This is a genomic window from Mesorhizobium neociceri (assembly GCF_013520985.1).
Lineage (GTDB): Bacteria > Pseudomonadota > Alphaproteobacteria > Rhizobiales > Rhizobiaceae > Mesorhizobium > Mesorhizobium neociceri.
Map to the genome: position 1 here is coordinate 166,865 of NZ_JACDTY010000006.1, position 57,671 is coordinate 224,535.

Below are 57,671 nucleotides of genomic sequence, written 5' to 3' on the forward strand. Positions count from 1 at the left end.
GCGCGGCGGAGACGCTGCCAATCTCCCCCTCAAGGGGGAGATGCCCGGCAGGGCAGGGGGGGTGCGGTCCCGCCAGCCTACGTAAGCCTGAGGCTCATTTGCGCTTGTTCGCCCTACCCGCGAACGGATTGTCCGAAGTCCGCAGCGCTATCCTGATTGGCACGCCGGGCATGTCGAAGGCTTCGCGCAGGCTGTTGGAGAGATAGCGGACGTAGGATTGCGGCATCGCATCGGGCCGCGAGCACTGGACGACAAAGCCCGGCGGCCGGGTCTTGGCCTGGGTGACATATTTGACCTTCAGCCGGCGGCCGGCGACGGCGGGCGGCGGGTGATGCGCCAGAATGCTTTCCAGCCAGCGGTTGAGCTTGCCGGTGGAAACGCGGCTGTTCCAGACCTTGTGCGTCTTGATGACGGCGTCCATCAGCTTGTCGAGGCTGCGGCCGGTCTCGGCCGAAACCGTCACCGCCTGGATGCCGCGCACCTGCGGCAAAAGCCGTGTGGTCTTTTCGCGCAGTTCCGCCAGAAGTTCCTGCGGATTGTCGATCAGGTCCCACTTGTTGAAGGCGATGACCGGCGCCCTGCCCTCGCGGATGATCAGGTCGGCGATCTGCAGATCCTGCTTCTCGAAGGGGATGGTGGCGTCGAGCACGATGATGACGATCTCGGCAAAGCGGATGGCACGCAGGCCGTCCTGCACCGACATCACTTCCAGCTTCTCGTGGATCCTGGCCTTGCGGCGCATGCCGGCGGTGTCGAACAGTTTTAGCCGGCGGCCATGCCAGTCCCAGTCGACGGAGATGGAATCGCGGGTGATGCCGGCTTCCGGGCCGGTCAACAGCCGCTCCTCGCCGATCAGCGCGTTGATCAGCGTCGACTTGCCGGCATTGGGGCGGCCGACGACGGCGATGCGCATCGGCTTGGTGTCGTCATAGGTTGCTTCAGCATCCGGATCGGTGATGTCCTCGCCGATCAGTACCTCGCTGGCGGCGACCTCCTCCTCGGACTCGGCCTCCTCCTCGTCGAAAGCGCGCTTCTCGCCAAGGGCCTCGATGACAGCGTCGCGCAAGTCGGGCATGCCCTGGCCGTGCTCGGCCGAGACCGGGATGGGCTCGCCGAGGCCGAGCTCCCAGGCCTCCAGCATGCCGCCTTGGGCGCCCTTGGCCTCGGCCTTGTTGGCGACCAGCACGACCGGCTTACCGGCCTTGCGCACGATTTCGGCAAAGGTGCGGTCGTCGGGCAGCAGGCCGGACTTGGCGTCGATGGTGAAGAAGATCAGGTCGGCTTCGCGGATGGCGATCTCGGTCTGCGCGCGCATGCGGCCGGGCAGCGTCGAGGCGGCCGCATCCTCGAAGCCGGCGGTATCGATGACATCGAAATGCAGGTCGTAGAGTTTGGCCGCGTGGACGCGACGATCGCGGGTGACGCCCGGCGTGTCGTCGACAAGCGCAAGCTTCCTTCCCACCAGCCGGTTGAAAAGCGTCGATTTGCCGACGTTAGGACGACCGATAATGGCGACTTTGAAGCTCATCCGGCCCTACAATCCGTCATCCATCGCCCAAAACCGCAGCGCATTTTGGGCGACGCGTATCATGACGCGCCCGAGCCGCGGATCAGTTCCGACATCAGCGTCGCCCGCTGACGCGCATTGCGCGGGGCGCCGTCATCGGCGGCGATCTGGTCGAACAGTTTCAGCGCATCCTGGGTCTTGCCATCCTTCCAGGCGGCAAGGCCGAGCGCTTCGCGCGCCGTGTGGCGCAGTGTGTTGTTATCGGCGGTCAGCGCTTCGACGCGGCTGGAAACGTCGGCGAAGGAGCCGTGGTCGACGAGCAGAAGAGCTGCCCGCAAGCGCGCCATGTCGCGAATGCCCTGGGGAATGGCGGTGTCGGCGGCAACGCCATCGAAATCCGCGACGGCGGCGGCAAAGTCGCCCTTGTCGGCCTTGACGGTTGCCGCACGCATGCGGGCGAGCAGCGGGTAAGCGCCGTAGCCGTCCTTTTCCAGCTGCTGAAGTGCTGTCAGCGCATCGTCGCTCTTGCCATCATTGGCAAGCTTGAGCGCCTGCGAGAAGGCATCGCCGGAGCGGTTGGCGCGGGTCTCGTCCCAATAGCGGTAGCCGACGAAGGCGGCGGTGCCGAGCACCACCAGGATGGCGAGGCCAAGGATCGCCGGACCGAAACGGTCCCACAGCGCCTGCGCCTGGTCGCGGCGCATCTCGTCGTTGACTTCGCGGATAAAACTGTCGTCGGACATCAATCAAAACCATTGCTGCCCCGGCAGGGGCGCTTCTTGAGCCCCGCGTTTTAGCGAAATTTTGTCGGCATGGAAGGGGCTGGGCAGGAAAATCGGCTAATCGCCGGGCGGGCGACAGCCTGTGGCCGTCAGACCCGCGCCACATTTTGCCGCTAGCCGGCTTGGACTGCCTCCGGATCAAGCCCAGATTGCCGATGCCTCTTCTGTCCCGCGTTGTCGCGTTTTCCACCGCCGTGCTTGCCACGGCTGGCGCGGCGTTCGCTGACCCGCCGGCGCCGCCTGCCCCCGCAAAGCCGAAGCAGGTCGTCATCATCTCGTTCGACAGCGCCCGCGAGATTTCGCAATGGCAGCGCAGCCGGGCGCTGGCGAAGCGCACCGGCGCGCATTTCACCTATTTTCTGTCCTGCGTGTTCCTGCTGTCGACGCAGACGCGCGCCGAATACACCGCGCCCGGCAAGTCCGCGGGCAAATCCAACATCGGCTTTGCCACCTCGAAGCAGGAAGTCGCGGACCGGCTCGACCAGATCGGGCTCGCCGCGTCGGAAGGCCACGACATTGCCAGCCATGGCTGCGGCCATTTCGACGGCAAGGGCTGGAGCAAGGCCGACTGGCTGAAGGAATTCGCCTCGTTCGAGCGCATTCTGGAGGACGCCTATTCGATCAACGGCATTGCGCCCGAGCCCGCCGGCTGGCGCGATGTTGCCCATGCCGTGGTCGGCTTTCGCGCGCCCTATTTGTCGATCAGCAAGGGGCTTTACGAGGCCCTGCCGGAAGCCGGCTACCACTATGACGCCAGCGGCGTTTCGCAAGGCCCGGTCGCGCCGTCGACCAGCGGCGGCCTCACCCGCCTTTCTCTGCCGCAGATCCCGGAAGGCCCGAGCGGGCGACCGGTGATCGCCATGGACTACAATCTTTATGTCCGGCATTCCGGGGGCTTCGAGCGGCCGAGCCAGGCAGCCGAGTTCAGCGAGCGGACCTATCAGGCGTTCCGCGCCGCCTTCGACAAGCAATATCAGGGCAAGCGCATTCCGCTGGTGCTCAGCTTCCACTTCACCCTGATGAACGACGGCGCCTACTGGAACGCGCTGGAGCGCTTTGCCGACAAGACCTGCGTCAAATCAGATGTCGAATGCATCAGCTTTCGCGATTATGTTTCGCGGCAGCATGGTGGCGAGAGACAGGCGGCGGTGGGCGGCTGAGCCGCCCACGACGTACACTTCCCTTCACCAAATTTGATCAGGCCGGATCGGGCTCGTTTGCCTCTGCTTGGCGCTCTATGAAGTGGCGGTCAATGTCAGGCAGCGGTTCGCCTCGGATCGTCGCCTCAAAGGCGCGAAGGCGCTTGTGGACTGACAGAAGCTCGACAATCGTCGACCAGGAATTGACGAGATACTGGAACGAGTTGGTTACCTGGCTGAAGGCCGAACTGACTTGGTTGATGAGGCCTAGTGTCAGCGTTCCAGCGATCATGGAAGGCACCATCAAGAAGTAGGAGAAGATATTGTCGGTTTGCAGATAGAGGTAGCGAACCACGTTGAAATACACGTAGTGGAAATACAGGCGAAAGTAGTTTTGGCGGACATTCGAAAACAGCTCCGCGACAGTCTGCGGCTGCGCCCGGGCCGGATCGTCCTCACCGTAGACAAGTTCCTTGCGATATGCGGCCTCAACCCGCTGGTTACGGAATTGCAAGCCGGGAAGCTTGATACCTGCAGTCGCAATGACGACCGTGCCGAAGATCGCCCAGAAGATTGCAGCCAAAACCAGCGGCTGAGGAACGTGACCGATGAATGGCAGCACCGTAATGTGCTTGGAATATCCGAGCAGGATTGGCATGAAAGCGATGAGCGTCATGATGGAATCAACGAATTTTGTACCAAGGTCTTCCATGATCTGGGAAAACCGCATCGTGTCTTCCTGCACGCGTTGCGCAGCGCCCTCGATATGGCGCAGCTTTGGCCAATACGACATGTAGTAACCGTTCATCGCAGTGCGCCAACGAAACACCCAATGGCTGACGAAGAAATTCGTCAAAACCAGCACGGTAACCGCAACGAGCGCGATACCAAGGAAAGTGATTATTTGCGCATGAAGATCAGCTTCCGTTGCCTTTACAGTTTTGCTCACGACACCTTGGATGAGGTCCCAGAATGGCCCGTACCAGGCGTTGATCGCGACGCTCACCTGCACCTGAAAATAGGTAGTAAATAGGATCAGCGAACTGCCCAGAATGGACCATTGGTCCCACGGATGCGGGGAATACCAGTGCCAGAAGCCATAGAATATCAAAACGGCAAGTACATAGTAGATGTAAAACCAAAGGAAGGGAGGCGACCAGAATACCGAGACGCCGATGATCGGCGGCGCGTCGGGAAGAGCGGGAGGCAAGCCGATTAAGGCGCCGATCTGGTCCCCACCGAGGAACCAGCCAGCTACGAGAACCGCAGTCCAAAGGACCACCGAAGAGAAGAAGAGCTTCGGCTGCGGAAAAAAGGATACGAACACTGTGGTGAAATCCTCGGTCGGTGCGCAAATCAGCGGGGTTCAGCGGGCATAAAGTCACACATTAGGTGGAAAGAAAATGCCCGCGCCCGATGCCCGGCATCGAGCAAGACTACAATCATGGCGATTTTGGCGCGGCCGACCATGTGATCCCTGCAGATACCAGCAATACGCCAGCAGCTACGATCGAGGCGAGGAAGAAGTTGCCGGACGCCTGCGCCAGCAGGCCGGCGACGACAGGGCCGACGATCTGGCCGATGCCGAAGGCGGCAGTCATCATGGCGAAGATCCGGCGCGGCGCCTGTGGGACAAGCTGCCTCGCGGTCTGCAGGCCGAGCGCGGTGACGGCGATGAAGGTGCCGCCAAGCAGAACGCCTCCGAGCAGCGGCCCGATGGCGCCGCCCATGGCGACGCTGGCGGTGACGCCGACCACCTCGACCAGGCAGCCCAAGGCATAGGCCGCGTAAAGCCCGATCCGAGCTGCTATCTTCTGCCAGAGCCAGACCGAGGGAAAGCCGGCAACGCCGGTGACCAGCCAGACGCTTGCCTCGAAGACGCGGCCGCCGCCGCCCTGGCGCACGATGGCGACGAGGAACGTCGCCGTCACCACATAGCCGAAGCCGAACAGGCCATAGGCGATGATGACCTTCAGCAGCGACCGGTCCTTCGGCAGCGCCGGTTCGCGGCCGGCCACACCGTTGGCGGGCGCCGTGCCGCCGGCGAGCCAGGCGACCAGCGCCAGGCCGACAGCCGAGATCGCGCCCGACCACAGCCAGCCCGACGCCCAGCCGGCATGTTCAGTGACCAGAACCGCCATCAGCGCCGAGGACGCCGCGATGCCGAGGCCGACGCCGCCGAAATGCAGCGCCTGCAGGTCGCTTCTGTTGGCGGCAGCCAAATGACCAAAGACGATGCTGGCCATGAACACCATGACGAAGGCGCTGGCGAGGCCGGCAACGAAACGGATGACGACAAAGGCGGTCATCGCCTCGGTCAGTCCCATCAGGGCGGCGAGCGCAGCACTTGCGGCAAGGCCGCCAAACATCAGCATGCGCTCGCGCCCATGCGCCCAGCCGCCGGCCGCGGCAAGCGCGCCGACGAGGTAGCCGAGATAATTGGCCGAGGCGATCCAGCCGGCATCGGCCGGCGACAGATGCAACTCTTCCATCATGCCGGGTAGGATCGGCGTGTAGACGAAGCGGCCGATGCCCATGGCGACGGCTATGGCGATCATGCCGGCGAGAGCAAGGCGTTGGGGTGACGGCGCGGCGTTCATTGCAGCGCACCATAGATTTGGCGGTTGATGACGCAATCCATCTTCGGTTGGGCCAGACTTGGTGGCGACGATAGTGGCCGTTAGAGTCAATGTGCCGAGGCGCGAAGCCACTTGGCGTCGCGCCGCCCCTCATCCGCCTGCCGGCACCTTCTCCCCGTATAGTGACGGGGAGAAGGGGCTAGCTGTGCGCCTCGCCACCTGCAGCGTTGGTGATTGGCAAAACCTTCGGCGCAGGCATCTTTCTCCCCGTCACTATACGGGGAGAAATGCCCGGCAGGGCAATGAGGGGCAGCGCTGGCGCCGACAGTATCGCCTTCCCAGTTTACCGCGTCCGCGATTTTCACCCGCAGCCGACCGTCGCGGTCTCGTAGGCGGTGCGGCGCGCCGTCAACCGGAACGGCATGTCGCCGAGTTCACGTTCCGACATGGTGTCGAGCACCGGGTGCGACAGCGGATCGGCCGCCCAGTTGAGGACATCGCCGTCAGGGCGCCGCCGAGTGTAGCCGGCGGCAAAGATCTTGAGCAATGACATGATCGTCACCATCCTCGCCTCCTCGGTCTGGTTGTCCTCACTAAAATCTGCCTCATCTCGCCGTCTTTCAATTGAGATTTCGGCCGTGCCGGTTTAGAAAAACTGAAATGGCCATGCTGAACCGCGTCCATCTCAACGGCCTGCGCGCCGTCGAAACCGTCGCCCGCCTCGGCTCGCTCGCGGCGGCGGCCGGCGAGCTCAACGTCTCTGTCAGCGCCGTCAGCCAGCAGATCAACCGCACCGAAAAGCAGCTGGGACAGGCGCTGTTCGAGCGCACGGCGAGCGGGCTGATGCTGACGGAGTTCGGCACGGTTTTTTCCGCCCGCCTTGGAGCCGGGTTTCGCGAGTTGGCGCAAGCGGTGGCGCTTGCCGACGAGGCAAGCCAGTGCACGCTGGTGGTTTCGGTGGCACCGGCTTTCGCTTCGAAATGGCTGCTGCCGCGGCTGTCACGACATTTCGATCGGCATCCCAACGTGCTCCTTCGCATCGACGCCTCGGTGCGGCTGGCCGATCTCGAGCGTTCCGACATCGACATTGCCATCCGGCTCGGTGACGGCAAATGGCCGGGAGGCCGGGCAGAGCTGCTTCTGGCGCAAGAGGTCTTTCCGGTCTGCGCGCCGGTGATCGCCAAAAAACTGATGTCGATCGACGACCTGGCGCAAACCTGCGCCATCACCGACGAGCGGGCGATGATCACCTGGGAGAGCTGGTTCAAAGCCGCAGGGGCCGAACCAGTCACCTTCCGCAAGGGCGCGCGTTTCACCGACCCGATGCTGTGCCTGGAATCGGCGATCGCCGGTCACGGCGTCATGCTCGGCTGGCAATTGCTGGCCGCCGACGCGCTGGCCGATGGCCGCCTTGTCGCGCCTTTCGGGGTGCGGGCGCAGAGCGGCTTGGGCTACTGGCTGGTGACCTCGGCGACCAAGGCCGAAAGCCGCAAGGTCCGCGATTTCAAGGCATGGATCCGCGAGGAGATCGCCGCGACGGTGGCGCAATTCCGGTCGCTCGATAGCGTTGCGTAAACGCTGGCCATCGCGGGTAGTGTTTCAGTTTGAAATTTCACCGCAGCTACGATCTCTCCGATATTCCGAAGCCATCCCGTAACGGAAGCGTATGCCATCGGTTGCGAGCCTCTTTGATATCCCAGACAAAGTCGGCTCCGCAGTTGGAGCGGGCTCGTAGCGGAATCGAAGCACAATCGAAACCTTGTCTGGCGCGGTTTCTGGATATCTCTGGCGAAATTGATCGCTTGTTGCAATCTGCAAGTAGGAGTCCACTCTCGCCGATATGCTTTCGAGATGCGCAGCTATCGCCTCGTCATCTGTCCAAGACAACGTATCAGTGATGACGAACCGCAGACCATTATTCCCCAAACGAACTTCCAAATCGTTCGAAAAGTCATCCCTGATAGCAAAACTCTCGTTATTCATTATCCTTCAATCGTTTTTTGTAAGGCCCGCGTTTGCCCGGCTTCGGCGCAACGAAGTCCATCTTCTCGCAAAGGTCTTCCATCAAACTGAGACACTACCCGGTCGCGACGATGCTGGAAAGCATAGCCGCGCCGCTCTATGTTGGAAGCTTCACCCCCAAGACCAAGGCAGGCAGGATCATGACCACACACTCGCGCGGCGTTTCCGCAACGATCGACCCGGTGAAGCTCGACAGGCTGGCGGAAGTCGCCATCAAGGTCGGGCTGCAATTGCAGCCGGGGCAGGATCTAGTGCTGACCTCGTCGATCGCGGCGCTGCCGCTGACCCGGCGCATCGTCGAGCATGCCTACAAGGCCGGCGCCGGCCTGGTGACACCGATCTTCAACGATGACGAGATCACGCTGGCGCGCTTCCGCTACGGCGCGGATGCCGGCTTCGACCGCGCCGCCGGCTGGATGTATGAAGGCATGGCAAAAGCCTTTGCCAACAATGCGGCGCGGCTGGCCGTGCGTGGCGAGGACCCGTCGTTGTTGTCGGCGCAGGACCCGGCCAAGGTGGCGCGCGCCAACAAGGCGAACTCGGTGGCCTACCAGCCGGCGCTGGAAAAGATCACCGGCTTCGACATCAACTGGAACATCGTTGCCTATCCCGATCTCGCCTGGGCGAAACAGGTTTTCCCCGGCGATGCCGACGACCTCGCGGTGGTGAAGCTCGCCGACGCGATCTTTTCGGCATCGCGGGTCGATGTGGAAGATCCCATCGCAAACTGGACGGCGCACAATGCAGCTTTGCGCAGCCGCACCGAATGGCTGAACGGTCACAATTTCCATGCGCTGCATTTCACCGGACCGGGCACCGACCTCACCGTCGGGCTGGCCGACGGCCATGAATGGATGGGCGGCGCCTCGACCGCCAAGAACGGCGTCACCTGCAATCCGAATATTCCGACCGAAGAGGTGTTCACCACGCCGCACGCAAGGCGCGTCGAGGGCCATGTCTCCTCGACCAAGCCGCTGTCCTACCAGGGCACGCTGATCGACGAGATTTCGGTGCGTTTCGAGGACGGCCGCATCGTCGAGGCCAAGGCTTCGAAGGGCGAGGACGTGTTGAAGAAGGTGCTCGACACCGATGAAGGCGCGCGCCGTCTCGGCGAAGTGGCGCTGGTGCCGCATTCCTCGCCGATTTCGGCCAGCGGCTTGTTGTTCTTCAACACGCTGTTCGATGAGAACGCCGCCTGCCACATCGCGCTCGGGCAGTGCTACTCGAAATGCTTCGTCGACGGCGCCTTGCTCAGCCAGGACGAGATCGCGGCGCGCGGCGGAAATAAGAGTTTTATCCACATCGACTGGATGATCGGCTCGAACAAGATCGATATAGACGGCGTCCACAAGGATGGCCGAAAGGTGCCGGTGATGCGCAAGGGCGAGTGGGCCTGATAACGCGCTAAGGAACGTCGGATGGGTTTCGACCTGGTGGTCAAGCGGATCTACGAGCCACCCGCGCCCGATGATGGGCAGCGGGTTCTTGTCGACCGAATCTGGCCACGCGGCGTCCGCAAGGAGGATGCCGCGCTGACGCTGTGGCTGAAGCACATCGCGCCGAGCGATGAATTGCGCAAGTGCTTCGGGCATGAGCCGGCGCGGTGGGCTGAGTTTCGGAAGCGGTATGCGGCTGAGCTGGATGGCAATGGCGAGACGGTGGCGCAACTGCGCGGCCTGCTGGGCAAGAGCCGAGTGACGCTGCTCTACGGCGCGCATGATGAAGCGCACAACAATGCGGTGGCGCTGGCGGGGTATTTGCGCGGGGCGGAGTGAGTCGATAGGCATTCGGAATGCCGCGGGACAGCGCCCCCTCTGTCCTGCCGGACATCTCCCCCACGAGGGGGGAGATCAGACGTCACGCGGGCTTTCGCCAATCACCAACGTTGCAGAATAGGCGAGGCGCCGAAGCCGCCAATCTCCCCCCTCGTGGGGGAGATCTCCGGCAGGACAGAGGGGGGCGCGAAGGAACGCGGCGGCAGGATCGTCTGCGCCTACTTCCCCACTTCCGCCTCATAAACATCAGCCTTGAACCCAACCAGTATCTTATCCCCGACCTCCAGCACCGGCCGCTTGATCATGGTCGGGTTGGCCAGCATCAGCTTCTTGGCTTTTTTCTCATCGAGACCTTGCTTGTCCTTGTCCGCCAGTTCGCGAAACGTCGTGCTCGCCTTGTTGAGCAGCGGCTCCCAGCCGACCTTGCCGACCCAGCCATCCAGCTTGCCCGCCTCGATCCCTTCGGCCCGGTAATCATGGAACCGGTAGGGCACATCGTGGCCCGCCAGCCAGGTGCGCGCCTTCCTGATCGTGTCGCAGGTGGTGATGCCGTACATGGTGATGGTCAAAACGCGCTTCCCTTGGGCTGACAGTCGAATCCGCCAGACAGCCTAAAACCGCCCTTCCCGCTTTGCCAGCACCATGGCCGCTATCTCCCGATTTTGGGGCTTGCCAATACTAAGGAAATTTCCTAAGTGTTTGCGAAATCGGTGGAGGAAAAGTCATGGCAAGGATCGTTGTGTCGGAATTGATCTCCATCGATGGCGTGATGGAAGCGCCTGGCGGCGAGCCGGGCTTCCGGCACACCAACTGGGTCGGCAAGCGCCATGAGGCCGGTATGATCGACTACAAATTCCAGGAGGTGCTGGACCACGAGGCGCTGCTGATCGGCCGAGTGACCTATGAAAGCTTCGCCAGCGGTTGGCCGACCTACAAGGGGCCGTTCGCCGACCGGATGAACGGCATGGCGAAATATGTCGTCTCCTCGACGCTGAAAAATCCGGCATGGAACAACACGACCGTGCTGCAGGGCGAGCCGATGGCCGCGATCCGCAAACTCAAATGGGAGATGAAAGGCGATATCGTGGTCGGCGGCAGCCGCCGGCTGGTCAACGCGCTCAAGCAGCATGATCTCGTCGACGAGTACCGGCTGATGGTGTTCCCCGTCATCCTCGGCAGCGGCGCGCAGCTTTTCGACAGGACTGAGGACGCGACCGATCTCAAGCTGGTCGACACGCGCTCCTTCGACAATGGCGCGGTGGTGCTCACCTATCATGTGGAGCGGGTATCGTGATGACCAGTCTGCAATCCGCCACGCCGACACCGCTGCCGATCGACGGCATCTTTCGCGCGCTGGCCGACCCGACGCGGCGGCGCGTGGTAGAGCGGCTGAACCGCAGCCCGGCCTCGGTCAGCGAACTGGCGCAGCCTTTCGAGATGGCGCTGCCCTCCTTCATCGAACATTTGAAAGTGCTGGAAGGCTGCGGGCTGGTCCGCTCGGAAAAGATCGGCCGCACCAGGACCTATCAGCTGGCGCCCGAACCGCTGAAGCTTGCCGAAAACTGGCTGGCCGAACAGCGCACGCTGTGGGAGCGCCGCCTCGATCAGTTCGACGCCTATGTTATGAGCCTCAAGGAGCAGGAAAAGTGAGCTATCCCTTCAAGCCCGACCCCAGACTGGACCTCGTGCTGGAGCGCGTCATCGATGCGCCGCGCGAACTCTTATGGCGCGCCATGACGACGCCGGAGCATGTCAGGCAATGGTTCACGCCAAAGCCCTGGATGGTCACCGACTGCGAGATCGACCTTCGTCCGGGCGGGCTGTTTCGCACCCGCATGCAGTCGCCCGACGGCAAGGAGGTCAACGACCGCCATTGCTGCTATCTCGAGATCGTGGAGAACGAGCGGCTGGTGTGGACGGATGCGCTGCTGCCGGGCTATCGGCCGTCAGGCGAGCCCTTCATAACCGCGGTCATTTCGCTTCGGCCCGACGGCAAGGGCACACGCTACACCGCAACGGCCATCCACCGCGATGAGGCCACCCGCAACAACCATGAAGAGATGGGTTTCTTCGACGGCTGGGGCACGGTGGCCGATCAGCTGGCGCAATATGTGAAGACGATTTGAGCTTCTGACATGGCGGCCAGGACGCTGTCCCGGCCGTCATGTTCAAAATCATGCAAGTGAGCCAGAAGCCGGCGGAATTCCGGGCTCAATAATAGAAGCGCTCTTCGGTGATCTTGCCGTTCTTGACCGTGTACAGGCCAACTTCATCCATGGTGGCCCGCTCGCCGGTGGCCTTGGGCGTTATGTCAAACTTGAAGCGCAGCGCGAACTGATCGCCATTGACATAGGGGCCATCGATCGAGCCGCCATGGACCTCATGGTTCGCTTCCCACCATTCGCCCTTCTGCTTAACGGCTTCCTTGCCGTTGCAGACAGCCATCGGCCCTTCCATCGCCTCATAGCTGACGATGTCGTCGGCATTGTATTTCGCGGCAGCGCTGTGGCTGTCGCCCTGCTTGAGGAGTTCGGTGAAATCCTTGGCAAGTTCCGCAGTGGTCATGATGTTCCTCCTGTTCAGACGCAATGCAAGTAGGGAAGCGCTTGCCGGCCTGCCACCCTTGCCCGGACGGCAGCTGACAAGCTGTGTCAGGACAATCAATATAGCGCGGTAATGTGACGACGATTGGGGCGGCGTCTCACATGCCGGCCAGTGCATCGTCCTGACCGTCCAATCGCCATATCGCTGGACACTTGTATCTACCCTGGTGGCTGCGGATCAGCGCAAAACTCCGCACCATCCAGGACATCGGCTCAACGAACTGTTCCCGCATCTTCGGCACACCCAGCCTGTCGCGAAGCAGCGTGACATGCGGCTCCACCGAGTTCGTGACAAAGGGCTTGAGCGGGCTGTCGTCAATCACGGCAGAGAGCTTGCGCCAGAAGGCTTGCAATGCCGGCGAATGGTCGCTGCCGCGAAGCACCAGCGCCCCGCCGCCGAAGGCCGACAGGCGATCAAAGCAAACATCGAATGGCTTGGCCTGTATCAGCAGGCCGACATGACGGGCGATATCCACCACAGCTTCAACTTTGCCGTCACCAAGGCCGATCAGGCTTATGTGCATTTGATCGGTTGGCGTCAGCCGTCCCCGCAATCCCAGTTCCTGACTGTAATGCTCCGCCTTGTGCCTCAACATTGCATTGACCGGGTCCTCGACCAGGAATGCGTAGAACAGATGGGGTTCCCGGATCGTACCCGGCTGCTGCCATTGGAAAAAGGTCTGGCCGTCCTTCGCGGTTCCGAATGCAGGGTGCCCACGCATAACTGATCTTGTCCGGCAAATTGTATCCGGTTGAGAACTTTAGAACAAAACAAGAACATGTCAAATGAAAACAAAACGGGCGCTGATGCTTCCGCACCAGCGCCTGCGATTTCAGACGGTTGAGGAAAGCTCTGCTCTGAAGCCTACGCCCCGTAGCCGATGATGCCCTTGACCTCGAGGAAATCGTGGATGGCCCAGTCGGCATATTCGCGGCCGTTGCCGGACTGCTTGTAGCCGCCGAAGGGGGCGAACGTGTCCCATTCCGGATAGTTGATCGACACCTGGCCCGCGCGGAGTTGGCCCGCAACCTTCCGCGCATGGTCGATATCGCCGGACTGCACATAGGCGGCGAGGCCGTAGACGGTGTCGTTGGCGATCTTCACCGCGTCTTCGTCATCCGTGTAGGAAATGACCGACAGCACCGGGCCGAAGATTTCTTCCTTCTCGATGGTCATGCCGGGCGTGACGTGACCGAAGACGGTCGGGCGGACATAGTAGCCACGGTTAAGGTGCTCCGGCCGGCCGGGGCCGCCGGTGACGAGCGTAGCACCCTCCTTGATGCCGGCTTCGATCAGGCGCTGGATCTTGTCGTATTGAATGTTGGAGACGACCGGTCCGAGCTTGGTGTCTTCCGAGCGGGGATCGCCGACATTGTGGGCTTCTGCGGCCTTCTTGGCGATGGCCAGCGCCTCATCGTGGCGGGCGGCCGGCACCAGCATGCGGGTCGGCGCGTCGCAGGACTGGCCGCTGTTGCCGAAACAGGCGTTGACGCCCTTGCGCACCGCTCTCTCGAAATCGGCATCCGGCAGCACGATGTTGGCCGACTTGCCGCCGAGTTCCTGCGCCACACGCTTGACCGTCTCGGCCGCCGTCTTGGCGACAATGATGCCGGCGCGGGTCGAACCGGTGAAGGAGACCATGTCGACATCGGGATGACCGGCCATGACCTGGCCGACATCGAGGCCATTGCCGTTGACCATGTTGTAGACGCCCTTCGGCACGCCGGCGGCCTGCATCACTTCGGAGAAGACGATGCCGCTGATCGGCGCGATTTCGGAAGGCTTCAGCACCACAGTGCAGCCGGCGGCAATCGCCGGCGCCACCTTGCAGACGATCTGGTTGAGCGGCCAGTTCCACGGCGTGATCAGCGCGCAGACGCCGATCGCTTCCTTGACCACCATGGTGCCGCCGCGCTTCTCCTGGAATTCATAGTCCTCCAGCGCCTTGATGGTGGCTTCCATATGCGCGCGGCCGGCCCAGGCCTGCGCCTCGCGCGCCCAGGTGATCGGCGCGCCCATTTCCTGGCTGACCGCTTGGGCGATGTCCTCGTAGCGCTCGTTGTAGACTTCGAGGATGCGCTTCAGAAGCGTCAGGCGCTCGGCCTTAGAGGTCTGCGAGAAGGACGGGAACGCTGCCTTGGCGGCGGCGACCGCCTTGTCGACATCAGCCTTCGAGCCGACCGAAATTTTTGTGTAGGCCTCCTCGGTCGACGGGTCGATCACGTCGAGCGTCGCCGGCACCACGGGCGCCACCCATTTGCCGTCGATGAAGAAATTGAGATGATTGCTCAAGGGGTCCGCTCCGATGTGGGGATTGGATTGGGTTAGATTAGTTGGGCAGCATAGGGCAGTTGGCGCCCCGGCGCAGGCTGATATGCGCCACATCGCCGACGCTGAATTGAAAACCCTCGGCCTGGCGCGGCGCGTCGATAACGATCGGTGCGCCTTTTTCGAGTTCGGCATGCAAGCGCAAGGTGCGGCCATGGAAGACGATGCTGTTGACGCGAGCCGGTGCTGTGCCGACGGCGGCATCGGTGGTGGCCAGCAAATCTTCGGGACGGACGCCGATGGTGCGTTCGGCGCCTTCGCCGGGCATGTCGCCGGTTTCGGATGTTGCCTCCAGCGAGAGCGCGCCGGCGGCGAAACGCAGGCGGTCGCCGTCGCGGCCGATGAAGCGCGATTGCATGAGGTTCATCGTGCCGATGAAGCTTGCCACGAATTTCGTCGCCGGCCGATCGTAGAGGGTGGCCGGCGGCGCGATCTGTTCGATGCGGCCCTTGTTCATGACGACGATGCGGTCGGAGATCGACAGCGCTTCGGTCTGGTCGTGGGTGACCATGACGAAGGTGGTGCCGAGCCGCGACTGCAGCCGCTTCAGCTCGACCTGCATCTGCTCGCGCAGATGCGCGTCGAGCGCCGACAGCGGCTCGTCGAGCAACAGCACGCGCGGCTCGCAGACGATGGCGCGGGCAAGCGCGACACGCTGGCGCTGGCCGCCCGACAGTTCGGAGACGCGCGCGCCGAGCTTGTCGGCGAGACCGACCATGTCGAGCGCTTCGCGGACGCGCTTGGCCTGTTCGCTGCCCGAAAGCTTGCGCAGCGACAGGCCGAAGCCGACATTCTCGGCGACGTTCATATGCGGAAACAGCGCGTAGTCCTGGAACACGGTGTTGACCGGCCTGTCGAAAGGCCTGAGCGCGGTGATGTCGCGACCGTCGAGCAGGACCTTGCCGCTGGATGGGCTTTCGAAGCCGGCAATGACGCGCAGGCTGGTGGTCTTGCCGCAGCCCGACGGCCCGAGCAGCGTGATGAACTCGCCGCTGATAATGTCGAGATCGACGGCGTCGAGCCCGACAATGCCGCCGGGAAAAACCTTCGAGACCGCCTGCAACCGGACGAGAGGATCACGCGCCATCGCGAACCTCGGACGGTTTCGTGGTGTTGACCCAGAGGATCTGGCAAGGCTCGGCGCCCGGATTGCGGAAGGCGTGCAGAAGCGTGCTCTTGAAGGCAAAACTGTCGCCGGCCTTCAGCACGTATTTTGTCGAGTCCACCACCAGCTCGGCCTCGCCCGCCAGCACATAGCCGAACTCGTGGCCGATATGCGCGTAGGCTTCCGCCGTGCCGCCATCGGCTTCCACCGTCACTAGCAGGCCGGTCAGCGTCGCGCCCGGCGGCGACAGCAGCGCCTTGGCGATGCCTTCGGACTTGACCGGGATCTGCCGCCTTTTGTCGGCGCGCACGCAATAGAGATCGTTGCCGGCATCGTTGCCGTCGGTAATCAGCGCCGAAGGCTCGATGTCGAGCGCCGCGGCGAGCGGCCAGATCACCTTGACACGCAGCGAAGACAGGCCGCGTTCGATCTGGCTCAGCGCACCGATCGACACGCCGGCCTTTGCCGCGAGCTCGGCCAGCGACAGATTGCGCTCCAGCCGTAGCGCCCGCACGCGCCGGCCGACGCGGATGTCGGCATCGTCCTTTGGCTTCTCGGTTGCGTCGTCAAGCATGTCCGTGCGTGGGTCCTCGTTGCAGTCTCTTACGGGCGCGGCAAGATGGGCCGGCTTCAAGAAATTAATCGCAATTTGCCGACCGTCGGCGCAGCCCCTCATTGTCCTGCCGGACATTTCTCCCCGTATAGTGACGGGGAGAAAGGGGCAGCTTCAATCTAGGTGCCGCTTCCTGCTACGCCGGTAATTGACGAAGCCACCGATGACAGCGCCCCTCTCCCCGTCACTATACGGGGAGAGGATGCCGGCAGGCAGGTGAGGGGCAGCGCAGACGTCGGCGGTCCCTCACCCGCCAGCCTTCACCTTCTCGAACATCTTCGCCACATCGTCATTCTGCTTCATCGGGCCGGTGAAGATGGTGCTCTTCAGCATCACTTCGGGATCCGCCGGCAATTGCAGCTTGTCCAGTTCGTCCTTCGCCACGCCGGCGAAGGCGGTGCTCAGCGAGCTGCCATAGCCATAGGACTGGATCAGGTACTTACCCGAGTCGGCGTCGAGCCGGCTGTTGATGAAGTCATAGGCGAGGTCGACGTTCTTGGCGTCCTTCAGCATGACGAAGCCGCAGGCCCAGGTCAGCATGCCTTCCTTCGGCTTCATGAACTCGACCGGCACGCCTTGTTTCTTCAGCGAGGTGGCCGACGCGTTCCAGGTCATGGCGGCGACCAGCTGGCCGCTGGCCAGCGCCTGTTCGACCGAGGTCATGTCGGTGGTGTAGTTGGAGAGCAGCGGGCGCTGCTCGCGCAGCTTTTCCGCCACCTTGTCCATCTCGGCCGGCGTCATGTCGAACGGATTGACGCCGGCGAGCAGCGCGGCAACGATCGGCGTGTCGTGCACGGCATCGATGGTCGCCATGCGGCCGGCATACTGCTTGTCCCACAGAAGGTTCCAGCTCGCTTCCGGGTTCTTGACCAGATCGGTGCGGTAGAGGATCGAGGTGTTGCCCCAGTCCCACGGCACCATCCAGACCTTGCCGTCGCCGGCCTGGATGTCGGGCAGGTTCTTGAACACCGGGAATATCGAGTCCCAGTTCTTGATGCGCTTGGTGTCGATCGGCTGCAGCAGGCCTTCCTTGTTCCAGCGCGCCACCTTGTCGTAGCAGGGATGCGCTATGTCGGGACGGAAGCCGGCCTTGACCTTGGTGAAGGCATCGTCGTCGTCGCCGAAGATCGAGGCTTCGACGCCATCGGGGTGGGCCGCTAGGAAGCTCTTGTTGAAATCGGGCAGTTCATAGCCCGACCAGGTGAAATATTGCAGCTTGTCGGCGGCGAAGGCGACCGTCGACGACAGGACGATTGCAAGTGCGGCAAGCCCGGTGCGGGCTGTCTTTCCGGTGAGTGATTTCAGGCCGGTGATCGATTTCAGGTCGAATGCCATTTCGGTTCTCCTCTTTTGCTTTGTTATGGTTCAGGCTGGATTGGCGAGCGCCGGCCGGCGGGCCACATTGAGGCCGCGGTGGCGCAGGACTTCGGCAAGGCCGGCAATGATGAAAGACACGGTCAGGATCGCTGTCCCCAGCGCCATGACGGTCGGCAGCGAGCGGGGAAACCGCAGTTGGCTCCAGATGTAAAGCGGCAGCGTCGGCTCGGTGCCGGCGAGGAAAAAGACGACGATGAACTCGTCGAAGGAAATCAGAAACGCCAGCATGAAGGCCGAAATGATCGCTGGCAGCGACAGCGGCAGCATCACCCGCCGGAACGTCGTCCAGTCGGAGGCGCCGAGGTCAAGCGCTGCCTCACGAATGGTTTTCGGGATGGCGGCGAAGCGGCTGCGCATGATCACCACCGTCGTCGGCAGCGCCACAAGTATGTGGCCGAGCACGATGGCGATGCGAGACGGCCCGAGGCCGATGAGATTGACCAGGATGAGCAGCGAGATGCCGACGATGACGCCGGGGATCAGGATCGGCAGCCTAGAGATGGCGCTGATGGTGGCGGCCAGCGGCGAGCTTCCATAGAGGTCCATGTAGGACACGGTGATGCCGCAGAGCGTGGCGCCAGAGGCGGCTATCGTCGCGATGACCAGGCTGTTGGCTAAAGCGCCGGACAGTGCCGGGTTGCCGTAGAGCGTCGCGTACCATTGCAGCGTAAAACCTTGCAGCGGAAATGCCGCCTGGATGGAATCGTTGAAGGAAAACAGCGGGATCAGCAGGATCGGCAGATAGAGGAATACCAGATAGGCAACCACATAGAGGCCGAGCCAGCGGCCACCTGCATTGGCCTCGGTGCGCGTCGCGCTCATGTGCGGCTGCCAAATCTGCGGTCGGCGTCGCGCGCGACGAGGACCACGCACAGGATGACCATCATGACGCAGACCGAAAGGGCCGCGCCGAACGGCCAGTCATTGGCCTTGCCGAACTGCGACTGGATCAGCGAGCCGATTATGGTGCTGGCCGGGCCGCCGACCATGGCCGGGGTGACATAGTCGCCGACCGTCGGCACGAAGACGACGAGGGCCGCCGCCAGGACGCCCGGCATCGAATTGGGCAGCACGACGCGGCGGAACGCCGTGAACGGCCTGGCGCCGAGGTCGGACGCGGCTTCAAGCAGCGATTTCGGGATGGTGTCGAGCGCCACATAGATCGGCAGGATGGCGAAGGGGGCATAGGCATGCGCCAGCGTGACGACGACGGCGGCCGGGGTGTTGAGGAAGGCCAGCGTCGGCTCCGACCAGATGCCGCTTTCGATCAGCGCCGAGTTCAACACGCCATTGTAGGCGAGCACGATCTTCCAGGCGAAAACGCGCAGGAGGTAGCTGGTCCAGAACGGCAGCGTTACCAGAAACAAAAGCAGGCCGCGGCGGCGGCCGGCATGAAAGGCGAGATAATAGGCGACGGGATAGGCGGTGACGACGGTTGCCAGCGTCACCAGGCCGGCAATCACCAGCGAGCGCAGCGTCACCGTCCAGTAGAGCGGATCGGAAATCACGGTGATGAAATTGTCTGCCGTGAAGCCGGCGCCGAGCAGCGAGCCGTCATTGCCGCGCAAGGCGAGGAACAGCACCAGGCCGAGGGCAAACAGGATCAGGAAGAAGGTGACCAGTCCGCCCGGCAGCAACATGGCGAAGCGGAAGCCGGAGGACGAGCCGGACTCTGCTGGCACTTCTGACGCAACGATGCTCGACATCGGACTGCTCAACGGGAAATATGAAATCGTCTTAACTTTTTTCATATTCCTGAAACTGTCAAGCTGAATCAGCCTGCTCTGGACGGCCGGCGCAAGATCAGCGCTCGAAGGCGTCCAGCATCCGGTACCAAGCAATGGTCGCGGCGACGCCGACTTGGCGGAAGGCATGGAACGGAATCGGCCGGATCGGCGACAGCGGGAACGGCAGTTGCACTGCATCACCGGTTGCCAGGTAGCCCGCCATGCGTTTTCCCAGCGCGCTCATCAGGCCGACGCCCCTGCCCTGGCAACCGGCCACCGCCAGCAAGCCCGTTTCGGGCTCGTGGATATGCGGCAGATGATCCGGCGTCATCGCCACGCGGCCGAACCAGCGCTTCTCGATCGCGATGTCAGCCAGAGCCGGATAGAGCCGAACCAGCGCGCGCTGCAAATGCGCCCAGTCGGCCTCGCTCCTCGGCATTGTCATGCGACCGCGGCCGCCAAGCACCAGCCGGCCATCGGCTGTTTTGCGGTAATAGACGAGGATGCGGCGCGAGTCCGACACCGCTTGCCCTTCCGGAAGGATCGTCGCCGCCAGGTTGGACGACAACGGCGCGGTCGCGACCTGGAAGGAATGCAGCGGAACGATGGTCTCGGCGAGGCCCGGCAGCAGTCCATCGGTATAGGCGTTGGTTGCCAGGACAACCGCCTTGGCACGAACTTCATCGCCGTTTTCGGTGGAAACGCGCCAAAGGCCGGCCTCATTGCGGAGTTTCACCACCTTCTGCCGTTCGGCGATGCTGACGCCGGACGCGGCAGCAATGCGCGCCAGTTCCAGCGTATAGGCGAGCGGATCGATGATGCCGGCGCGGCGATCGAGCCAGCCGCCGAGATAGCCTTTCGCGCCGGTCATATCAGCGATCTCGCTTCCACTCAGAAGCCGGACATCGGCGCCACGTGCCCGCCATTGGCGGTCCCGCTTCGCTGCCGCTTTCAAAGCGGTTTCGGTGTGCGCGGCCTGGATCCATCCATTGCGGGTGAACGGCACCGCCAGTTTTTCGTCGCGGATGAGATCGAACACCGTATCCGCCGTCGAGGCGGCGAAATCGACCAATGCCTGGCCACGCTCAGGGCCGAAATGCTCCAGCAGCCATTCGGGATCGTATTTCAGGCCGGGAATGACCTGGCCGCCATTGAGACCCGAAGCGCCCTGTCCGATCTCACCGGCGTCCAGCACCTGGACGCCGAGACCGAGACGCGCCGCATGCAAGGCGGTCGACAGGCCCATGAAGCCACCACCGACGATGACGACATCGACAGATGCGCCGTCCGGGACGAGCGACTGGAATGCGGATGCGGTCTGCGGCTTTTGCCAGATCGGAACGGAAAACGGTGTGGGCAAGGCTTCACCTGGGCTATGGCGTAAAATGAAAATCCTAGTGGCGGTTTCATTTTTTTGAAAGAGTGAGCGTCAAGTCAGAACCGACAATTGGCTACGCCACGGGATAGACCTTTGGCGTGAATCCAGTGAAAGTGCCGCGCCCTTCAGGCCAACTCCCATTCGCGATCATTCAAAGGACAGTAAGCCATGACGAACCCAACGCAGCTTCCCGCCGACGGGCTCTTCATCGGCCGCGCAAGGGTAAGCGATGCCTCGCATCCGCTGGTGGTCACAGTGCGCGACGGCACCGTCTTCGACATCACGTCGAGTGCAGCACCCACCGTGCGCGACATCTGCGAGATGACCGATCCGGCCGGATATATCAGCTCCGTCAAGGGCAAGCCGATCGGCTCGCTCGATGCGATTGCCGCCAACAGTTTTCAGGCCACCCGCGACCCGAGCAAGCCATACTTGCTGTCCCCGGTCGATCTGCAGGCGGTGAAGGCGTCGGGCGTAACCTTCGTGGTCAGCCTGCTCGAGCGCGTCATCGAGGAGCAGGCGCGGGGCTCGGCGGAAAAGGCCGACGCCATCCGCGCCGACATTGCCGGACTGATCGGCCACGATCTGTCGAAGCTGAAGCCCGGTTCGCCCGAAGCGATGGAGATCAAGGCAAAGCTGATCGAGCGTGGCGCCTGGTCGCAATATCTGGAAGTCGGCATCGGGCCTGATGCCGAAATCTTCACCAAATGCCAGCCTATGGCCTCAGTCGGCTTCGGCGCCGATGTCGGCCTGCATCCGGTGTCGACCTGGAACAATCCGGAACCGGAGATAGCCATGATCGCCGCCAGCAGCGGCAGGATTGTCGGCGCGACCATCGGCAACGACGTCAATCTGCGTGACGTCGAAGGGCGCTCGGCGCTGCTGCTCGGCAAGGCTAAGGACAACAACGCGTCGGCGTCACTCGGCCCGTTCATCCGGTTGTTCGACGCAACATTCTCGATCGACGACGTGAAACGGGCCACGGTGCGGCTGAAGGTCGAGGGCGAGGACGGGTTTTCGCTGGAGGGCGCGAGCTCCATGGCCGAGATCAGCCGCTCGCCGGAAGAACTCGTTGCCTCCGCCATGGGGCCGCATCACCAGTATCCGGATGGGCTGGCGCTCTATCTCGGCACCATGTTCGTGCCGTCGAAGGATCGCAGCGAAAAAGGCAAGGGCTTTACCCACAAGGTCGGCGACATCGTCACCATCTCGTCGGAAAAATTCGGCGCGCTGGTCAATCGCGTGCTTCTGTCACCCGACTGCCCGCACTGGACCTATGGCGCCAGCCATCTGATGCGCGACCTCGCCAAAGCCGATCTGATCTAATTTCGCGACCGTCTGGACGAACGGGCAGCCGGCGAACGTTCCTGTCCGGGATCCGTAGGCCGTTTGTCAGCGGAATCCGGGTTGCTGTTTCGGAAATTCGCTCCAAGATCGGGGCGCGGTCTGTGGGGGCCGAATCGCATGCTCGGTTCGCCGATAATGTCGGTGCGCAATCTCGCCATGCGATATGGCGGTGTTGTCGCACTCAGGGATATGAACCTGTATGTCGGACCGGGGACGATCCATGCCGTGATCGGTGAAAGCGGCGCTGGCAAGTCGACGCTGGTGAAGGTGCTTGCCGGCGTGGTCCGACCCGACAGCGGCACCATCCGGATCGGCGACCAGACCGTTGCCATCGATAGCTCTGCCATTGCTCGCAAGCACGGCCTCGGCGTCGTCTATCAGGATCTGAGCCTGTTTCCCGACCGTTCGGTGCTGGCCAATCTGTTCGTCGGCCGCGAACCGCTGCGCAACGGTCTGATCTCCACCCGCGAGATGGAGGCGCGCAGCCGCACCTTGCTGCGGCAACTCGAACTCAACGTCGATGTCCGCGCCCCGGTGGGTCACCTCGACATGGGCGAGCGGCAGCTTGTGGAACTTGCCCGCGAGCTTTTGCAAACGCCGCGGCTGTTGATCCTCGACGAACCCAATTCGGCACTCGACCGGCGCGAGACCGAGCATCTGTTCACGGTGCTGCGCGGGCTAAAGGCCAAGGGCATGAGCGTGCTCTATGTCTCGCACCGGCTGGAGGACGTGTTTGCCATCGCCGACCACATCACCGTGATGCGCAACGGCCGCGACGTGCTGACCAAGGAGCGATCTGGGCTGAGCGAAGCCGATGTCATCGACGCCATGATCGGTCAGCAGCGCGACAGCCTGTTCCCGCCCGCGCTGTCGGCCAATGCCAGCACGATAAGGCCGCAGATTACCGTGGAGGGCCTGAGCGGCGGCCGGATTTCCGGCGTCAGCTTCACCGCGCGCTCCGGCGAGGTCCTCGGCTTTGCCGGGCTTGAGGGATCGGGCGTTGAAGACCTGTTCGAGATGCTGTTTGGCCTGCGCAAGGCGCAAGGCGGCACAGTGCGGTTTCCCGACGGCCATGGCTTGCCGAAAAGCCCGACCGAAGCGGCGCGGCGCGGCATCGGCCTGCTGCCGGCGGACCGCCGGTGCAACGGGCTGATGCCAGACCGGTCGCTGGCCTTCAACATCGGCAACATCGTCGCCGGCGCCCGCAACTGGGGGTCGCGACGCTATTCGCCCAAAGCCGCGATCGCCGGCGCGGCAAGGCAGATCGATGCATTGCGCATCAAGAGCCTGCCGGATGCGCCGGTGAATTCGCTGCTGGCCGGCGACCAGCAGAAAATCGTCATCGCCAAATGGCTGGAGACGGCACCGCAAGTGCTGCTCCTGGACAATCCGGCTGGCGGTATCGAGGCGGCCGCCAAGCGCAAGATCTATGCGCTGATCCGACAGATGGCGGCGAATGGCTGCATCGTTTTGTTGCGTTCGGTCGAGCCGTCCGAACTGACCAACCTCAGCAACCGCGTCCTGGTCTTCCATCGCGGCCGGGTCGCCGGCGAGGTGTTCGGCGCCGAGATGAAAAGAAGGACGGTGCTGCACCTGATCACCACCGGCGAGATGCCGGAGGCGGAGCGGCCGAAAAAGAAACTCGTGGGAAGCATGGCATGACAAGACTGGATCCCACGCCGCCGCTTGCCGGATCGGTTGCCCACCCGAAGCGCAGCTTTCGCCTGCCGGCGGAACTCGGCCCCCTCGCCGGGCTCGTCGTCCTGGTGGCGATCATCGGCTTTGCCCGGCCGGGTTTCCTCGATCAGGCCAATCTGCTGTCGCTGCTGGAAACCGCCGCCTATCCCGGCATGCTGGCGATCGGCATGGTGTTCGTGCTCGCCTTGCGCGAGATCGACCTGTCCGTCGGCTGGATGTTCCATCTCGCGGCACTGCTCACAGCATTCCTCCTGGCCGCCGGCATCAACCCGTGGCTCGCCGCATTTGCCGGCGTGCTGCTCGGCGCCGGGCTCGGCCTCGTCAACGGCCTGCTGGTGGTGGCGCTGCGCCTGCCGGCCATTGTCGTCACGCTGGGCACCTTTGCCATGTTCCGGGGCTTGGCGGCGGTGGCCGTCAAGATGCAAACCAGCGCTCCGGCCGATCAAAGCGGCGAGCTTTCGCAGATCGTCCACGGCAAAATGTTCGGCGCAGTGCCGACAGCCGTCTTTGTCTTCGTCGCAATGGCGGTGGTGATGCAGTTCGTGCTCCACCGCAGCCGCTTCGGCTACCGGGTCCAGGCCGTCGGCAGCAACCCGCAGGCAGCGCTCTATGCCGGCATCCCGACAGGCGCGGTGCGGCTGCAGACGCTGGTGCTGATGGGCATCGTCTCGGGGCTTGCGGGCGTGCTCTGGCCTGGCTTTCCCGTCACCGACGCGGACCAAGGCGGCGGCTTCGAGCTGATGGCAATTGCCGCGGCGATCATCGGCGGCACCTCGCTTTCGGGAGGCCGCGGCACCGTCATCGGCGCGGTGATCGGCATGCTGATCGTCCAGGTCATCCTGAGCGGCGTGACCTTGCTCGGCATCGACGCCACATGGAACCCCTTCGTGATAGGCGCGGTGATGCTGCTTGCCCTGGCGCTCGACCGCCTGGTCAAGGCGCTGCGCCAGCGCCAGGCCGTGCGCTTTCAGGAGAATCTGCACGCCTGAGTTCCGGCGCCGCCTGCCCGCCCTGAAATATCTCGGCTCGCGGTTCGCCGTTTCGCGGAAACGGCGAACCGCTCCATCTCTTTGTTTGACGCAATTCCCAAGGGAAAGCGCTACGCACTTTTCCTGGAATTGCTCGAACTGATGCGATCTGATGGGATTGCTGATGGCGTGTTGCATCGCGCCACCATCCATTGGGCGGATGGAGGCTTGCCATCGGCCGCAAAAGAAGATGCTCTGAGCATCCGGGTCGGCGCTGGCAGGAGGATATGATCGGGCATGGCCCGGATCATCGCCGGACGTGGAGGTCGTTTTTCAACATGGGAGGAAAGCAAATGCTGACGAGGCTACGATTACTCGTGCTTGGCTTGATTGTGGCGCTGGCCATTCCGGCGGCGGCACAGGCCAAGACGTTCTACTGGATTTCGCATGGCGGCCCGGCCGACCCGGTCTGGACCTACTTCCTGGCCGGCGCCAAGCAATGGGCGAAGGACACCGGCAACACCGTCAACACCTCGTTCCACAATGGCGACGTCGCCTCGCAGCAGGAGGCCGTTCGCGCCGCGATCTCGGCCAAGGCCGACGGCATCGTCACCACCAGCCCCGATCCGGGCAGCCTGATCGAGATCGCCAAGGAAGCCAACACGGCGAAGATCCCGATCATCAACTTCAACACACCCGATCCCAAGGCGAGCTTCAACGCCTATGTCGGCGGCGACAACGTCACCTTCGGCAAGCACTGGGCACAGTATCTGGTCGACAAGGGCCTGGTGAAGAAGGGCGACTTCGTCTGGATGCCGGTCGAAATCCCGGGCGCCACCTATGGCGTGCAGGAAGAAGAAGGCATCAAGAGCGTTTTCGAGCCGCTGGGGATCACCTATGAGATCACCGAAGCGACGCTCGACCAGGCCGAAGCCATCAACCGCATGGTCGACTACCTCACCGCCAACAAGGCCAAGGTCAAGGCGATCATCGGCCTCGGCGACCTGGTCACCGGCTCGATCAAGCGGGTGTTCGATCAGGCCGGTATCAAGCCGGGCGAAATCCCGGTCGTCGGCTGGGGCAACTCGCTCGACACCACCCAGGAAGTGCTGACCGGCTACGTCAATGCCGGCCAGTGGCAGGACCCGCAGGCGACCAGCTATGTCGCTCTGTCGCTGGCCAACATGGCTGCCTCAGGCATTCCTCCGGGCTTCAACGTCATCACCGGCGCGCTCTATGAAAAGGACACCGCGCAGGTCTACGACGACATCCTGTCCGGCAAATAATCCAGACCTGAAACAGTCGCGACCGCATCGGCGGTCGCGACTGTCCTTCCGTTCCGCCGAGCCTTCGCAGACAATGCGCAGGGTCTCAGCCCTTCCCTTCCTGTCGCGGGTTATCAGTGGAAAACCGTTCGCTCATCCAACGCCTGATCGCGAGGCCGGAATTCGGGCCCTTCGTGCTGCTCATCATCGAAATCGCGGTGTTCTGGAGCATCAACCACGATTTCCTGTCGCCGCAGAACATCTCCAACACGCTGGCCTTCACCGTCGAGCTCGGCCTGATCGCGCTGGCGATGACGCTGCTGATGACATCGGGCGAATTCGACCTGTCGGTCGGCTCGCTGTTCGGCTTCTCGCCGGTGCTGATGTGGACGCTGTTCAACAGCGGCCTGACCTCGCTGGAAGTCGGCTTCCTCGCCGCGCTGCTGGTCGCCGCTCTCATCGGCCTGGTCAATGGCTGGTTCGTCACGCAGTTGAAAATCCCATCCTTCCTGGTGACACTCGGCATGTTGCTGGTGGTGCGCGGCACGGCGCTGTTCGTCACCGACGGCTTTCCGCAGCGTACCTGGAGCGCGGAAGGCAGCTGGCTCGCCGAAGTGCTGGTCGGCGACTTCTATGTCGGGCCGTTCCGCATCTACATGTCGCTGTTCTGGTTCATCGCGGCGGCCATCGCGCTCGGCTACGTGCTGACGCAAAGCCGCACCGGCAACTGGATCCAGGCAGCGGGCGGCAACCCGAACGCTGCCCGCGCGCGCGGCGTCAACGTCAACGGCGTCAAGATCGGCCTGTTCATCCTGTCGTCGCTGATGGCATCGCTGGCCGGTGTCATCTCGTCGCTGCGCACGTCGGCCGCCAACCCCAATAGCGGCACCGGCTATGAGCTCGAAGTCATCGCCATGGTGGTGATCGGCGGCACCGCGCTGACCGGCGGCCGCGGCACCATCATCGGCACCGTGCTCGGCATCCTGATCCTGCGCGTGATGCGCAACGGCATCGTGCTGATCGGCGTGCCCGGCCTTGCCTACAACATCTTCATCGGCGCCATCATCCTCGGCATGATGGCGCTCCACTCATGGCTGGAACGCCGGCATCAGGCGGGGACGTGAACCATGGCTGAACCGCTCGTCCGGATGACCAATATCAAAAAGTCCTACGGGCGCGTGCAGGCGCTCGAGGACGCCAATTTCCATGTCAATGAAAGGGAGATTGTCGGCCTGCTCGGCGACAATGGCGCCGGCAAGTCGACGCTGATCAAGGTGCTGTCGGGCGCGGTGCCGCTGACCAGCGGCGACATCTTCATTCGCGGCAAGAAGGTCAATCTGCGCCGAACCAGCGACGCCATCGCGCATGGCATCGAGACGATCTACCAGGACTCGGCACTGGTGACGCAACTATCGATCGCGCGAAACCTGTTCCTCGGCCGCGAGCCGATCAAGCCGCCGCGCTTTCTGAACCGCATGGACCAGGAGGCGATGAATGTGGTCGCCCGCGATCTGTTGAAACAGGTCGGCATCTCCAAGAACATCCCGCCGACGACGCCGATCGGCTCGCTCTCCGGCGGCGAGCGGCAGGCGGTGGCGATCGCCCGCGCCATGCATTTCGACAGCGACCTGATCATCCTCGACGAGCCGACCAACAATCTCGGCGTCGCCGAGACGCAAGGCGTGCTGAGCTTCGTGCGCAACGCGCGCGATTCCGGGCATTCCTGCATCTTCATCGCCCACAACATCCACCACGTCTTCCAGGTGGTCGACCGCATTGTCGTCATGCGCCGGGGCAAGGTGGTGGCCGACGACATCGACCCGAAGAAGACCAGCGTGGCCGAAGTCGAGCGCATCATCACCGGCATGTCGGACAAGGAAATCCGCGACGCCATCATCGAAGGCAGGCCATCGCACGGCTGAGGCCGTCGGCGCTGCCGACTGGTATGGAAACGCATCAGCTCTAACTCTTTGTGGAGCATGTTCTTTGGGACAAAACGGTTCCCGTTTGTCCGACAAAACCGGTTCCCACTTTTCGGGATCATGCTCTATGACTGCAGCCATGAAAGCCACCGTTTCGGACATAGCCAGAAGCTGCGGTCTGTCGACGGCGACCGTCGACCGTGTGCTCAACAATCGGCCGGGCGCCAGCGCCGCCAACCGGCAGCGCGTGATGGAAGCGGCCAAGCAGCTCGGCTATTTGCCGGTGGTCGACCAGGTGACGCTGCCGTCGCGGCCGGCGCATCTCGAATTCTTCCTGCCGATCGGCGCCAACGCCTTCATGGTCGATCTGGCGGGGCATATCGAGGACTATGCGGCGCGCCTGCCGCTGGTCGCTTCCTGCCGCATCCACAACCTCGCCGGCATCTCGCCCGCAGCACTCCAGGCGGCGGTCGAAAATCTGTCGCTGAAGGCCAATGGCGTCGGCGTCATCGCCGTAGATCACCCGCGAACGCGCAACATATTGCGCGACGTGGTCGAGGCCGGCATCCGCCTCGTGACGCTGGTCTCCGACGTTCCGGCCGCCCCGCGCTCGGCCTATGTCGGCATCGACAACCGCGTCGCCGGGCGCACGGCGGCGCTGTTGATGGGGCGCTTTCTCAATGGCCGGCAGGGTCATCTGGCGATGGTCGTCGGCTCACGCTCCTATCGCGGGCACGAGGAACGCGAGATGGGTTTTCGCTCGGTGCTGTCAGAGGAGTTTCCCAATCTCACCGTCTCGAGCGCGGTCGAAATCAATGACGAACCGGAGGGCAGCTATGCCGCGACGATGCAGGCGCTGCACAACGAGCCGGAACTGCTCGGCATCTATTGTGTCGGCGCCGGACGCTCAGGCGTGGCCAGGGCACTGCTCGAAACCAGGCCAAGGAAGAAGCCGGTCTTCATCTGTCACGACCTGACAAAGGAAACGCGCGGCTATCTTGTCGACGATCTCGCCGATGTCGTCATCGACCAGAATGCGCGGCTGATCGCCGAGCAATCGGTGATCCGCCTGCTCGGCTCGATCGCGTCGGCCGCACCTTATCTGACGAAAAAGTTCATCGAGCCGCGGCTGATCTTCAAGGAAAACGTGCCGGTGCAGTGAATTTGCGCCGTGGCGGCTTTTCCTATTTGTACGACAAGTCGGGGTAGCTGTCGCAAATCTGCACAGCAGCTATGCATCTTTTATGGTTGCCGAATCATTAAGCAACTCGTAGGTATTGGTCGTCGGCCATCTACTCCTCCCAGATGCGATGCCGGCGCTGAACGCGGTGCACCTCCTCCCGCATCTCGTTCGAAATCGAGCCCGCTGCCACCTCCTCCCGGCAGCGGGCTTTTTTCGTTTTTGCAGAGATTCGACGAGAGAGATGACCTCGCAAGCCGGGGCGATGGCAAGGCCCCCTCACCCGGATTGCCAACCGAATTGCGAAGGGCAATTCGGGGCAATCCGACCTCTCCCCAAGGGGAGAGGAGTTCGCGCCGGCGCTGGCTCCTGCCTCTTCTCCCCTCGGGGAGAAGGTGGCCGCGAAGCGGCCGGAGAGGGGGGCTTTAGTACAAACTCAGTGCGCTGGGAATCAGCGCGCCCTGAAAGAGCTGATCAGGCCTTCCGCCATGCGCACGAACTGTGTGCTGGGGCCTTGGCAGCCCATGGTCTGCACGCTGACACGCGCGCCTTCGAACAGCAGCGACAGCGTATCGGCGAGAAGCTCGGCCTGACCGATGCCGGCATCGCGGCACAGCGCAACAAGGCGATCGCGCTGGGCTCCCTTGAGTTCCTTGATCACGCTCCTGGCCGGGTGGTCCGGTTCAGTCAGCTCGACGGCTGCGTTGGCCATGTCGCAGCCGCGGCCGTCGGCGGCGAGCATCTCGGCTACCTTGCGAACCCAGGCATGCAGTTGCGCCAGCTTGTCGCCAGGGTGCTCAGCCTCGAATTCGTCCCATATCGCGGCGCCCTTGGCTGCCGATGCGCGCAGGCATTGGACGATCAGCTCATCCTTGGATTCGAAATGACGGTAGAGCGTCATCTTGTTGGTGCCGGCGGCTTCCGTGATGGCGTCGACGCCGACGCCCTTGATGCCATGCTTGTGAAACATGTCCTGCGCCGTCTCCAGGATTCGATCCCGGGGGCGCACACGATCCGTAATGCCGTCTGCCATCGCAGTCTCCTTGTCTCCCTAAAATTTCGGTTCACCTCTTGACTAGGGTGTTACCGGTCTGTAACTATCCTGATGTTACTTACTGGTAACACCTATGTAGCCTTCCGTCAATAACAAGGCCGTGAACTGGTCCTGCCAGATCATAAAGGGTGAAAATTGCAGTTCATGCGGCTTCGGCCGGTGAAGAGATGAAAAAACGGTTCGTGATCATCCGATGCGAATCGCTGGAATGGAGACGCTCCAATGTCGCAGCGCAAGGATTTGACCATCGATGAAGCCATCCGGGATCCGATGATCCGGCTGGTGATGAAGGCGGACCGTGTCAACCCGCGCGCTTTCGAAGCGATGCTGAGGACCGTGGCCGATGAGCAGGGCTTCAGCGGCGCGGCGCCGTCTTCCTACTTTTTGCAGGACCCGGGCTCAGTGCGCAGCCGGCGGCTGTCCCGGTCTGCCCATTCTTTTAAAGAGGCTTGCTTGTCGTGGTAAACTTTTTCATCCATCGCCCGATCTTCGCCTCGGCGATCGCCATCATCATGGTGCTCGCCGGCACGATTTGTTATTTCCTGCTGCCGGTTTCGCAGTTTCCCGACATCACCCCGCCGCAGGTGGTGGTCAGCGCGCATTATCCGGGCGCCAGCGCGCAGGTGGTCGCCGATACGGTGACGACGCCGCTGGAGCAGCAGATCAACGGCGTCGAAGGCATGACCTACATGTCGTCGTCGAGCTCCAATGACGGCTCCTCGACCATCACCATCACCTTCGATGTCGGTTATTCGCTGAGCACCGCGGCCGTAGACGTCCAGAACCGCGTCTCGCAAGCCGCCTCGTCGCTGCCGGCGATCGTCAACCAGGGCGGCGTGACGATCAAGAAGCAGAACCCGAATTTCGTCCTCATCGTCAACCTGACCTCGCCCGACAATTCAGTCGACCCGGTGGCGCTGAGCAACCTTGCCTATCTGCAGGTCGTCGATCCGCTGAAGCGGCTGCCCGGCGTCGGCGATGTGCAGATCTTCGGCGAACGGCGCTATTCGATGCGCGTCTGGCTCGACCCGGACAAGCTCGCCAATCTCGGCATCACCGCGGTCGACGTCCAGAACGCCATTTCGGAACAGAACGTCCAGGTCGCCGCCGGCAAGATCGGCCAGTCGCCGGCGCCCGCCGGCACCGCCTTCGAGATGCAGGTCAACGCCGTCGGCCGCCTGAGCGACCCGAAGGAGTTCGGCGACATCGTCGTGCGCGCCAACACCGGCACCGGCTCGCTGGTGCGGCTGCGCGACGTCGCCCGCATCGAGCTCGGCGCGCTGCAATATTCCTCGTCGGCCTTTTTCGGCAAGGAGCCGACGGTCGTGCTCGCCGTCTACCAGATGCCCGGTTCCAACGCGCTCGATCTGCAGCAGCACGTCAAGGACAAGATGCAGGAGTTGTCGGCCCGTTTCCCCAAGGGCGTCTCCTATGCCATGCACTACGACACGACGCGCTTCGTGTCGGCCTCGATGCATGACGTGCTGATCACGCTCGGTGAAGCACTGGTGCTGGTCGTGGCCGTGGTCTTCATCTTCCTGCAGAGCTGGCGCACGACGATCATCCCGACCATCGCCATTCCGGTGTCGCTGGTGGCGACGATGGTCGTCATGGAGATGCTTGGCTTCTCGCTCAACATGCTCTCCCTGCTCGGCATGGTGCTGGCCATTGGCCTCGTCGTCGATGACGCCATCGTGGTGGTCGAAAATGTCGAACGACAATTGGAGGCCGGGCTGAAACCATTGGCGGCGACCAAGGCCGCGATGGCCGAAGTCACCGGACCGATCATTGCCACCACCGCGGTGCTGATGGCCGTCTTCGTGCCGGTCGCCTTCATTCCCGGCGTCTCCGGCAAACTCTACAACCAGTTCGCACTGACGGTGGCGATTTCGGTCGGCATTTCCGCCTTCAACTCGCTGACGCTCAGCCCGGCGCTGAGTGCCGCCTTCCTGCGCCATCGCGGCGAAACGCAATTCGCCCCGTTCCGCTGGTTCAACACCGGCTTCGACAGACTGTCGCATGCCTACGCTCACGGTGTGCGCATCCTCATCCGGCTGCGCTGGATCATGCTCGGCCTGTTCGCGGCCGGACTGGTGGCCACCTACTTCGTCTGGCAGAAGCTGCCTTCGACCTTCCTTCCGGTCGAGGACCAGGGCTACTTCTTCGTTGTCATCCAGCTGCCCGACGGCGCTTCGCTGCAGCGCACCGACGCGGTGGCGCAGAAGGCCCGCGACATACTGCAAGCGACGCCCGGCGTCGACATTGTCGGCTCGATCAGCGGCCTGAACTTCCTGACGAGTGCAGCGCAGTCGAACTCGGCCGTCGAGTTCGCCATTCTGAAGCCCTGGGAGGAGCGCGGCCCCGACCAGAGCGCGTCGAAGCTCGTCGCCGACGTGCGCGGCAAGCTGATGCAGATTCCGGAGGCCTTCGCGCTGTCCTTCGATCCGCCTTCGATCCCGGGTATCGGCACCACGGGCGGCTTCGAATTCGTCGTCGAAGATCTTACCGGGCGCGGCAGCGTTGCCCTCAACGATGCGACGCAAGCCGTGATCGCCGAGGCGCGCAAGCAGCAGGAAATCAATCCGCAGCAGCTGTTCTCGCCGTTCTCGACCTCGACGCCGCAGTTCAACTACGACCTCGACCGCAGCAAGGCCAAACTGCTCGGCCTCAACCTGCCCGATGTCTTCAACACGCTGCAGATTTATCTCGGCTCGCTCTACGTCAACGACTTCAACCTGTTCGGCCGCACCTTCCGGGTGACCATCCAGGCCGACAAGGATGCACGTGCGGACGCAGCCGACCTTTCGCGGCTCTATGTGCGCAATGCGTCCGGCGGCATGGTGCCGCTCTCGACGCTGGGCAAGCTGGTGCCGTTCGTCGGCCCTGAAACCGTGCCGCACTACAACAACAACGCCTCGGCCACGATCAATGGCGGCGCTGCCCCCGGCTTCTCGTCGGGCCAGGCAGTGGCCGCGATGGAACGGGCCGCTGCCACCGCGCTGCCCAGGGATTTCGGTTTCGAATGGACCGGCATCACCTTCCAGGAGCTCAAGGCGGGATCGATTGCGTCGGTCGTCTTCGGCCTCGCCATCGTCTTCGTCTTCCTGATCCTGGCGATGCAGTATGAGAGCTGGGCGATGCCGTTCATGGTGCTGCTGGCGGTGCCACTGGCCCTGTTCGGCGCCTTTGCAGCCCTGTTCTTGCGCGGCATGCAGATCGACGTCTACTCGCAGATCGGCTTCGTCATGCTGATTGGCCTCGCCGCCAAGAACGCGATCCTGATCGTCGAGTTCGCAAGGCGGCGGCGCGAGGAAGGCTTGAGCATTGTCGACGCGGCGATGGAAGCCGCGCGGCTGAGGCTGCGGCCGATCCTGATGACGGCCTTCGCCTTCATCCTCGGCGTGCTGCCGCTGATGTTTGCGACGGGCGCCGGTGCTGCAAGCCGGCAATCGATCGGCACCACCGTCTTCGGCGGCATGGTCGCAGCGACAATCCTGTCGCTGGTGTTCGTACCGGTCTTCTACGCGGTGATCGAGCGGCTGCGCGAAGGCCGCGAGCGCAGCGAACCCGCCGCACATGATCAGGACCATAGTGACCAGGACAATAATGAACCGACTGCCGAACCAGCGCCCGCGCGCCTGGCCGAAGCAGCCGAATAGAATTGGAGACCAAAATGCGTAAATGGAAAATAGCTTTGGGAACTGCCGTCGCCCTCGGGGCGATCTCGGTGGCAAGCGTTCACTTCCTAGACATGGCCAATCTCAGCCTTAATGCCGGCACGGCGGCAGCGACGCCGGCGCCAGCGGCATTCGTGATGCCGGTGCCGGTGGCGAACGTGGTCAAGAAGACGATCCCGATCTATCTCGACTACGCCGCCCGCATCGAGCCGATCCGCAGCGTCACCTTGCAGGCCCGCGTGCCCGGTTATCTTGACGAACAGACGGCTGAGGACGGCGCGGATGTGCGCAAAGGCGACGTGCTCTACAGGATCTCGCCCGACGACTTCCAGGCGGCTCTCGACCAGGCCAAGGCCGAGGTGCAGCGCGACCAGGCAACGCTCGACTATGCGCGTTCCAATCTCGGCCGCGGCTCCGAGCTCGCCAAGAGCGGTTACCTCGCCAAGGATGGGTTCGACCAACGCACCAGCACCTTGCGCCAGGCCGAAGCCTCGCTGGCCGTCAACCAGGCGGCGGTGCGGACGGCCGAGCTCAATTTGAGCTATGCCGAAATCCACGCCCCGTTCGCCGGCCGCGTCGGCCGCAACCAGGCTTCCGTCGGCACGCTGGTCAGCATTGCCGGCACGGTGCTGAACACGCTGGTGCAGCTCGACCCGATCTACGTCACCTTCAATCCGAGCGAGACCGACCTGGCCGAAATCGAGCAGGCCCGCGCGGCCGGTCCGATCGAGGTCGAGGTGTTGCTGCCCGGCGAGACCGAGGCCAGTCAGAAGGGCGAACTCACCTTCATCGACAACACGGTCGACCACTCGACCGGTACGATTACGGCGCGCGCCACCATCGGCAATGCGAAATTCTCGCTGCTGCCGGGCCAGTATGTCCGCGTGCGGCTGCACATCAAGCAGCTGCCCGACGCGCTGATGGTGCCGCAGGTGGCGCTGGGTTCGAGCCAGCTCGGCAAATATGTCTATGTCGTCGGCAAGGGCAACACGGTCGACCAGCGCATCGTCTCGCTCGGGGCGACCAGCGGCGATCTGGTGGCCGTCCTCAGCGGCGTTGCCGAAGGCGACCAGGTGATAACGGGCAATCTGCAGAAGATCGGACCTGGAATGCCGATCTCGCCATTGCCTCAGGAGAAACCGGCCAGCTGATAACCCCCATCAGTCCCGGTTCTGTGGCGCCCTCGGTTCCCACACCGAGGGCGCCGTTTTTTATCGAGTGCCGCGCGCCGTTTTTGGAGTGGCAGCGAGCAGCGCGACGAGACCGGCTATGTCGGCCCGTTCGGCTTTCGCCGGCAGCATGAAGGCGCAATAGGGCTGGCCGAGCCGGACGGAGATCGCGGAGAGCGCGATCAAGCGACCAGCTTCGAGATCGGTAGCAGCCATCGTCGTCTGGCCAAGTGCGACACCCAGCCCCAGTCTCGCCGCCGATATCGCCAGGCTGGAGAGGCCAACACGGCGGCCATGCGAAGGGTCGGGCGCGCGAGTGCCGCCTGCAACCGCGAACCAGTCCGCCCAGCTTGGATGCGAGGCATAGTTTGGGCCCCAGTTGGTGTGGATGAACTGGCTTTCATGCATATCCGCCAGGATGGAGCCTTGGTTGCCGTGGCGCTTCAGGAAACCGGGCGAGGCGACCGGCAGCACCTCATCGTGCACGAGCCGCACCATCCTGAGCGCCGGATAGTGATAGTCGCCATAGGAGATGCGCAGGTCGATGTTCTGGCGCACGACATCGACCGGATCGTCCTCGACGCGGATATCGATGGCCATCTGCGGGAAGCCGTCGAGCAATTCGGCCAGCCGAGGCGCCAGCCACAATTCGGCCAGCGAGAACGGCACGCTGACGACCAAACGGGGCCGTACGCCGCCCTCCAGCATGCGCCGGCCGACCGCCGCTATGTCGCCGAGCGCACGGGCTGTCTGCGGATAGATAGCGTGGCCGGCATCGGTCAGCGTGATGCGGTTGCCATTGCGCACGAAGAGCTGCTTGCCGAACCAGCTTTCGAGATTGCGGATCTGCTGGCTGACGGCGGCGGAGGAGACGCCAAGTTCGGTGGCGGCAAGCGTGAAGCTGCCGGCGCGCGCGGCGACCTCGAAAGCACGCACGGCGTTTAGAGGCGGGAGCTTTTCCATGTCGCTTCCTCAATATTTTCTTGTGCAACCCTAATAATTTTCCGCGTTGAGAGAAAGATTTTTTTGTCGTCTTCTGCTTTCGAAACCGGAGCATTTGACGATGAAAGACATTCTCGACCTCGACCGCTACCCGCTGGACCGCGAAGGCGCCCCTGAATAGCAGCGGCTGGTGGACACATCCGTCGCCTCGCTCGAAACCGACGGCATGTTCAACCTCGAAGGGTTTTTGCGGCCCGGCGTGGCCGAAAAGGCGGTCGGCGAAATCCAGCCGGTGATGGCGGCGCGCTCGCATGTGCACAAGCGCATGCACAACATCTACTTCAAGCCGGAGATTCCGGAGCTTGCTCCTGATCACCCAGCGCTCCGCAAGGTCGAGACCATCAGCCATACGGTCTGCGCCGACCAGATTCCCTGCAGTACCGTGCTTGCCATCTATGAATATGAGCCGTTGCTGCGCTTCCTAGCGGCGGCAATGGGCAAGAGCAGGCTGCATGTCATGCAGGACCCGCTGGCGCGCACCAATGTCATGGCGTATCGCGCCGGCGAAGCGCTGAACTGGCATTTCGACCGTTCCGAATTCACCACCACGCTCTTGCTGCAGGCGCCGGAGCGAGGCGGCGATTTCGAGTATCGCACCGATCTGCGGTCGGACGACAATCCAAACTATGACGGCGTCGCAAAACTGCTCGAAGGGCGCGACCCCGAGGCAAAAGTCCTGCGCCTGAAGCCAGGCACGCTGAATGTCTTTCGCGGCAAGAACACCGCGCATCGCGTCACCACGGTCCAGGGTGAGCGCGAGCGGATGATCGCGGTGTTTTCCTACTATGAGAAGCCGGGCGTGATGTTCAGCCCAGAGGAGCGGGTCGGCTTCTACGGCCGCGCTGCCTGAGTCCAAAAGGCTGACACGCCGCCCGGCTACAAGAATCCAGAAATGGCCTCTTGTAGGATTGTCGACAATCTGCTTGTCTTGTTCCCGGCTCTCACTGGAGTGGCGACATGGCCAAGCTGGATTTCAGTCCGATCGCGGATACGACACGGCGGGCCGAGATCGTCGCGCTGTTGAGGCGCGCGATCCTGACCGGCCAGTTGGAACCCGGCCAGAAGCTCAATGAGCTCAGGATCGCCGAACAGATGCGGGTCAGCCGCGCGCCGTTGCGCGAGGCGATGCGCGAGCTGGTGCAGGAAGGCATCCTCACCAGCATTCCTTATGCCGGCACCTTCGTCATTGATGTCACCGCCAAGGACATCGACGACGCCTATTCGCTGAACAAGGTGCTCGACGAATTTGCCATCGACCGGACATGGAAGCTGCGCGACCAGCGCTTCTTCAACGAGCTCGACCGCCGCCACGAAGCGGTGAAGCAGGCGACCCGCGCGCTCGATACCACCCGCCAGATCGAGACCGCGCTGCAACTGCACGGCCTGATCTATGAGTGGGCCGACAATTCGGTGCTGCTCGAAACCTGGCAGCGGCTGACCAGCCGGCTGCAAATGTATTTTGCCTTGCATCAGCGGGCGCGCAACGAGCCGGTGCCGGCCGATTATGTCCACGAGACCTATGTGCGGCTGCTGAAGGGCAACGACATGCGTGCCGCCCAGCGCCACGCGCGCGAGCATATCGACCTCGATTTCGAAGAGCTGCTTGCCTACACGCGCGGCCTCGAAAAACGCGCGGGCTCCTGACCCTCACCATCACAGCCAACGGACAGACAAAGTGCAGATCAAATCCATCAAGGCCTATCGTGTCGTGCAGCCCTTCGTGGACGGGCCCTACCGCATGTCCAAGGGGCGGGTCGCCGACTGCTTCGACGCGGTGATCGTCGCCATCACCTCCGACAGCGGCGTGACCGGCTGGGGCGAGATGGCGCCGCTCGGCAATTTCTACTCGGCCGCTTTTCCGGCCGGCACGCGCGCCGGCGTGGTGGAAATCGCGCCGCACCTGATCGGCCAGGATCCGCGTGGCCTGGCCGGCATCGGCCGGCTGATGGATACGGTGTTCAAGGGCCATCCCTACATCAAGTCGGCGCTCGATATGGCGTGCTGGGACCTGGCCGCACGAGCGGCCGACGTGCCGCTGGTGACCATGCTCGGCGGCCGCGAAAGCGATATGGCGGAGACCTACCGCGTCGTCACCCATGGCACCCTCGACCAGATGGCGGCACTGGCCAAAAGGATCATCGCCGAGGGCTGCCGCCGGCTGCAGGTCAAGGTCGGCGGCAATGTGCACGACGACATCGACCGGGTGACGGCGGTCGCCTCGGCTGTGCCGAAAAGCACGGTGATCTTTTGCGACGCCAATGCCGGCTGGACACCCTATCAGGCGCGCCAGTTCGCCGATGCCACGCGCGGCATCGACTACACGTTCGAGCAGCCCTGCACGACGATCGAGGAGAACATGTCGGTGCGCCGCATGCTCGACAAGCCGATGGTGCTCGACGAGAGTGTCATATCGCTCGAAGCGATGCTGGAAATTCACCGCCTGGGCGCCGCCGACGGGCTGACGCTGAAGATCTCGCGGCTGGGTGGCGTGACCCGAACGCGGCAAATTCGCGACGTCGCCGTCGATCTCGGTTTCATGATCACGGTCGAGGACACGGGCGGCGCCGAGATCGATACGGCGGCGATGGCGCATCTGTCGCTGTCGACGCCGGCGGAACGCCGGCTGCATGCGATCGCCTTCCACGAATGGGTGACGGTGCGAACGGCCTCCAACGCCCCACCGGTCACCGGCAGCCACATGGGCATTCCCGACGGACCCGGCCTCGGCATCGATGTCGACCCAAGCCTGCTCGGCAAACCTTTCTTCGAGATCGGCTGAGATGAAGATCAAGCGCATCAAGGCCACGCCGATCAACTACCGGCTCGAAGCCCCTTACGTCTGGGTGTTCGGCGAACTCGACGGTTTCTCACCGACCATCGTCGAGGTCGAGACCGAGGACGGGCTGGTCGGCATCGGCGAAGCGCCGACGCCGGCCGCCGCAGCCGTCATCAACGATGTGCTGGCGCCACGGCTTGTCGGCCGCGACGCTTTCGACATTGCCGGCGCCGAGGAAGTCTGCCTGCCCTTCTGGAGCGGCGTGCAGTCGATCAACGACCGCACCCGCATCATGGCCTTCGGCGCCATCGAGGTGGCGCTGTGGGACCTGCGCGGCAAGGCGTGGAAGCAGCCGCTCTACCAGCTGCTCGGCGGCGCCGTGCGCAAGGACATTCCCTTCACCGACTATTTTTCGCTGCGTGGCGACGGAGCGAAGGTGAAGGGTGAGAAGACGCCCGAAGAAGTCGCCGACTATTGCGTCGAACTCAACGAGCGCTTCGGCACCACCTTCTTCGAAGGCAAGTTCTCGACACATGATCCGAAGATTTCGCTGAAGATGATCGAGCTTATCCGCAAAAGGCTCGGCGACGATGCGATGATCCGCATCGATTCCAACCAGGCCTATTCGCTGGCCACCGCCAGGCAGCTGGCGCGGCCGCTGGAGGAGCTTGGCGTGCGCAACTGGGAGGATCCGGTGGCAACGTCAGAGGAGATGCGCGAGCTGCGGCGTCACACCTTGATCCCGTTCTCGACCCATAATATCGACATCGCCCGCGCCATGGAGTTGAAAGTGCCGGACGCCTTTGTCGGCAACCCGACCGCGCATGGCGGCATCGGCCGCATGCTGCGCTTCGTCGGTGCCTGCGAGCATGCCGGCATCGACTACTGGTGCTACAGCGGCGACACCGGCGTCGGCAGCGCCTGCTACCTGCATCTGTGCGCCGCACTTGGCTGGATCCGGGAGCCCAACCAGTCGCTGTTTCGCATGCAGCCGATGGATATTATCGAGGAAGGGCCGTTCGTGCCGAAGAACAATGTCGTGCCGGTGCCGGAAGGACACGGCCTCGGCGTCACGCTGTCGCGGGACAGGCTTGCCGCCTGCCATCGCGACTTCGCCCTGAATGGGCCGTGCAACAAATACCACGATCCGGAAAAGCCCGGCACCTATCGCCGGCTGCCTCTGAACTAGGCGGTTTTCCGCCCGCAATCGCGTCAAAACAACGAGGAGTGATCACACAAGCCGACAAGAGATGGATACAACAAGAGAAGCTCGCAGCTGTGACAACGATCACAGGCACGCGGGACGAACGGGTAAAAGCAGATGCCTCGCAAAATCCGGCCCCTCCTCATTATGGACCGGATGGACCGCGGAAAATCGCATGCTACAGTCCGGTCGAAAGACATCGTTGACGGCCGGGATAAGGAGAACTCCACGGAATTTCGTCAGCCATAAACACACCAACCAACTACAAAAACACAGGGGAAAGGGTAGCACCCATGATCAAGAATTACCGCCTTCTCGACCTTATCCGGCGCCAGCGCACGCCGCTCGAAAACCACCTCATCGACGGGCTGGTCGACGGCCGCGTCAGCCGCCGCGAATTCATTCGCCATGGCAGCCTGCTTGGCCTGTCGCTGCCGCTGCTCGGCGGCATAACCACGGCGGCCGGCTTCGGCGCCATGCCCTCGCTCGCTCGCGCTCAAGGCGCGCCGGGCGCCACCATCCGTGTTGCCAGCAGCGTGCCGGCCGCAGCCATCGACCCGGTAACCATTGCCGACGCCGGCGGCCTGCTGGTGATGCAGCAGGTGGCCGAATTCCTCTGCGTCGACGGCCCCGATCTGGTGCTGCAGCCGGCGCTGGCGGAAAGCTGGAAGCCCAACGCCGACGGTTCGGTGTGGACGTTCACTCTGCGCAAGGGCGTGAAATTCCACTCGGGCGGCGAGATGAAGGCCGACGACGTGGTGGCCAGCATCGACCGCCTCGCCGATCCGGCGAATTCATCCAACGCGCTGTCGGTGTTCAACGGAATATTGAAGACGGGCGCCTCGAAGAAGGTCGACGACTATACGGTCGAATTCCATCTCGACGCGCCGAACGGCAACTTCCCTTACATGCTGTCGTCGGACAATTACAACGCCGTCATCGTGCCGGCGAGCTACAAGGGCGACTACGAAAAGAGCTTCGACGGCACCGGGCCGTTCAAGATCGAAAAGTACACGCCCAAGGTCGGCGCTTCCTTCGTGCGAAACGAAGACTATTGGGGACCGAAGGCACTGCCGGAGCGCACCGAGTTCACCTTCTTCACCGACGTGCAGCCGATGATCCTGGCGCTGCAGGGCGGACAGGTCGACATCATCAACCAGATGCCGGTGCTGTCGGGCGTGGCACTGCTCAACGACCCGAGCGTCGACATCATCAGCCTGAAGTCGTCGGCGCACCAGCAGCTGCATATGCGCTGCGACGACGGCCCGTTGAAGGATGCGCGCGTGCGCCGCGCCATCGCGCTGTGCCTCGATCGCGACAAGCTGGTCGCCGGCCTGATGAAGGGACGCTCCGCACTTGGCAATGACAGCCCGTTCGCCGCAGTCTACCCGTCGACCGACACGAGCATTCCGCAGCGCAAGCAGGACATCGCGCAGGCCAAGCAGCTGATGGAAGCCGCCGGTGTCGCCCAGGGCTTCAAGGTGACGCTGACCACCGAGCGCTACCTCGAAATCCCCGAATACGCGCAGCTTATCCAGAACTGGGTCAAAGAGATCGGTGTCGAGCTCGAACTCAACATCCTCGACCAGGGCGGCTATTACGGTGACGCTGTGTTCGGCAAATCGAACTGGCTGGATTCGGTGATGGGCATCACCGATTACGGTCACCGCGGCGTGCCGAACGTTTATCTCGCGGCACCGCTGAAAAGCGAGGGCACCTGGAACGCGGCGCACTTCAAAAACAAGGACTACGACGCGCTGGCGACCAGCTATATCGCGGCCCTCGACCTCGAGGCGCAGAAGGCCGACGCAGGCAAGATCCAGAAGCTGCTGCTCGAGGAAACGCCGGTGATCTTCGGCTATTTCTACGACTATCTGACGGCGACTGCGAAGGGCGTGACGGGCGTACAGCCGACAGCGATGTCGCAGCTGTTCCTCGAAAAGGCATCGAAGGCCTGAACACGAGGAAGAGCTGATCCCGCAACCGCCAGCCCCAAGCCAGGGACTGGCACCTGAAGACCAACCGGGACAGGGCGCATGGCGCCTTGCCCGTCTTGGGCCATCGTGAATGATCCCACATTGACGTGTCCAATGGAGTCCAGAACCCTGCTCACTACCATGCATTGGGGGACATACGAGGTCAGGACCGAGAACGGCAGGCTCGTCGGTGTCGAACCGTGGAGCGGCGATCGGGATCCGTCGCCGATCGGCCAGTCCTTGCTCGGCGCCGCGCAGGGAAACATGCGCGTCGCGCGACCCGCCATCAGGCGCGGCTGGCTCGAAGGAGACAGATCGGCGGTCCGCGGCCGGCGGGGCGGCGAAGCCTTTGTCGAGGTGCCCTGGGAGAAGGCGCTCGACATCGTCGCCGCCGAGCTTGACCGGGTCCGCACCGCGCATGGCAACGCCGCGATCTACGCCGGCTCCTACGGATGGGCGAGCGCCGGGCGGTTCCATCATGCCCAAAGCCAGGTCCACCGCTTCCTCAACACGATCGGCGGTTACACCAGCTCGGTCCTCAGCTACTCCTACGGTGCGGGCGAGATCATCCTGCCGCATGTGCTCGGTGGGACCGACGGCCTGACCGGCAATCATTCCACCTGGGACGGGATCGAGCAGCACAGCCAGCTCATCGTCGCCTTTGGCGGGCTGCCCTGGCGCAATGCGCAGATCCAGGGCGGCGGCGCGGCACGCCACGAAGCCTCGGCAGCCTTGCAAAAGGCCGTCGCCAACGGCGCTCGGCTCATCAATGTCTCGCCCGTGCGGGACGACGCGCCGCGCGGTGTGGAGACCGAATGGCTGCAGCTGCGGCCGAACAGTGACACCGCCGTCATGCTGGCGCTGTGCCATGTGCTGATCAGCGAGGGCCGTCACGACGAAGCCTTCCTGGCGCGCTACTGCACCGGCTTCGAGGTCGTGCGGGCCTATGTCATGGGCGAAAGCGACGGCCCGCCGAAGGATTCGGCCTGGGCGGCGGCGCTGAGCGGCATGACAGCGGGAAAAATCATCGCGCTGGCCAGGGAGATGGCAACCAAGCGCACCATGCTGATGGTCAGCTGGTCGCTGCAGCGTGCCGACCATGGCGAGCAGCCCTACTGGGCGGCGATCACGCTTGCCGCTCTGCTCGGCCAGATCGGATTGCCCGGCGGCGGGTTCGGCTTCGGCTATTCATCGACGAACGGCGCCGGACGGCCGGAGCTCGGCTTTCGCTGGCCGTCCGTGCCGCAGGGCCGCAACGGCGTACCGGATTTCATACCTGTTGCGCGTGTGGCCGACATGCTGCTCGATCCCGGTGGGTCGTTCGAATTCAACGGCGCTGAGCTGTCCTATCCCGATGTCAGGCTGGTCTACTGGGCCGGCGGCAATCCTTTCCACCACCATCAGGACCTGAACCGTCTCGTCGAGGCCTGGCAGCGGCCCGAGACGATCATTGTCCACGAGCCCTTCTGGACGGCCACGGCGCGCTATGCCGACATCGTTCTGCCGGTCACGACGCCGCTGGAAAGGAACGATCTCGCCTTTTCGAACCGCGAAAACCTGATGGTTGCCATGAAGCAGGCCATCGATCCGGTGGAGGAGGCGTGCGACGACTACCGCATCTTTGCCGAACTGGCGACGCGGCTCGGCGTGCGCGACGCCTTCACCGAAGGGCGCGATGCCGAACAGTGGATCCACCTGCTCTACGGCCAGGCAAGGGACAATGCGGCCGCGGCCGGAGTCGAGATGCCGCCATTCGACCGTTTCTGGCATGACGGCCACGCCGAGCTTGCCCGCAAGGTTACGTCGCAGACGTTCCTTGGCTCGTTCCGTGCCGATCCGCAGCAGCACCGGCTGGCGACCCCGTCAGGCCGTATCGAACTGTTCTCCGCGACGATCGATTCCTTCGGCTATGACGACTGTCCGGGCCATGCCGTGTGGCGGGAGCCACGGGAATGGCTCGGCAGCGGTCTTGCCGAGCGGTTTCCGCTGCATCTTTTGTCGCCGCAACCGGCGGACAAGCTGCACAGCCAGTATGACCACGGCTCGGTCAGCCGCGCGGGCAAGGTGTCCGGCCGCGCACCGCTGCAGATGAACCCGGCCGATGCTGCGGCTCGCGGCATCCTGGGCGGAATGGTTGTCCTCGTCTTCAACGATCGCGGATCGTGCCTGGCCGGGGCAATCCTGACCGACGGGGTGATCCCCGGCGTCGTGCAACTCCCGACCGGAGCATGGTTCGACCCCGTCGAACCCGGGCAATCGCCCAGCCTGGAAAAGCACGGCAACCCGAATGTGCTGACAGCGGACCGGGGCACGTCGCGCCTTGCCCAATCGCCGACCTGTAATTCGACGCTGGTCCAGGTGTCGCGATTTGCAGGCGCCGTTCCGCCGGTGACGGCGTTCGAGCCGCCTGTCATACTGAACTTGTCCGACGTCCCCGGCGTGGCCGGCCTTTCATAGGAGTCGATGCCATTCTCTCCTTCCTCGCCCGGCGTGTGTCGCTGTCGCTCGTCACGCTGTTCCTGCTCAGCATTATGGTGTTTCTGGGCGGCCAGGTGCTGCCCGGAAATGTCGGGCGCGCCATATTGGGGCCGTTCGCCGACCAGCGCGCCGTCGATGCGCTGAACCACACGCTCGGCGTCGATCGCCCGCTGCTCACCCAGTATGGCAGCTGGATCTGGAATTTCATCCAGGGCGACATGGGCACGTCCTATATCTTCCGCTCGCCGGTGGCGCCCTTCGTCCTCGATGCGCTCGTCAATTCGATGAAGCTGGCGGCGGTCGCCTTCGTGCTGGTGGTGCCGATCGGTATCCTCGGCGGCGTGATTGCCGCGCTCAACCTCAACCGGCCGCTCGACCGCATCATCAGCCTTGGCGGCCTGTCGGTGACGGTGCTGCCGGAATTCGTCACCGGCATCATCCTGATCCTGATCTTCGGCGTCTGGCTGCGTTGGCTGCCGATCTCGGCGGCATGGCCGAAGGACGCCGGCTTCTTCACCCAGCTCTACTATCTGATCCTGCCGTCGCTGCCGCTGTTCCTGGTGCTGTTCGGCTATATCGCGCGCATGGCGCGTTCCGGCATGATCGAGGCGCTCGATTCCGACTATACGCGCACCGCCGTGCTCAAGGGCCTGCCGTGGCGAACGGTGATCTGGCGCCATGTGCTGCGCAATGCGCTGCTACCGACCATCACCGTCATTGCCACGCAAACCGGCTATCTCATCGGCGGCCTCGTCGTCATCGAGACGCTGTTTCGCTACCAGGGCATCGGCTCGCTGATCTTCACCGCCGCGCGCGGCAAGGATTTCCCGATCCTCGAGGCCGGTATCCTGACCATCGGCATCGTCTATGCGATTGCGACCCTTGCCGCCGACTTTCTCTATTCCGTGCTCAATCCACGCATCCGCCTGGGGACAGACCAATGAGCGCCACCGAAACCATCCCGGCGCCCGACACCGCCGCCCGGCGTGGCCCGTGGGCCGAGGTGTTCTTCTCGCTGCTGCGGTCGCCGACTTTTCTCGTTGGCCTCGGCATCGTGCTGTTCTGGGTCGCCTGCGCGCTGTTCGGCGAGCATTTCGCGCCCTATGACCCGCTTGCCGACGACATCATCAACGCGCTGGCGCCGCCCTCGGGCGAGCACTGGTTCGGCACCGACCAGATCGGCCGCGATGTCTTCTCGCGCGTCATCGTCGGCTCACGCGACATCCTGACGGTCGCGCCGCTGGCGACGCTGCTGGCGACTGTGGCCGGCACCGCGCTCGGTCTGTTCACCGGCTATTTCAAGGGCATTGTCGACGACATCGTCAGCCGCATCCTCGAAGCCTTCATGGCCATCCCGGTGGTCATCGTCGCGTTGCTGGCAATCGTCGCGCTCGGCACGTCGAAGGCTACCGTCATCGTCGTCATCGGCCTGAGCTTCGCGCCGATCATCGCGCGCACCGTGCGCTCGGCCGTGCTTGCCGAGCGCGAGCTCGACTATGTCGCCGCCGCCCAGCTGAGGCACGAAAGTGCGCTGCATACGATGTTCGTCGAGATCCTGCCCAACGTCATTCCGCCGATCCTGGTCGAGACCACGGTGCGGCTCGGCTATGCGATCTTTGCCGTCGCCACGCTTTCCTTCATGGGCTTCGGCATCCAGCCGCCCTCGCCCGACTGGGGCCTGTCGATCTCTTCGAATTACGGCATGATCGGCGGCGGCTTCTGGTGGACGGTGCTGTTCGACGCGCTCGCCATCGCCTCGCTGGTGATCGGCGTCAATTTGGTGGCCGACGGCGTTCAGGGGGCGCTCAATGACTGAGAAAGCCACCAACGCGCTTGAACTCCACGACCTCTCCGTCGCCTACCGCGTCAATGGCCGCAACCGCGCGGTGCTGCGCAACCTCAGCCTTACCATCGGCCAGGGCGAAGCCTATGGGCTGGTCGGCGAATCCGGCTGCGGCAAATCCACTGTGGCGCTGACCGTGGTGCGTTATCTCCCGCGCAATGGCTCGATCACCGGCGGGGCGATTTCGCTCGACGGCCAGGATGTGATGAAGCTCGACGCCGAAGCACTCAGGCGCGCACGTGCCGACAGCGTGTCGATGGTCTATCAGGACCCCGGCAAGGCGCTGAACCCGTCGCTGCGCATCGGCCGCCAGCTGACCGAAATCTTCGAGCTTGGCGGCGTCTCGGGACAAGCGGCCGAAGACCGCGCCATCGCGATGCTGAACCGTGTGCGCATTTCCGACCCGAAGAGTGTCATGCAACGCTATCCGCACCAGCTTTCGGGCGGCATGCAGCAGCGCGTGGCGATTGCCATGGCGCTGGCCAACGATCCGACCATGCTGATCCTCGACGAGCCGACGACCGGTCTCGACGCGACGGTGGAAGCCGAAGTGCTCGACCTGATCGCGCAGCTGCGGCGCGAACTTTCGGCCTCGATCCTGTTCATCAGCCATAACCTCGCCGTCGTCTCCAACATGTGCGACCGGGTCGGCGTGCTCTATGCCGGCATGCTGGTCGAGGAAGGGCCGACGGATCGCGTGTTCAGCGATCCGCGCCATCCCTATACCGTGGCGCTGCTGCGCTGCCTGCCGCGCGGCGGCCAGCGCAAGGACCATGGCCGGCTCGACACCATTCCTGGCTTCCTACCCGGCATCGGCGCCACCATCAAAGGATGCGCCTTCGCCGACCGCTGCGCGCTGGCGACGGAGCGCTGCCGCACCGAATTGCCGCCGCTCTATGAGCTTGACGATGGCCATGGGGGCGTCCGGCTGTCGCGCTGCCACTATCACGAGCAGGCGCAGGCGCTGCCGCGCGCCACGCCGAGCGATGTCGCCGCCCCTGCCCGCAAGGAAGCACCCGCGGTGCTGCGCGTCGAGGGGCTGAACAAGACCTATGCCAGCCATGGCCATGCGCTGCGTGCTGTGAAGGATGTCTCGGTCAGCCTGAAGCCCGGAGAGACGCTCGGCCTGGTTGGCGAATCCGGCAGCGGCAAGACCACCTTCGCCAGGCTGCTGCTCGGTCTCGTGCCGCCCGACCAAGGCGGCACCATCGAGCTCGAAGGCAAGACGCTGGCGCCTAGGCTGGAGAACCGCAGCGACGACCAGATCAAGGCGATGCAGATCGTCTTCCAGAACCCGGATTCGGCGCTCAACCGCTCGCATTCGATCCGCCATTTGATCAGCCGGGCGTTGAAGCGGCTGGCCGGCTTGAAGGGTGCTGCATTGCAGGCCCGCCTCGAAGAACTCGTGCGCTCGGTGCGGCTTACCGACCGGCATCTCACCGTCAAGCCGCGCCAGCTGTCGGGCGGGCTGAAGCAGCGCGTCGCCATTGCGCGCGCCTTTGCCGGCGAACCGCGCATCGTCGTCTGCGACGAGCCGACCTCGGCGCTCGACGTGTCGGTGCAGGCGGCGATCCTCAACCTGCTCGCGGACCTACAGTCGAAGGAAGATGTCAGCTACATCTTCATCTCGCACGACCTTGGCGTGGTGCGTTACCTCTCCGACAAGATCGCCGTGCTCTATCTCGGCCGCATCATGGAGCTCGGGCCGTCCGAAAACGTCTTTGCCGGTCCGCACCACCCCTGTACGGAAGCGCTGCTGTCGGCAGTGCCAAAACTCGACCAGACCGAGACGGCGCGCATTCGCCTCGACGGCGAAATCCCGAGCGCCACCAATCCACCTTCGGGCTGCGTGTTCCACACACGCTGTCCCCGCAAGATCGGCGCGATCTGCGAGGAAAAGGAGCCGCCGCTCAGCGAAGCCCAGCCCGGCCATTCGATCCGCTGCCATATTCCCTATGCGGAGCTGGCAAGGCTGCAGGCGCCGAAGCAGCCAGTGCCTGCCTGAGGCGCTAAAGCGCGTCGCGTTTGAACGGATTCAGGCGACGCGCTTTAGCTCTTTGTTTTGTGCATGTCGTTCTCTCAAAACCGGGACCACTTTTGAGCGACATGCATTAGCCCCGATAGGTATCGGCCATGCTGAAGACGCGGTCGCCTTCGGCAAACCCTTCAGCCGCAGTCCAGTCCTTTGCCAACGCGCGCAATCCGTCGAGCGCGACATTGAGCGTGTCCGACGAGGCGGGGTTGGCGGGATAGGCGAGATAGATCGGCCGCTGGAAGACCGGTGCATCCTCGATGCGGCGTATTTCGCCGCGCTCGATGTGGCCGCTGACGGCGCTGAGCGGCAGATAGGCCGCCGCCTGCTGCGACAGCACATGCTGCAGGCCGATGAACACCAGCCCCGCCGATATGGCCGGCTTGACCAGGCCGGCAAAGGCGCGGTCGTGCTCGATACGAAACTCCAGTCCCCAGTCCATGAAAATGTAGTTCTCGGTCCATGATCTGGTCTGGGCGGCATGCTGGACAAGCACGACCTGATCGACCGCCAGCGTCTCATAGACGACGCCGGGATGCGGCCGCGGCAAATAGAGGATGCAGATGTCGAGCAGGCCTTCCGCCAGTTGATCGATTGCCTGATCCGGGAAACTGCCTTCGAGCCTGAGCGCCACATTCGGCCGTCTTTCACGCATCCAAGCAATCCAGGACGAGGTGATGCGGTCCCACAGATAGGCGGGAGCGGTGAGCCGCAGCAGCGTCTCATAGCCATCGGGAACCGCGATGTCCTGCCGTGATTGCTCCCAGGTGCGGGTGATCGAGGAGGCGTGCGGCAGGAACTGCCGGCCCGCCGGCGTCAGCGTGACGCCGTCGCGGTCACGGACGAAAAGCCGGCGCCCCAGCTGCTCCTCCAGACCCCTGATCCGCGCACTGACCGTGGACTGGGCGAGGTTCAGCCGGCTGGCGGCGACGGTGAAGCTGCCATGGGTGGCAACCTCGAGAAAACTGCGCAGATTTTCAGTGTCCATGATTTGGCTCCACCATCGAAAATTTCGATGGCCGCCATCAAAAAATATCGCTTTCCGGTCGGGGTCAACAGTGAACTATTTAGCGGAGCCCCCCGCGAAAACAGGAATGCCGCCCATGCCGAAGCATTTCCAGACCATCGATGCCGCCCGCAAGACCTTAAGCGCCATCGAAAATTCCGCTGTCGACGAATTGCTAGCCGGCCGCATCGGCCGGCGCGATTTCCTCAGGCATGGCAGCCTGCTTGGCCTGTCGCTGCCGTTCCTGGGGAGCCTTGTCGCCGCTGCTGGTTTCGGTACGCAGCCTGCCCGCGCCGAGGGCAAGCCGGGCGGCACGGTACGCGCCGGCATCGCAACGCCGGGCGGCGCCATCGATCCCGTCACCTATTATGACAGCGGCAGCTACCAGCTGGTCTTCCAGACGGCCGAATTTCTCTGCGTCACCCAACCGGACCTCACCCTGAAGCCGGTGCTGGCCGAAAGTTGGTCGCCGAACGAAGACGGCAGCGTGTGGACCTTCAAGCTGCGCAAGGGCGTCAGATTCCACAATGGCGAGGAGTTCAAGGCGGACGATGTCGTTGCCACCTTCGACCGGCTGGCCGATCCCGCCGGCGCTTCCAACGCGCTGTCGGTGTTCAAGGGCCTGTTGTCGAAGGGCGGCACGCAGAAGGTCGACGACCACACGGTCGCCTTCCATCTCGACGCGCCAAACGGCAGCTTCCCCTATTCGGTGTCGATCGACAATTACAACGCCGTCATCCTACCGGCGAGCTACAAGGGCGACTACGAAAAGACCTTCGAAGGCACCGGCCCGTTCCGGCTGGAAAGCTATACGCCGAAGGTTGGCGCAACCTTTGTGCGCAACCCCGATTATTGGGGCGAGAAGGCGCTGCCCGACCGGCTCGAATTCAAATTCTACGGCGACGTACAGCCGCGCATCCTGGCGCTGCAGGCGGGTGAGGTCGACCTGCTCGACGCCGTCCCGCTCGATGTCAGCCAGGTGGTGCTGAACAGCCCCGATATCACGGTGTTGCGCGTTGCCTCGACCGCGCACCGCCAGCTGCATATGCGCTGCGACATGGCGCCGTTCACCGACAAGCGCGTGCGCCAGGCACTAGCTTTCAGCATCGACCGCTCCAAGCTGGTCGACGGGCTCTGCCGCGGCATGGCAGCGACCGGCAATGACAGCCCGTTCGCGCCGGCCTTCCCGGCTACCGACAAGTCGATCCCGCAGCGGGCGCAGGCCATCGCCAAGGCCAAGCAGTTGATGGAAGCTGCGGGGCTCGGCGGCGGCTTCGACATCACGCTGACGACGCTGCGCTATTCCGACATTCCGGGCTACGCGCAACTGTTCCAGAATTTTACCAAGGAGATCGGTGCCCGCATCGCGCTCAATATCGAGGACCAGGACAAATATTACGGCAAGGCGGTGTTCGGCCAGTCCGACTGGCTGGACAGCCCGCTCGGCATCACCGACTACGCGCATCGCAGCGTGCCCAACGTCTTCCTGAAGAGCCCGCTGGTCAGCGACGGCCCTTGGAACGCGGCGCATTTCAAGAACCCTGCCTATGACGGTATGGTCACGTCCTATCTGAAGGCGCTCGACATCGGCGCGCAGCGCAGTGCGGCCTCCGACATCCAGAAACTTCTGCTCGACGAGACGCCGATCATCTTCAGCTATTTCCCCGACCTTCTGGTGCCGGTGCGCAAGAATGTCAGCGGTCTGCCGCCGATTGCGGCCGGGCTGCTGCTCGATCGCGTATCCCTGGGGTAGAGGATCCGGACTGAAGGCCCGCGTGACAAAAGCGATCAGGTTTTGCTGCGTTGACCTTCGGTTCGGGTTTGATCGTGCTCAACAAGAAAGCTCATCCGGCTCAAGCCATGCACCAGCGTTCAGCCACAAAAGACAAGAAGCGGGAGACCACCATTCGCAAGCCCCATCTGCGCGGTCGCGGACCGCATTTCCCGGTGCTCGACCAGATCGTCCAGTACGAGTTCGAGCCCGGCTATGTCGCCTTCACCATGCCGTCGCTGAAACGGCTGCGGGTGCAGGTGGGATCGATGACCGTCGCCGACACCACCAGGGCGCTGGTGTTCTACGAATCCGATCATCTGCCGGTCTATTATTTCCCGATCGAGGATGTGCGCGAAGAGTTCCTGCTGCCTTCCAAGACAACGACGGAGGACCCGTACAAGGGCACCGCCACCTTCTACTCGCTCAACACCGGCATCACTTTGGTCGAGGATGGGGCATGGCGCTATCTCGATCCGGCCAAGGGTTGCCCGCCGATCGCAGGCTATATGTCGTTCGTGTGGAGCAAGATGGGCCACTGGTTCGAGGAGGATGAGGAGATTTTCGTCCACGCCCGCGATCCGTTCCGCCGGGTCGACTGCCTGCCCTCGTCGCGGCGGGTGCAGGTCATTCTCGACGGCGAGCAGGTGGCGGATTCGCGCCGTGGCGTGTTCCTGTTCGAGACCGGCCATCCGGTGCGCCACTATCTGCCGATCGCCGACACCAGGCTCGATATGTTCGCGGCCAGCCGCTATATCTCGCGCTGCCCCTACAAGGGCATCTCCAACTATTACCACGTGACGACCGCCACCAAGCGGCACGAGAACATGGTGTGGTACTATCCCGAGCCGGTGCACGAGGCCGAGCGCATCAAGGGGCTGGTGTGCTTCCACCACGAACTGGTCGACAAGATCCTGGTCGACGGGGTGGAAATATCGAAAGAGGCCACGGCGGCGTCGGACGGGTATTTCTGACACCCTCACCTGCTGACGGCGGAGCCGGGCGGAGTTACGTGTTTTCGTTCGCCGGGGCCAGTGTTACGCTGAGCTCCCTGGCGGACGATGCTCATGAGGACGGCATTTCATCTTGCGGCCTTTCCCTGGCTCGTCGTGCTGGCGGCGATGCCTGCGCCGGCACTTGCCGAAAATGCCGAGGCATTCGAACTGAAGCTCGACATCGACCAGGACGGCAAGCTCGACGGCGCTGCCGTCATGCAGGAGCCCGGCGGGCCGGCAGATCTTCAGATCTATCTGGCCGCCGATGAGGAGAATGCCTCGCGCCAGCCGGATTTCATCAAAAAGGCCCTGACCGAAGATCACGTCATCGATCTCGAAAGCAAGGGTAAGGGGTCGCTTTCGATCACGTCCTGTTTTGGCTGTGGCGCCAACAAGTCGACAGAGGACACGCTGACGATCGTCTATCGCAAGGGTCAATTCCTGGTCGGCGGCTACAGCCGCAGCTGGGACTGGAATGAGCAGACTTCCGGTGGCGTCAAGACGACGGTCGGGGGATGCGATATCAACTATCTCGCCGGCAAGGGCACCGCTTCCAGGGACCTTGGAGACGGCAAGCCGATCAAGGGTAAGTTCAAGCCGGTGCCGCTCAAGGACTGGTCCATCGACAACCGCCCCAAGGCCTGCGATTTTTGAAGCCGTTGGGTTCGAGGGACATTTTTAGAGAATTCGAAGCGGGGGGGCGTTATGGATCTTTTCAAGCTGGACGGCGATGTGGCGCTGGTCACGGGCGCCGGCAGCGGCATTGGTCAGGCAATCGCGATCGGACTGGCCGAGGCCGGGGCCGATGTCGCCTGTTTCGGCCATGCATCGAAGGGCGGGCTGGAAGAAACCGCGCAGCAGATTACGGCGCTGGGCCGGAAGGCCTTGGTGCTGACCGGCACGGTGACATCCGAGAGCGATCTCGCGGCAGCGATCGATCGCGTAGAGGCAGAACTCGGCGCGCTGACGGTTGCGGTCAACAATGCCGGCATCGCCGGCTCGGAACCGGCCGAGACACTGTCGTTGGAAAAGTGGCGGAAGGTGCACGAGGTCAATGTCGCCGGCGTGTTCCTGTCCTGCCAGGCCGAAGCCCGCAAGATGCTGGCGCGGCGCAAGGGCTCGATCATCAACGTCGCCTCGATGTCGGGCACCATCGTCAATCGCGGGCTGACGCAGGCGCACTACAACTCCTCGAAAGCCGCCGTCATCCACATGTCGAAAAGCCTTGCCATGGAGTGGGCGGCCCGCGGGCTGCGCGTCAATGTCGTCAGCCCGGGCTACACGCTGACGCCGATGAACAAGCGGCCCGAAGTGGCGGAAGAGGTCAAGATCTTCAAACGCGACACGCCGATGGGGCGGATGGCGGCACCGGAGGAGATGGTGGGGCCGACAGTGTTCCTGGCCAGCCGCGCATCGAGCTTCGTCACCGGCCTCGATCTGATCGTCGATGGCGGCTACGTCTGCTGGTAGGGCCAAGTGCCGGGCCGACTTCGCCCGCAGTCTGAAATTCCGCAGCGCACAGGGCATCAGCCGTTGCGCCGCATGAACGTTGGTATATATAATTTCATCCTATGAAACGGCGTTGGTGGGGATGGGGCTCGCCGGCCGAGATCATGGGACCTTGATGGCTCGCACGTCTCAGAGCGCCGCCAGAGCGGCGATCGATCCGTTGACGATTGCTCGCGCAGCAATCCATGCGATGCCATGACGCGAGCCCGTCCAGCATCATACCACCACCAGATTGAGCACCATCTCGCCTGCGTCGGCTCTCGCCGCAGCAATGGCATGGTGCGAACGAGCTTGCGCAACGACCCGCCTTTCCAACACAATCAAGAAAAGACGCAAGAAGGGAACGACTAAGAATTTCCACATGGTTTGACAGGAGAACAAGCATGTCCTTTCGCAGTGTGATTTCGAACCTATCAATGGGAGCCTTCGCACTTGCCGCGGCAAGTGCGCTTACATCACCGGCCGCACAGGCCGCCGCGCCGGAATCCAACGACCCGATCAAGATCGCGCTGTTCGACTGGACCAGCGTCAACCTCAACGCCAAGATCCTTGGCGGCATCCTCGAAAAGCTCGGCTACACCGTCGAATATCCGACCGCCGACTACCTCTCCAGCCTGACCACCGGCCTCACCAATGGCGACCTCGATGTCGGCCTGGAATTCTGGGACACGACGGCAGGCGAAGCCATGAAGGCGTCCGACGCCACCGGCCAGACCGAACGGCTCGGCAAGCTCGGACCGAAGGCCAAGGAAGAGTGGTGGTTTCCCGAATACATGAAGGAAAAGTGCCCAGGCCTGCCCAACTGGGAAGCGCTGAAGGGCCCGAAATGCGCCGAAGCGTTCTCGACTGCCGAAACGGCGCCGAAGGGCCGCTATCTCGGCGGCCCGGTGACCTGGGAAGGCTTTGACGACGAGCGCGTCGAGGCGCTGAAGCTGCCCTTCACCGTCATCCATGCCGGCACCGACGCGGCGATGTTCGCCGAACTCGACTCGGCCTATCAGCGCAAGGCGCCGATCATGCTGTGGATCTATTCGCCGCATTGGGCGCCGGCCAAGTACAAGGGCGAGTGGGTTGAATTCCCCGAATACACGCCCGAGTGCTACACCGATCCGAAATGGGGCACCAACCCCGACGCCAAATATGATTGCGGCAAGCCACATGGCGAGATCTGGAAGTACTCCTGGTCCGGCATGAAGGACAAATGGCCGGTCGCCTACAAGGTGGCCAAGGCCTACACGGTCGACACCGACGAGCTCAACAAGATGAGCGGCGAGATCGATCTCGGCGGCAAGACGCCGGAAGACGTCGCGGCTGCCTGGATCGCCGCCCACGAGGCCGACTGGAAAGCCTGGGCGCAGTGATCGTTCCGACTGGAAGCCAGACCCGGCCGTTACGGCCGGGTCTATATCTCCATTTTCCAGAAGGACCATTGGATGACGGAAGCGACTGAACCGCAGGCAGTTGGCGTGCCAAAGGATGCGCGGCCGATAAAGCTTGCCTGCCGCAATGTCTGGAAGCTGTTCGGATCGAACGCGGCGAACTTCATTCGCGAGCGCGACGGCAAGGCCAGCATGGCCGATGTCGCCGCTGCCGGGCTGGTCGGCGCGGTGCGTGCGGTCGATCTCGAAATACGCCAGGGCGAGATTTTCACCATCATGGGCTTGTCGGGCTCCGGCAAATCGACGCTGGTGCGCTGCATGTCGCGGCTGGTGGAGCCGACCCATGGCAAGGTCGAATTCGAAGGCAAGGACCTGCTCAAGATTTCCGATGCGGCGCTGATTGAACTCAGGCGCCATCGCATGGGCATGGTATTCCAGAATTTTGCCTTGCTGCCGCATCTCAACGTGCTGGACAACATCGCCTTCCCCCTGAGCATCCAGGGCCAGGATCGGCCGACGCGGGAAGCGCGGGCGCGCGAGGTGATCGAGCTCGTCGGCCTGCGCGGCCGCGAGCATTTCTATCCGCGCGAATTGTCCGGCGGCCAGCAGCAGCGCGTCGGCATTGCCCGCAGTCTCGCGACCAAGCCGGAGATATGGTTCCTCGACGAGCCGTTCTCGGCGCTCGATCCGCTGATACGCCGCGAAATGCAGGACGAGCTGATGCGGCTGCAGACCATGCTGCACAAGACCATCGTCTTCATTACTCATGATTTCGACGAGGCGATCAGGCTGGCCGACCGCATCGCCATCATGAAGGACGGTGAAGTCATCCAGATCGGCACGCCGGAAGAACTGGTGGTCAATCCGGCGACCGACTATGTCGCCGAATTCACCCGCGACGTCGACCGCGCCAAGGTGATTTCGGCGCGCAGCCTGATGCGCGCCTGCGATGGTACCGAGCATGGCGGAACGGTTTCGCCCGACGCCAAGATCGCCAGCTTCTCGGCCAGCATCGTCGCCTCAGGCAAGCCATTCGCGGTCGTCAACGGCACCGGCAAGCCGATCGGCGAAGTGACGCCGCAAGCGGTGATCGGGCTGCTGGCCGGGCTGGACAGGGCCAGCGCATGACGGTGACGGCAAGCGCCAGCGGAGCGAGGCCGCCGGTTCAGCGCTGGCTGCTGGTCTGGGCGCTGGCCCTTGCCGCCGCGCTGGTAGTGTTCCTGCTGCAGGACAGGTTGCCCTGGGCGGTCAACTATCCGGCCGAGGCGGTCGTCCCCGTCGCCGACTGGGTCAGCGCGCTGATGCGCTGGATCAAGTCGAACCTTTCGTGGCTGACCCGCTCGATCACCGCGGTGCTCGGCGTTCCGCTCGATTTCGCGCTCAATCTGCTCGCCAAGAATTTCAAGATCGGCCATGGCGCGGACGCTTATGTGCTGCCGCGTCTGTCCTGGGTCGGCGTCTGCGCTGCCGCCTTCATCGCCGGGCATGCCGCAGGCGGCCGCAAGCTCGGCCTGCTGGTCGGCGGCTGCTTCCTCTACATCGCGCTGTTCGGCCAGTGGACCAGCGCCATGCTGACGCTGGCGCTGATTTCCATCGCGGTGCCGTTCTGCATCGTCACCGGCCTGTTCGCCGGCATCTGGGCGTGGCGCAAGCCATGGGCGGAAAGGCTCATCGTTTCCCCTGCCCTCGATTTGATGCAGACCATCCCGACCTTCGCCTACCTCATCCCGATGCTGCTTCTGTTCGGCAACAGCCCGGTGTCGGCGATGATCGCCACCGCCATTTTTGCCACGCCGCCGATGGTGCGGGCAACGATGCTGGGTCTGTCGCGCGTGCCGTCCGAGATCGACGATTTCAGCGAGATGGCCGGCTGCACGGCGCGGCAGAAATTGTGGCGGGTGCTGCTGCCCTCGGCGCGGCCGACACTGATGGTCGGCGTCAATCAGGTGATCATGCTGGCGCTGAACATGGTGATCATCGCCTCGATGATCGGCGCCGGCGGGCTCGGCTACGACGTGCTTTTGGCGTTGCGGGCGCTGAAGGTCGGCGAAGCGATGGAAGCCGGCCTCGCCATCGTGGCGCTGGCGATCGCGCTCGACCGGCTGAGCCAGGCCGTCGCCCACAGCCAAGCGAAGGGCCACGTTCAACAGCAAGCGAACCAGAGTTTCTGGCGGCGCTATCCCAATCTGTCACTGGCCATCGCCATCTTGGTCGTGACGACACTGCTCGGCTTGTTCGTGCCGGCCTTCGCCGCCGTGCCGAAGGCAATCACCTTCACCACCGCGCCTTTGTGGAAGGCAGCGGTGAGTTGGGTCACGATCAATTTCTTCGACGTGATTGAAGCATTCCGCGTGGCGCTGATCCTCAATGTGCTCAACCCGCTGCGCGCCTTTTGCGAAGGCTTTCCGTGGCTCGGCGCGGTGTTCCTGCTCGGCCTCGCCGGCTATCAACTCTCGGGCCTGCGGCTCGCCGCTTTGGTCGCCG

General features: G+C 63.4%; 52 protein-coding genes (1 of these 52 cut by a window edge). 33 read left to right on the top strand and 19 right to left on the bottom strand.

The window, feature by feature from the left end; translation table 11 throughout:
* Positions 1–94: 94 nt before the first annotated feature.
* Both der and H0241_RS14745 read right to left on the bottom strand, forming a co-directional pair.
* The gene (gene der, locus H0241_RS14740) at positions 95–1,528 is read right to left on the bottom strand and encodes a ribosome biogenesis GTPase Der (protein WP_181058391.1); all 1,434 of its coding nucleotides are present in this window, start codon (positions 1,526–1,528) and stop codon (positions 95–97) included.
* 59 nt (positions 1,529–1,587) lie between these two features.
* The gene (locus H0241_RS14745; RefSeq protein WP_181058392.1) at positions 1,588–2,250 is read right to left on the bottom strand and encodes a tetratricopeptide repeat protein; all 663 of its coding nucleotides are present in this window, start codon (positions 2,248–2,250) and stop codon (positions 1,588–1,590) included.
* 194 nt (positions 2,251–2,444) lie between these two features.
* On the opposite strand from H0241_RS14745, the gene H0241_RS14750 reads away from it, so the two are divergent.
* Positions 2,445–3,449, top strand: coding sequence for a polysaccharide deacetylase family protein (locus tag H0241_RS14750; protein WP_181058393.1), 1,005 nt, complete (start codon positions 2,445–2,447; stop codon positions 3,447–3,449).
* Positions 3,450–3,486: 37 nt separating this feature from the next.
* Here the strand turns inward: H0241_RS14750 and sbmA are convergent, their stop codons facing one another.
* The 3 genes from sbmA to H0241_RS14765 all read right to left on the bottom strand — a co-directional run bounded on the left by sbmA (position 3,487) and on the right by H0241_RS14765 (position 6,572).
* Entirely contained in the window at positions 3,487–4,755 is a 1,269-nt protein-coding gene (gene sbmA, locus H0241_RS14755) for a peptide antibiotic transporter SbmA (RefSeq protein ID WP_181058394.1), read from the bottom strand.
* 115 nt (positions 4,756–4,870) lie between these two features.
* Positions 4,871–6,028 carry a YbfB/YjiJ family MFS transporter gene (locus tag H0241_RS14760; RefSeq protein ID WP_235984282.1) on the bottom strand — a complete coding sequence of 386 codons (1,158 nt, stop codon included), beginning with the start codon at positions 6,026–6,028 and terminating at the stop codon, positions 4,871–4,873.
* A gap of 340 nt (positions 6,029–6,368) precedes the next feature.
* Positions 6,369–6,572, bottom strand: coding sequence for a hypothetical protein (locus H0241_RS14765; RefSeq protein WP_181058395.1), 204 nt, complete (start codon positions 6,570–6,572; stop codon positions 6,369–6,371).
* A 95-nt stretch (positions 6,573–6,667) separates the two neighbouring features.
* On the opposite strand from H0241_RS14765, the gene H0241_RS14770 reads away from it, so the two are divergent.
* The gene (locus H0241_RS14770; RefSeq protein ID WP_181058396.1) at positions 6,668–7,582 is read left to right on the top strand and encodes a LysR substrate-binding domain-containing protein; all 915 of its coding nucleotides are present in this window, start codon (positions 6,668–6,670) and stop codon (positions 7,580–7,582) included.
* 24 nt (positions 7,583–7,606) lie between these two features.
* Here the strand turns inward: H0241_RS14770 and H0241_RS36380 are convergent, their stop codons facing one another.
* On the bottom strand, positions 7,607–7,990 hold the full coding sequence (locus H0241_RS36380; RefSeq protein ID WP_407941745.1) for a DUF6572 domain-containing protein: 384 nt from the start codon (positions 7,988–7,990) through the stop codon (positions 7,607–7,609).
* A gap of 179 nt (positions 7,991–8,169) precedes the next feature.
* On the opposite strand from H0241_RS36380, the gene H0241_RS14775 reads away from it, so the two are divergent.
* Entirely contained in the window at positions 8,170–9,426 is a 1,257-nt protein-coding gene (locus H0241_RS14775; RefSeq protein WP_181058525.1) for an aminopeptidase, read from the top strand.
* Positions 9,427–9,447: 21 nt separating this feature from the next.
* Positions 9,448–9,804 (top strand): DUF488 domain-containing protein, encoded by a 357-nt coding sequence (locus tag H0241_RS14780; protein ID WP_181058397.1) that lies wholly within the window; start codon positions 9,448–9,450, stop codon positions 9,802–9,804.
* Between the two features lie 218 nt (positions 9,805–10,022).
* Here the strand turns inward: H0241_RS14780 and H0241_RS14785 are convergent, their stop codons facing one another.
* Positions 10,023–10,373, bottom strand: coding sequence for an ArsC family reductase (locus tag H0241_RS14785; RefSeq protein WP_235984283.1), 351 nt, complete (start codon positions 10,371–10,373; stop codon positions 10,023–10,025).
* Positions 10,374–10,528: 155 nt separating this feature from the next.
* Between H0241_RS14785 and H0241_RS14790 the strand changes: the two genes are divergently transcribed.
* From H0241_RS14790 to H0241_RS14800, 3 genes are read left to right on the top strand one after another with little or no spacing between them, the layout of a single operon-like run.
* Positions 10,529–11,098 carry a dihydrofolate reductase family protein gene (locus H0241_RS14790; RefSeq protein ID WP_181058398.1) on the top strand — a complete coding sequence of 190 codons (570 nt, stop codon included), beginning with the start codon at positions 10,529–10,531 and terminating at the stop codon, positions 11,096–11,098.
* A complete protein-coding gene (locus H0241_RS14795; RefSeq protein ID WP_181058399.1) occupies positions 11,098–11,454 on the top strand; it encodes an ArsR/SmtB family transcription factor in 357 nt (118 codons plus the stop codon). The genes H0241_RS14790 and H0241_RS14795 overlap by 1 nt, the downstream gene beginning before the upstream one ends.
* Positions 11,451–11,930 carry an SRPBCC family protein gene (locus H0241_RS14800; protein WP_181058400.1) on the top strand — a complete coding sequence of 160 codons (480 nt, stop codon included), beginning with the start codon at positions 11,451–11,453 and terminating at the stop codon, positions 11,928–11,930. The genes H0241_RS14795 and H0241_RS14800 overlap by 4 nt, the downstream gene beginning before the upstream one ends.
* 85 nt (positions 11,931–12,015) lie before the next feature.
* Here H0241_RS14800 and H0241_RS14805 read toward each other — a convergent pair whose 3' ends face one another.
* The 9 genes from H0241_RS14805 to H0241_RS14845 form a co-directional block, all read right to left on the bottom strand.
* The gene (locus H0241_RS14805) at positions 12,016–12,369 is read right to left on the bottom strand and encodes a nuclear transport factor 2 family protein (RefSeq protein WP_112565644.1); all 354 of its coding nucleotides are present in this window, start codon (positions 12,367–12,369) and stop codon (positions 12,016–12,018) included.
* 136 nt (positions 12,370–12,505) lie between these two features.
* The gene (locus H0241_RS14810) at positions 12,506–13,129 is read right to left on the bottom strand and encodes a 2'-5' RNA ligase family protein (protein ID WP_181058401.1); all 624 of its coding nucleotides are present in this window, start codon (positions 13,127–13,129) and stop codon (positions 12,506–12,508) included.
* 143 nt (positions 13,130–13,272) lie between these two features.
* On the bottom strand, positions 13,273–14,700 hold the full coding sequence (locus H0241_RS14815) for an aldehyde dehydrogenase family protein (protein WP_181058402.1): 1,428 nt from the start codon (positions 14,698–14,700) through the stop codon (positions 13,273–13,275).
* A 37-nt stretch (positions 14,701–14,737) separates the two neighbouring features.
* The gene (locus H0241_RS14820; protein WP_181058403.1) at positions 14,738–15,823 is read right to left on the bottom strand and encodes an ABC transporter ATP-binding protein; all 1,086 of its coding nucleotides are present in this window, start codon (positions 15,821–15,823) and stop codon (positions 14,738–14,740) included.
* The gene (locus H0241_RS14825) at positions 15,813–16,415 is read right to left on the bottom strand and encodes a cupin domain-containing protein (protein WP_181058404.1); all 603 of its coding nucleotides are present in this window, start codon (positions 16,413–16,415) and stop codon (positions 15,813–15,815) included. Before H0241_RS14825 ends, H0241_RS14820 begins: the two co-directional genes overlap by 11 nt.
* A gap of 285 nt (positions 16,416–16,700) precedes the next feature.
* Positions 16,701–17,789, bottom strand: coding sequence for an ABC transporter substrate-binding protein (locus tag H0241_RS14830; RefSeq protein WP_181058405.1), 1,089 nt, complete (start codon positions 17,787–17,789; stop codon positions 16,701–16,703).
* Positions 17,790–17,819: 30 nt separating this feature from the next.
* Positions 17,820–18,653, bottom strand: a complete 834-nt coding sequence (locus tag H0241_RS14835) for an ABC transporter permease (protein ID WP_181058406.1) — start codon at positions 18,651–18,653, stop codon at positions 17,820–17,822.
* On the bottom strand, positions 18,650–19,537 hold the full coding sequence (locus H0241_RS14840; RefSeq protein ID WP_181058407.1) for an ABC transporter permease: 888 nt from the start codon (positions 19,535–19,537) through the stop codon (positions 18,650–18,652). Before H0241_RS14840 ends, H0241_RS14835 begins: the two co-directional genes overlap by 4 nt.
* Positions 19,538–19,634: 97 nt before the next feature.
* Entirely contained in the window at positions 19,635–20,918 is a 1,284-nt protein-coding gene (locus H0241_RS14845; protein ID WP_181058408.1) for an NAD(P)/FAD-dependent oxidoreductase, read from the bottom strand.
* Between the two features lie 186 nt (positions 20,919–21,104).
* On the opposite strand from H0241_RS14845, the gene H0241_RS14850 reads away from it, so the two are divergent.
* The 7 genes from H0241_RS14850 to H0241_RS14880 all read left to right on the top strand — a co-directional run bounded on the left by H0241_RS14850 (position 21,105) and on the right by H0241_RS14880 (position 29,298).
* Positions 21,105–22,262: a fumarylacetoacetate hydrolase family protein gene (locus H0241_RS14850; RefSeq protein WP_181058409.1), complete on the top strand. Its 1,158-nt coding sequence runs from the start codon at positions 21,105–21,107 to the stop codon at positions 22,260–22,262.
* A gap of 138 nt (positions 22,263–22,400) precedes the next feature.
* Positions 22,401–23,945, top strand: coding sequence for a sugar ABC transporter ATP-binding protein (locus H0241_RS14855; RefSeq protein ID WP_181058410.1), 1,545 nt, complete (start codon positions 22,401–22,403; stop codon positions 23,943–23,945).
* The gene (locus tag H0241_RS14860; protein WP_181058411.1) at positions 23,942–24,970 is read left to right on the top strand and encodes an ABC transporter permease; all 1,029 of its coding nucleotides are present in this window, start codon (positions 23,942–23,944) and stop codon (positions 24,968–24,970) included. The genes H0241_RS14855 and H0241_RS14860 overlap by 4 nt, the downstream gene beginning before the upstream one ends.
* A 332-nt stretch (positions 24,971–25,302) precedes the next feature.
* Positions 25,303–26,235: a substrate-binding domain-containing protein gene (locus H0241_RS14865; protein WP_112565674.1), complete on the top strand. Its 933-nt coding sequence runs from the start codon at positions 25,303–25,305 to the stop codon at positions 26,233–26,235.
* Positions 26,236–26,351: 116 nt separating this feature from the next.
* Entirely contained in the window at positions 26,352–27,338 is a 987-nt protein-coding gene (locus tag H0241_RS14870) for an ABC transporter permease (RefSeq protein ID WP_181058412.1), read from the top strand.
* A gap of 3 nt (positions 27,339–27,341) precedes the next feature.
* Positions 27,342–28,136, top strand: a complete 795-nt coding sequence (locus H0241_RS14875) for an ATP-binding cassette domain-containing protein (protein ID WP_181058413.1) — start codon at positions 27,342–27,344, stop codon at positions 28,134–28,136.
* 139 nt (positions 28,137–28,275) lie between these two features.
* Positions 28,276–29,298 carry a LacI family DNA-binding transcriptional regulator gene (locus H0241_RS14880; RefSeq protein ID WP_181058414.1) on the top strand — a complete coding sequence of 341 codons (1,023 nt, stop codon included), beginning with the start codon at positions 28,276–28,278 and terminating at the stop codon, positions 29,296–29,298.
* Positions 29,299–29,767: 469 nt separating this feature from the next.
* Here the strand turns inward: H0241_RS14880 and H0241_RS14885 are convergent, their stop codons facing one another.
* The gene (locus tag H0241_RS14885) at positions 29,768–30,349 is read right to left on the bottom strand and encodes a TetR/AcrR family transcriptional regulator (RefSeq protein WP_181058415.1); all 582 of its coding nucleotides are present in this window, start codon (positions 30,347–30,349) and stop codon (positions 29,768–29,770) included.
* A 243-nt stretch (positions 30,350–30,592) separates the two neighbouring features.
* On the opposite strand from H0241_RS14885, the gene H0241_RS14890 reads away from it, so the two are divergent.
* The 3 genes from H0241_RS14890 to H0241_RS14900 are packed head-to-tail and all read left to right on the top strand — an operon-like array spanning position 30,593 to position 35,198.
* Entirely contained in the window at positions 30,593–30,835 is a 243-nt protein-coding gene (locus tag H0241_RS14890; RefSeq protein WP_181058416.1) for a hypothetical protein, read from the top strand.
* Positions 30,829–34,029, top strand: coding sequence for an efflux RND transporter permease subunit (locus H0241_RS14895; RefSeq protein WP_181058417.1), 3,201 nt, complete (start codon positions 30,829–30,831; stop codon positions 34,027–34,029). Before H0241_RS14890 ends, H0241_RS14895 begins: the two co-directional genes overlap by 7 nt.
* Before the next feature lie 14 nt (positions 34,030–34,043).
* Entirely contained in the window at positions 34,044–35,198 is a 1,155-nt protein-coding gene (locus H0241_RS14900; protein ID WP_181058418.1) for an efflux RND transporter periplasmic adaptor subunit, read from the top strand.
* A gap of 60 nt (positions 35,199–35,258) precedes the next feature.
* Here the strand turns inward: H0241_RS14900 and H0241_RS14905 are convergent, their stop codons facing one another.
* Entirely contained in the window at positions 35,259–36,179 is a 921-nt protein-coding gene (locus H0241_RS14905) for a LysR substrate-binding domain-containing protein (protein ID WP_181058419.1), read from the bottom strand.
* 169 nt (positions 36,180–36,348) lie between these two features.
* Here H0241_RS14905 and H0241_RS14910 point away from each other — a divergent pair, with 169 nt between their 5' ends.
* From H0241_RS14910 to H0241_RS14950, 9 genes are all read left to right on the top strand, one after another.
* Positions 36,349–37,068 carry a HalD/BesD family halogenase gene (locus tag H0241_RS14910; protein ID WP_235984284.1) on the top strand — a complete coding sequence of 240 codons (720 nt, stop codon included), beginning with the start codon at positions 36,349–36,351 and terminating at the stop codon, positions 37,066–37,068.
* A gap of 107 nt (positions 37,069–37,175) precedes the next feature.
* Positions 37,176–37,862: a GntR family transcriptional regulator gene (locus H0241_RS14915; RefSeq protein ID WP_181058420.1), complete on the top strand. Its 687-nt coding sequence runs from the start codon at positions 37,176–37,178 to the stop codon at positions 37,860–37,862.
* A 31-nt stretch (positions 37,863–37,893) separates the two neighbouring features.
* Complete coding sequence (locus H0241_RS14920; protein WP_181058421.1) at positions 37,894–38,997, top strand: mandelate racemase/muconate lactonizing enzyme family protein; 1,104 nt, start codon at positions 37,894–37,896, stop codon at positions 38,995–38,997.
* A gap of 1 nt (position 38,998) precedes the next feature.
* Positions 38,999–40,183 (top strand): mandelate racemase/muconate lactonizing enzyme family protein, encoded by a 1,185-nt coding sequence (locus tag H0241_RS14925; RefSeq protein ID WP_181058422.1) that lies wholly within the window; start codon positions 38,999–39,001, stop codon positions 40,181–40,183.
* Between the two features lie 308 nt (positions 40,184–40,491).
* A complete protein-coding gene (locus tag H0241_RS14930; RefSeq protein ID WP_181058423.1) occupies positions 40,492–42,156 on the top strand; it encodes an ABC transporter substrate-binding protein in 1,665 nt (554 codons plus the stop codon).
* 132 nt (positions 42,157–42,288) lie between these two features.
* Positions 42,289–44,631 (top strand): molybdopterin guanine dinucleotide-containing S/N-oxide reductase, encoded by a 2,343-nt coding sequence (locus H0241_RS14935; protein WP_181058424.1) that lies wholly within the window; start codon positions 42,289–42,291, stop codon positions 44,629–44,631.
* Positions 44,632–44,642: 11 nt separating this feature from the next.
* Positions 44,643–45,596, top strand: a complete 954-nt coding sequence (locus H0241_RS14940) for an ABC transporter permease (protein WP_328824696.1) — start codon at positions 44,643–44,645, stop codon at positions 45,594–45,596.
* Positions 45,593–46,468 (top strand): ABC transporter permease, encoded by an 876-nt coding sequence (locus tag H0241_RS14945; RefSeq protein WP_181058426.1) that lies wholly within the window; start codon positions 45,593–45,595, stop codon positions 46,466–46,468. Before H0241_RS14940 ends, H0241_RS14945 begins: the two co-directional genes overlap by 4 nt.
* On the top strand, positions 46,461–48,500 hold the full coding sequence (locus H0241_RS14950) for a dipeptide ABC transporter ATP-binding protein (protein ID WP_181058427.1): 2,040 nt from the start codon (positions 46,461–46,463) through the stop codon (positions 48,498–48,500). Before H0241_RS14945 ends, H0241_RS14950 begins: the two co-directional genes overlap by 8 nt.
* Before the next feature lie 106 nt (positions 48,501–48,606).
* On the opposite strand, the gene H0241_RS14955 is transcribed toward H0241_RS14950, so the two are convergent.
* Positions 48,607–49,515, bottom strand: coding sequence for a LysR family transcriptional regulator (locus tag H0241_RS14955; protein WP_181058428.1), 909 nt, complete (start codon positions 49,513–49,515; stop codon positions 48,607–48,609).
* A gap of 115 nt (positions 49,516–49,630) precedes the next feature.
* Here H0241_RS14955 and H0241_RS14960 point away from each other — a divergent pair, with 115 nt between their 5' ends.
* The 7 genes from H0241_RS14960 to H0241_RS14990 form a co-directional block, all read left to right on the top strand.
* Positions 49,631–51,286 carry an ABC transporter substrate-binding protein gene (locus tag H0241_RS14960; protein ID WP_181058429.1) on the top strand — a complete coding sequence of 552 codons (1,656 nt, stop codon included), beginning with the start codon at positions 49,631–49,633 and terminating at the stop codon, positions 51,284–51,286.
* Between the two features lie 107 nt (positions 51,287–51,393).
* Positions 51,394–52,278: a DUF427 domain-containing protein gene (locus tag H0241_RS14965; protein WP_181058430.1), complete on the top strand. Its 885-nt coding sequence runs from the start codon at positions 51,394–51,396 to the stop codon at positions 52,276–52,278.
* Between the two features lie 93 nt (positions 52,279–52,371).
* Positions 52,372–52,953: a hypothetical protein gene (locus tag H0241_RS14970; RefSeq protein ID WP_181058431.1), complete on the top strand. Its 582-nt coding sequence runs from the start codon at positions 52,372–52,374 to the stop codon at positions 52,951–52,953.
* A 51-nt stretch (positions 52,954–53,004) separates the two neighbouring features.
* Positions 53,005–53,769: an SDR family oxidoreductase gene (locus H0241_RS14975; RefSeq protein ID WP_181058432.1), complete on the top strand. Its 765-nt coding sequence runs from the start codon at positions 53,005–53,007 to the stop codon at positions 53,767–53,769.
* Positions 53,770–54,191: 422 nt separating this feature from the next.
* Positions 54,192–55,169 carry an ABC transporter substrate-binding protein gene (locus tag H0241_RS14980; RefSeq protein WP_181058433.1) on the top strand — a complete coding sequence of 326 codons (978 nt, stop codon included), beginning with the start codon at positions 54,192–54,194 and terminating at the stop codon, positions 55,167–55,169.
* A gap of 72 nt (positions 55,170–55,241) precedes the next feature.
* Positions 55,242–56,315 (top strand): quaternary amine ABC transporter ATP-binding protein, encoded by a 1,074-nt coding sequence (locus H0241_RS14985; RefSeq protein WP_181058434.1) that lies wholly within the window; start codon positions 55,242–55,244, stop codon positions 56,313–56,315.
* Positions 56,312–57,671, top strand: partial view of an ABC transporter permease gene (locus tag H0241_RS14990; RefSeq protein WP_181058435.1) — the 5' portion only. It continues 620 nt past the right edge of the window; only the first 1,360 of its 1,980 coding nucleotides appear in the window; it begins with the start codon at positions 56,312–56,314; its stop codon lies beyond the right edge, outside the window. The genes H0241_RS14985 and H0241_RS14990 overlap by 4 nt, the downstream gene beginning before the upstream one ends.

Excerpts from the sequence above, each read along its gene's own strand:
- der (WP_181058391.1), bottom strand. The coding sequence starts at position 1,528 with ATGAGCTTCAAAGTCGCCATTATCGGTCGTCCTAACGTCGGCAAATCG.
- H0241_RS14745 (WP_181058392.1), bottom strand. The coding sequence starts at position 2,250 with ATGTCCGACGACAGTTTTATCCGCGAAGTCAACGACGAGATGCGCCGC.
- H0241_RS14750 (WP_181058393.1), top strand. The coding sequence starts at position 2,445 with ATGCCTCTTCTGTCCCGCGTTGTCGCGTTTTCCACCGCCGTGCTTGCC.
- H0241_RS14760 (WP_235984282.1), bottom strand. The coding sequence starts at position 6,028 with ATGAACGCCGCGCCGTCACCCCAACGCCTTGCTCTCGCCGGCATGATC.
- H0241_RS14765 (WP_181058395.1), bottom strand. The coding sequence starts at position 6,572 with ATGGTGACGATCATGTCATTGCTCAAGATCTTTGCCGCCGGCTACACT.
- H0241_RS14770 (WP_181058396.1), top strand. The coding sequence starts at position 6,668 with ATGGCCATGCTGAACCGCGTCCATCTCAACGGCCTGCGCGCCGTCGAA.
- H0241_RS36380 (WP_407941745.1), bottom strand. The coding sequence starts at position 7,990 with ATGAATAACGAGAGTTTTGCTATCAGGGATGACTTTTCGAACGATTTG.
- H0241_RS14775 (WP_181058525.1), top strand. The coding sequence starts at position 8,170 with ATGACCACACACTCGCGCGGCGTTTCCGCAACGATCGACCCGGTGAAG.
- H0241_RS14780 (WP_181058397.1), top strand. The coding sequence starts at position 9,448 with ATGGGTTTCGACCTGGTGGTCAAGCGGATCTACGAGCCACCCGCGCCC.
- H0241_RS14790 (WP_181058398.1), top strand. The coding sequence starts at position 10,529 with ATGGCAAGGATCGTTGTGTCGGAATTGATCTCCATCGATGGCGTGATG.
- H0241_RS14795 (WP_181058399.1), top strand. The coding sequence starts at position 11,098 with ATGACCAGTCTGCAATCCGCCACGCCGACACCGCTGCCGATCGACGGC.
- H0241_RS14805 (WP_112565644.1), bottom strand. The coding sequence starts at position 12,369 with ATGACCACTGCGGAACTTGCCAAGGATTTCACCGAACTCCTCAAGCAG.
- H0241_RS14810 (WP_181058401.1), bottom strand. The coding sequence starts at position 13,129 with ATGCGTGGGCACCCTGCATTCGGAACCGCGAAGGACGGCCAGACCTTT.
- H0241_RS14820 (WP_181058403.1), bottom strand. The coding sequence starts at position 15,823 with ATGGCGCGTGATCCTCTCGTCCGGTTGCAGGCGGTCTCGAAGGTTTTT.
- H0241_RS14825 (WP_181058404.1), bottom strand. The coding sequence starts at position 16,415 with ATGCTTGACGACGCAACCGAGAAGCCAAAGGACGATGCCGACATCCGC.
- H0241_RS14830 (WP_181058405.1), bottom strand. The coding sequence starts at position 17,789 with ATGGCATTCGACCTGAAATCGATCACCGGCCTGAAATCACTCACCGGA.
- H0241_RS14835 (WP_181058406.1), bottom strand. The coding sequence starts at position 18,653 with ATGAGCGCGACGCGCACCGAGGCCAATGCAGGTGGCCGCTGGCTCGGC.
- H0241_RS14840 (WP_181058407.1), bottom strand. The coding sequence starts at position 19,537 with ATGTCGAGCATCGTTGCGTCAGAAGTGCCAGCAGAGTCCGGCTCGTCC.
- H0241_RS14850 (WP_181058409.1), top strand. The coding sequence starts at position 21,105 with ATGACGAACCCAACGCAGCTTCCCGCCGACGGGCTCTTCATCGGCCGC.
- H0241_RS14855 (WP_181058410.1), top strand. The coding sequence starts at position 22,401 with ATGCTCGGTTCGCCGATAATGTCGGTGCGCAATCTCGCCATGCGATAT.
- H0241_RS14860 (WP_181058411.1), top strand. The coding sequence starts at position 23,942 with ATGACAAGACTGGATCCCACGCCGCCGCTTGCCGGATCGGTTGCCCAC.
- H0241_RS14865 (WP_112565674.1), top strand. The coding sequence starts at position 25,303 with ATGCTGACGAGGCTACGATTACTCGTGCTTGGCTTGATTGTGGCGCTG.
- H0241_RS14875 (WP_181058413.1), top strand. The coding sequence starts at position 27,342 with ATGGCTGAACCGCTCGTCCGGATGACCAATATCAAAAAGTCCTACGGG.
- H0241_RS14880 (WP_181058414.1), top strand. The coding sequence starts at position 28,276 with ATGAAAGCCACCGTTTCGGACATAGCCAGAAGCTGCGGTCTGTCGACG.
- H0241_RS14885 (WP_181058415.1), bottom strand. The coding sequence starts at position 30,349 with ATGGCAGACGGCATTACGGATCGTGTGCGCCCCCGGGATCGAATCCTG.
- H0241_RS14890 (WP_181058416.1), top strand. The coding sequence starts at position 30,593 with ATGTCGCAGCGCAAGGATTTGACCATCGATGAAGCCATCCGGGATCCG.
- H0241_RS14900 (WP_181058418.1), top strand. The coding sequence starts at position 34,044 with ATGCGTAAATGGAAAATAGCTTTGGGAACTGCCGTCGCCCTCGGGGCG.
- H0241_RS14905 (WP_181058419.1), bottom strand. The coding sequence starts at position 36,179 with ATGGAAAAGCTCCCGCCTCTAAACGCCGTGCGTGCTTTCGAGGTCGCC.
- H0241_RS14915 (WP_181058420.1), top strand. The coding sequence starts at position 37,176 with ATGGCCAAGCTGGATTTCAGTCCGATCGCGGATACGACACGGCGGGCC.
- H0241_RS14925 (WP_181058422.1), top strand. The coding sequence starts at position 38,999 with ATGAAGATCAAGCGCATCAAGGCCACGCCGATCAACTACCGGCTCGAA.
- H0241_RS14930 (WP_181058423.1), top strand. The coding sequence starts at position 40,492 with ATGATCAAGAATTACCGCCTTCTCGACCTTATCCGGCGCCAGCGCACG.
- H0241_RS14935 (WP_181058424.1), top strand. The coding sequence starts at position 42,289 with ATGGAGTCCAGAACCCTGCTCACTACCATGCATTGGGGGACATACGAG.
- H0241_RS14945 (WP_181058426.1), top strand. The coding sequence starts at position 45,593 with ATGAGCGCCACCGAAACCATCCCGGCGCCCGACACCGCCGCCCGGCGT.
- H0241_RS14950 (WP_181058427.1), top strand. The coding sequence starts at position 46,461 with ATGACTGAGAAAGCCACCAACGCGCTTGAACTCCACGACCTCTCCGTC.
- H0241_RS14955 (WP_181058428.1), bottom strand. The coding sequence starts at position 49,515 with ATGGACACTGAAAATCTGCGCAGTTTTCTCGAGGTTGCCACCCATGGC.
- H0241_RS14960 (WP_181058429.1), top strand. The coding sequence starts at position 49,631 with ATGCCGAAGCATTTCCAGACCATCGATGCCGCCCGCAAGACCTTAAGC.
- H0241_RS14965 (WP_181058430.1), top strand. The coding sequence starts at position 51,394 with ATGCACCAGCGTTCAGCCACAAAAGACAAGAAGCGGGAGACCACCATT.
- H0241_RS14970 (WP_181058431.1), top strand. The coding sequence starts at position 52,372 with ATGAGGACGGCATTTCATCTTGCGGCCTTTCCCTGGCTCGTCGTGCTG.
- H0241_RS14975 (WP_181058432.1), top strand. The coding sequence starts at position 53,005 with ATGGATCTTTTCAAGCTGGACGGCGATGTGGCGCTGGTCACGGGCGCC.
- H0241_RS14980 (WP_181058433.1), top strand. The coding sequence starts at position 54,192 with ATGTCCTTTCGCAGTGTGATTTCGAACCTATCAATGGGAGCCTTCGCA.
- H0241_RS14985 (WP_181058434.1), top strand. The coding sequence starts at position 55,242 with ATGACGGAAGCGACTGAACCGCAGGCAGTTGGCGTGCCAAAGGATGCG.